The organism is Rhodopseudomonas sp. NSM (assembly GCF_052445935.1).
In the GTDB taxonomy this organism is placed as follows: Bacteria; Pseudomonadota; Alphaproteobacteria; order Rhizobiales; family Xanthobacteraceae; genus Rhodopseudomonas.
This window is the reverse complement of sequence record NZ_JBQTCH010000009.1, coordinates 1-57184: the sequence shown is the minus strand read 5'-3', so window position 1 is coordinate 57184 and position 57184 is coordinate 1. Positions and strand designations below refer to the sequence as shown.

At 66.5% G+C, this 57184-nt stretch carries 47 protein-coding genes (1 of these 47 cut by a window edge); 25 read left to right on the top strand and 22 right to left on the bottom strand.

Translation table 11 applies throughout. The features are described from left to right. Nucleotides 1–498: the beginning of a putative bifunctional diguanylate cyclase/phosphodiesterase gene (locus tag ACTZWT_RS20750; RefSeq protein ID WP_444771575.1), read on the bottom strand. Its footprint begins 1278 nt before the window's first position; only the first 498 of its 1776 coding nucleotides appear in the window; the start codon lies at nucleotides 496–498; its stop codon lies beyond the left edge, outside the window. 176 nt (nucleotides 499–674) lie between these two features. On the opposite strand from ACTZWT_RS20750, the gene ACTZWT_RS20745 reads away from it, so the two are divergent. Then, entirely contained in the window at nucleotides 675–1517 is an 843-nt protein-coding gene (locus ACTZWT_RS20745; protein WP_444771574.1) for an SDR family NAD(P)-dependent oxidoreductase, read from the top strand. 65 nt (nucleotides 1518–1582) lie between these two features. Here ACTZWT_RS20745 and ACTZWT_RS20740 read toward each other — a convergent pair whose 3' ends face one another. Beyond that, nucleotides 1583–2959 (bottom strand): cytochrome P450, encoded by a 1377-nt coding sequence (locus ACTZWT_RS20740; RefSeq protein ID WP_444771573.1) that lies wholly within the window; start codon nucleotides 2957–2959, stop codon nucleotides 1583–1585. Between the two features lie 313 nt (nucleotides 2960–3272). Between ACTZWT_RS20740 and htpX the strand changes: the two genes are divergently transcribed. The 6 genes from htpX (at nucleotide 3273) to ACTZWT_RS20710 (ending at nucleotide 10966) form a co-directional block, all read left to right on the top strand. Next, entirely contained in the window at nucleotides 3273–4226 is a 954-nt protein-coding gene (gene htpX / locus ACTZWT_RS20735; RefSeq protein ID WP_444771572.1) for a zinc metalloprotease HtpX, read from the top strand. 400 nt (nucleotides 4227–4626) lie between these two features. Further along, nucleotides 4627–6042 (top strand): MFS transporter, encoded by a 1416-nt coding sequence (locus tag ACTZWT_RS20730; protein ID WP_444771571.1) that lies wholly within the window; start codon nucleotides 4627–4629, stop codon nucleotides 6040–6042. A 200-nt stretch (nucleotides 6043–6242) separates the two neighbouring features. Beyond that, nucleotides 6243–7280 (top strand): branched-chain amino acid ABC transporter permease, encoded by a 1038-nt coding sequence (locus ACTZWT_RS20725; RefSeq protein ID WP_444771570.1) that lies wholly within the window; start codon nucleotides 6243–6245, stop codon nucleotides 7278–7280. Next, the gene (locus ACTZWT_RS20720) at nucleotides 7277–9049 is read left to right on the top strand and encodes a branched-chain amino acid ABC transporter ATP-binding protein/permease (RefSeq protein WP_444771569.1); all 1773 of its coding nucleotides are present in this window, start codon (nucleotides 7277–7279) and stop codon (nucleotides 9047–9049) included. Before ACTZWT_RS20725 ends, ACTZWT_RS20720 begins: the two co-directional genes overlap by 4 nt. Then, nucleotides 9046–9771, top strand: coding sequence for an ABC transporter ATP-binding protein (locus tag ACTZWT_RS20715; RefSeq protein ID WP_444771568.1), 726 nt, complete (start codon nucleotides 9046–9048; stop codon nucleotides 9769–9771). The genes ACTZWT_RS20720 and ACTZWT_RS20715 overlap by 4 nt, the downstream gene beginning before the upstream one ends. Nucleotides 9772–9814: 43 nt before the next feature. After that, entirely contained in the window at nucleotides 9815–10966 is a 1152-nt protein-coding gene (locus ACTZWT_RS20710; protein ID WP_444771567.1) for an ABC transporter substrate-binding protein, read from the top strand. 120 nt (nucleotides 10967–11086) lie between these two features. Here ACTZWT_RS20710 and ACTZWT_RS20705 read toward each other — a convergent pair whose 3' ends face one another. The 3 genes from ACTZWT_RS20705 to ACTZWT_RS20695 all read right to left on the bottom strand — a co-directional run bounded on the left by ACTZWT_RS20705 (nucleotide 11087) and on the right by ACTZWT_RS20695 (nucleotide 14985). Beyond that, entirely contained in the window at nucleotides 11087–12274 is a 1188-nt protein-coding gene (locus tag ACTZWT_RS20705) for a pyridoxal-phosphate-dependent aminotransferase family protein (protein WP_444771566.1), read from the bottom strand. 88 nt (nucleotides 12275–12362) lie between these two features. After that, complete coding sequence (locus ACTZWT_RS20700; protein ID WP_444771565.1) at nucleotides 12363–13091, bottom strand: thermonuclease family protein; 729 nt, start codon at nucleotides 13089–13091, stop codon at nucleotides 12363–12365. A gap of 154 nt (nucleotides 13092–13245) precedes the next feature. Beyond that, nucleotides 13246–14985 carry a hypothetical protein gene (locus ACTZWT_RS20695; RefSeq protein ID WP_444771564.1) on the bottom strand — a complete coding sequence of 580 codons (1740 nt, stop codon included), beginning with the start codon at nucleotides 14983–14985 and terminating at the stop codon, nucleotides 13246–13248. Between the two features lie 500 nt (nucleotides 14986–15485). Here ACTZWT_RS20695 and ACTZWT_RS20690 point away from each other — a divergent pair, with 500 nt between their 5' ends. Beyond that, a complete protein-coding gene (locus tag ACTZWT_RS20690; RefSeq protein ID WP_444771563.1) occupies nucleotides 15486–16361 on the top strand; it encodes a caspase family protein in 876 nt (291 codons plus the stop codon). 92 nt (nucleotides 16362–16453) lie between these two features. Here ACTZWT_RS20690 and ACTZWT_RS20685 read toward each other — a convergent pair whose 3' ends face one another. Both ACTZWT_RS20685 and ACTZWT_RS20680 read right to left on the bottom strand, forming a co-directional pair. Further along, entirely contained in the window at nucleotides 16454–17212 is a 759-nt protein-coding gene (locus tag ACTZWT_RS20685; RefSeq protein WP_444771562.1) for a carbonic anhydrase, read from the bottom strand. An 87-nt stretch (nucleotides 17213–17299) separates the two neighbouring features. Continuing rightward, nucleotides 17300–17932, bottom strand: a complete 633-nt coding sequence (locus ACTZWT_RS20680; RefSeq protein WP_444771561.1) for a S24 family peptidase — start codon at nucleotides 17930–17932, stop codon at nucleotides 17300–17302. Nucleotides 17933–18262: 330 nt separating this feature from the next. Between ACTZWT_RS20680 and ACTZWT_RS20675 the strand changes: the two genes are divergently transcribed. Together ACTZWT_RS20675 and ACTZWT_RS20670 are read left to right on the top strand one after the other, a co-directional pair. Further along, nucleotides 18263–18607, top strand: a complete 345-nt coding sequence (locus ACTZWT_RS20675; protein WP_444771560.1) for a DUF952 domain-containing protein — start codon at nucleotides 18263–18265, stop codon at nucleotides 18605–18607. Next, on the top strand, nucleotides 18604–19698 hold the full coding sequence (locus ACTZWT_RS20670; RefSeq protein ID WP_444771559.1) for a quinone-dependent dihydroorotate dehydrogenase: 1095 nt from the start codon (nucleotides 18604–18606) through the stop codon (nucleotides 19696–19698). The genes ACTZWT_RS20675 and ACTZWT_RS20670 overlap by 4 nt, the downstream gene beginning before the upstream one ends. Before the next feature lie 151 nt (nucleotides 19699–19849). On the opposite strand, the gene ACTZWT_RS20665 is transcribed toward ACTZWT_RS20670, so the two are convergent. The 7 genes from ACTZWT_RS20665 to ACTZWT_RS20635 all read right to left on the bottom strand — a co-directional run bounded on the left by ACTZWT_RS20665 (nucleotide 19850) and on the right by ACTZWT_RS20635 (nucleotide 27765). Next, entirely contained in the window at nucleotides 19850–20584 is a 735-nt protein-coding gene (locus ACTZWT_RS20665) for an MBL fold metallo-hydrolase (protein ID WP_444771558.1), read from the bottom strand. Between the two features lie 236 nt (nucleotides 20585–20820). Further along, nucleotides 20821–21525: a carbonic anhydrase gene (locus ACTZWT_RS20660; protein WP_444771557.1), complete on the bottom strand. Its 705-nt coding sequence runs from the start codon at nucleotides 21523–21525 to the stop codon at nucleotides 20821–20823. Between the two features lie 128 nt (nucleotides 21526–21653). After that, on the bottom strand, nucleotides 21654–22925 hold the full coding sequence (locus ACTZWT_RS20655) for an MATE family efflux transporter (RefSeq protein WP_444771556.1): 1272 nt from the start codon (nucleotides 22923–22925) through the stop codon (nucleotides 21654–21656). Between the two features lie 75 nt (nucleotides 22926–23000). Then, nucleotides 23001–23303 (bottom strand): DUF6460 domain-containing protein, encoded by a 303-nt coding sequence (locus ACTZWT_RS20650; RefSeq protein ID WP_444771555.1) that lies wholly within the window; start codon nucleotides 23301–23303, stop codon nucleotides 23001–23003. Between the two features lie 71 nt (nucleotides 23304–23374). Next, entirely contained in the window at nucleotides 23375–25216 is a 1842-nt protein-coding gene (locus ACTZWT_RS20645) for an ATP-dependent DNA ligase (protein ID WP_444771554.1), read from the bottom strand. Beyond that, complete coding sequence (locus ACTZWT_RS20640) at nucleotides 25213–26253, bottom strand: ligase-associated DNA damage response exonuclease (RefSeq protein ID WP_444771730.1); 1041 nt, start codon at nucleotides 26251–26253, stop codon at nucleotides 25213–25215. Before ACTZWT_RS20640 ends, ACTZWT_RS20645 begins: the two co-directional genes overlap by 4 nt. Before the next feature lie 156 nt (nucleotides 26254–26409). Continuing rightward, nucleotides 26410–27765: an outer membrane protein gene (locus ACTZWT_RS20635; RefSeq protein WP_444771553.1), complete on the bottom strand. Its 1356-nt coding sequence runs from the start codon at nucleotides 27763–27765 to the stop codon at nucleotides 26410–26412. Between the two features lie 357 nt (nucleotides 27766–28122). Between ACTZWT_RS20635 and ACTZWT_RS20630 the strand changes: the two genes are divergently transcribed. From ACTZWT_RS20630 to pdeM, 3 genes are all read left to right on the top strand, one after another. After that, complete coding sequence (locus tag ACTZWT_RS20630; protein WP_444771552.1) at nucleotides 28123–29343, top strand: ABC transporter substrate-binding protein; 1221 nt, start codon at nucleotides 28123–28125, stop codon at nucleotides 29341–29343. Between the two features lie 99 nt (nucleotides 29344–29442). Beyond that, nucleotides 29443–32139 carry a ligase-associated DNA damage response DEXH box helicase gene (locus tag ACTZWT_RS20625; RefSeq protein ID WP_444771551.1) on the top strand — a complete coding sequence of 899 codons (2697 nt, stop codon included), beginning with the start codon at nucleotides 29443–29445 and terminating at the stop codon, nucleotides 32137–32139. A 111-nt stretch (nucleotides 32140–32250) separates the two neighbouring features. Beyond that, on the top strand, nucleotides 32251–32943 hold the full coding sequence (gene pdeM, locus ACTZWT_RS20620; protein ID WP_444771729.1) for a ligase-associated DNA damage response endonuclease PdeM: 693 nt from the start codon (nucleotides 32251–32253) through the stop codon (nucleotides 32941–32943). A gap of 175 nt (nucleotides 32944–33118) precedes the next feature. Here pdeM and ACTZWT_RS20615 read toward each other — a convergent pair whose 3' ends face one another. Beyond that, complete coding sequence (locus tag ACTZWT_RS20615; RefSeq protein ID WP_444771550.1) at nucleotides 33119–33982, bottom strand: LysR family transcriptional regulator; 864 nt, start codon at nucleotides 33980–33982, stop codon at nucleotides 33119–33121. Nucleotides 33983–34076: 94 nt separating this feature from the next. Here ACTZWT_RS20615 and ACTZWT_RS20610 point away from each other — a divergent pair, with 94 nt between their 5' ends. Further along, on the top strand, nucleotides 34077–34997 hold the full coding sequence (locus ACTZWT_RS20610; protein ID WP_444771549.1) for a DMT family transporter: 921 nt from the start codon (nucleotides 34077–34079) through the stop codon (nucleotides 34995–34997). A 28-nt stretch (nucleotides 34998–35025) separates the two neighbouring features. On the opposite strand, the gene ACTZWT_RS20605 is transcribed toward ACTZWT_RS20610, so the two are convergent. The 4 genes from ACTZWT_RS20605 to ACTZWT_RS20590 all read right to left on the bottom strand — a co-directional run bounded on the left by ACTZWT_RS20605 (nucleotide 35026) and on the right by ACTZWT_RS20590 (nucleotide 41023). After that, nucleotides 35026–35817 (bottom strand): TIGR02186 family protein, encoded by a 792-nt coding sequence (locus ACTZWT_RS20605; RefSeq protein WP_444771548.1) that lies wholly within the window; start codon nucleotides 35815–35817, stop codon nucleotides 35026–35028. Next, nucleotides 35817–36740 carry a sulfite exporter TauE/SafE family protein gene (locus tag ACTZWT_RS20600; RefSeq protein WP_444771547.1) on the bottom strand — a complete coding sequence of 308 codons (924 nt, stop codon included), beginning with the start codon at nucleotides 36738–36740 and terminating at the stop codon, nucleotides 35817–35819. The genes ACTZWT_RS20605 and ACTZWT_RS20600 overlap by 1 nt, the downstream gene beginning before the upstream one ends. A gap of 168 nt (nucleotides 36741–36908) precedes the next feature. Next, on the bottom strand, nucleotides 36909–40250 hold the full coding sequence (locus ACTZWT_RS20595) for a hypothetical protein (RefSeq protein WP_444771546.1): 3342 nt from the start codon (nucleotides 40248–40250) through the stop codon (nucleotides 36909–36911). Between the two features lie 224 nt (nucleotides 40251–40474). Further along, nucleotides 40475–41023: a TetR/AcrR family transcriptional regulator gene (locus tag ACTZWT_RS20590; protein WP_444771545.1), complete on the bottom strand. Its 549-nt coding sequence runs from the start codon at nucleotides 41021–41023 to the stop codon at nucleotides 40475–40477. 303 nt (nucleotides 41024–41326) lie between these two features. On the opposite strand from ACTZWT_RS20590, the gene ACTZWT_RS20585 reads away from it, so the two are divergent. The 3 genes from ACTZWT_RS20585 to ACTZWT_RS20575 all read left to right on the top strand — a co-directional run bounded on the left by ACTZWT_RS20585 (nucleotide 41327) and on the right by ACTZWT_RS20575 (nucleotide 44957). Then, a complete protein-coding gene (locus ACTZWT_RS20585) occupies nucleotides 41327–41713 on the top strand; it encodes a nuclear transport factor 2 family protein (protein WP_444771544.1) in 387 nt (128 codons plus the stop codon). Between the two features lie 91 nt (nucleotides 41714–41804). After that, nucleotides 41805–43595, top strand: a complete 1791-nt coding sequence (locus ACTZWT_RS20580; RefSeq protein ID WP_444771543.1) for an acyl-CoA dehydrogenase C-terminal domain-containing protein — start codon at nucleotides 41805–41807, stop codon at nucleotides 43593–43595. A gap of 153 nt (nucleotides 43596–43748) precedes the next feature. Beyond that, nucleotides 43749–44957, top strand: a complete 1209-nt coding sequence (locus ACTZWT_RS20575; RefSeq protein ID WP_444771542.1) for an acetyl-CoA C-acetyltransferase — start codon at nucleotides 43749–43751, stop codon at nucleotides 44955–44957. 108 nt (nucleotides 44958–45065) lie between these two features. On the opposite strand, the gene ACTZWT_RS20570 is transcribed toward ACTZWT_RS20575, so the two are convergent. After that, nucleotides 45066–45839, bottom strand: coding sequence for an EAL domain-containing protein (locus tag ACTZWT_RS20570; RefSeq protein WP_444771541.1), 774 nt, complete (start codon nucleotides 45837–45839; stop codon nucleotides 45066–45068). Nucleotides 45840–45933: 94 nt separating this feature from the next. Between ACTZWT_RS20570 and ACTZWT_RS20565 the strand changes: the two genes are divergently transcribed. Beyond that, nucleotides 45934–48150 carry a 3-hydroxyacyl-CoA dehydrogenase NAD-binding domain-containing protein gene (locus ACTZWT_RS20565; RefSeq protein ID WP_444771540.1) on the top strand — a complete coding sequence of 739 codons (2217 nt, stop codon included), beginning with the start codon at nucleotides 45934–45936 and terminating at the stop codon, nucleotides 48148–48150. Nucleotides 48151–48436: 286 nt separating this feature from the next. After that, a complete protein-coding gene (locus tag ACTZWT_RS20560; protein WP_444771539.1) occupies nucleotides 48437–50182 on the top strand; it encodes a hypothetical protein in 1746 nt (581 codons plus the stop codon). Nucleotides 50183–50245: 63 nt separating this feature from the next. Here ACTZWT_RS20560 and gstA read toward each other — a convergent pair whose 3' ends face one another. Both gstA and ACTZWT_RS20550 read right to left on the bottom strand, forming a co-directional pair. Continuing rightward, a complete protein-coding gene (gene gstA, locus ACTZWT_RS20555) occupies nucleotides 50246–50860 on the bottom strand; it encodes a glutathione transferase GstA (RefSeq protein ID WP_444771538.1) in 615 nt (204 codons plus the stop codon). Nucleotides 50861–50945: 85 nt separating this feature from the next. Next, entirely contained in the window at nucleotides 50946–51857 is a 912-nt protein-coding gene (locus tag ACTZWT_RS20550) for a hydrogen peroxide-inducible genes activator (RefSeq protein WP_444771537.1), read from the bottom strand. Between the two features lie 114 nt (nucleotides 51858–51971). Between ACTZWT_RS20550 and ACTZWT_RS20545 the strand changes: the two genes are divergently transcribed. From ACTZWT_RS20545 to ACTZWT_RS20520, 6 genes are all read left to right on the top strand, one after another. Beyond that, nucleotides 51972–52415, top strand: coding sequence for a Dps family protein (locus ACTZWT_RS20545; protein ID WP_444771536.1), 444 nt, complete (start codon nucleotides 51972–51974; stop codon nucleotides 52413–52415). Between the two features lie 364 nt (nucleotides 52416–52779). Then, nucleotides 52780–53271, top strand: coding sequence for a MarR family winged helix-turn-helix transcriptional regulator (locus ACTZWT_RS20540; protein ID WP_444771535.1), 492 nt, complete (start codon nucleotides 52780–52782; stop codon nucleotides 53269–53271). Between the two features lie 93 nt (nucleotides 53272–53364). Next, the gene (locus ACTZWT_RS20535) at nucleotides 53365–54735 is read left to right on the top strand and encodes a glutamate--cysteine ligase (RefSeq protein WP_444771534.1); all 1371 of its coding nucleotides are present in this window, start codon (nucleotides 53365–53367) and stop codon (nucleotides 54733–54735) included. Nucleotides 54736–54872: 137 nt separating this feature from the next. Then, nucleotides 54873–55427, top strand: a complete 555-nt coding sequence (locus ACTZWT_RS20530; RefSeq protein ID WP_444771728.1) for a PAN domain-containing protein — start codon at nucleotides 54873–54875, stop codon at nucleotides 55425–55427. An 83-nt stretch (nucleotides 55428–55510) separates the two neighbouring features. Beyond that, entirely contained in the window at nucleotides 55511–55924 is a 414-nt protein-coding gene (locus tag ACTZWT_RS20525) for a thioredoxin family protein (RefSeq protein ID WP_444771533.1), read from the top strand. 4 nt (nucleotides 55925–55928) lie between these two features. Continuing rightward, the gene (locus tag ACTZWT_RS20520) at nucleotides 55929–56657 is read left to right on the top strand and encodes a cytochrome c biogenesis CcdA family protein (protein ID WP_444771532.1); all 729 of its coding nucleotides are present in this window, start codon (nucleotides 55929–55931) and stop codon (nucleotides 56655–56657) included. Nucleotides 56658–57184 lie beyond the last annotated feature (527 nt).

Here is a 57184-nt window from a genome sequence, read left to right as displayed (position 1 = left end):
GCCGTCGACGCTCAGCAAGGCGTTGGCGTGGCTCTCGATGACGCTGCGGTTCGGCAGCCCGGTCAACTCGTCGAAATAGGCCCGGCGGAACAGGTCGTGCTCGATCGCCTTCTGCTCTGTCATGTCGATGGAACTCGACAGCAGCAGCCGGCGTCCCCCGATCTCGAGCGGCCGATGCGCGGTCAGGAAGGTGCGAGCCGTCGCGCCGTCGCCGGCGCGCTCCTCGCGGATCGCATCGCGACCGGCGGCAAGCAGCGCGATGCCATCGGCGCGGCGCTGTTCGATCGCGAAGGCGGCGTCGTTGACGACCAGAAACTCGCCCTGGTCATCCTGCACCGTCACCGCCGAGGGGAGCGCGCGGATGATTTCCTTCAGGATCTGAAGATCGATGGCTTCGGCTGTCGCCTGCAAACCACCCCCGGGCGAAGTCCCTGCGGTGGCGCTGGTGGGCGGTTCGATCGCATCGCCGGGGATTTCGGGGGGTGCTGCACTGGACATCGCAGCAGAGCATGGCAAGCTTGATTGTAATAAATGTTAAGTTCCACGCCGAAAGGTTGTGACAAGTCTGCGTCCTGCTCGATTTGAATTGCGACGCTGCGATTTGTCATTAACAAAGCGTCAATCAACGAGCTGAGCTCAGTGAAAACTGCGCCGCAACAAGGGGAGACGGGACGATGGGACGGCTGAACGGCAAGGTCACGGTGATCACCGGCGCGACCAGCGGGATTGGACTGCGCACGGCCGAAGTATTCATCGCCGAGGGCGCTCACGTCGTGATTGCCGGCCGTCGTGCGCCCGAGGGTGAAGCGCTGGCTGCGAAGCTCGGGCCGTCCTGCATCTTCAGGCAGACTGACGTCACCGAAGAGGATCAGATGAAGGCGCTGATCGCTCAGGCGATCGATTCCTTCGGACGGATAGACTGCCTGTTCAACAATGCCGGCGGTCCGGCGCAGACCGGCGGCATCGAAGCTCTCGAGGTCGACCGGTTCGACGCTGCGATGGCGACGCTGGTGCGCAGCGTGATGCTCGGGATGAAGCACGCCGCGCCGCACATGAAGAAGCAGGGTTCCGGCTCGATCATCAACAACGGCAGCATCGCCGGCCGTCTCGCGGGGTTTTCGTCCTCGGTGGTCTACGGCGCGGCCAAGGCTGCGGTGATTCACCTCACCAAATGCGTCGCGATGGAGCTCGGCGAATCCGGCGTCCGCGTCAACAGCATCTCGCCGGGGGCGATCGCGACCGGCATCTTCGGCAAGGCGCTCGGGCTGACCACCGAGGCCGCGGAGAAAACCTCGGCGACGATGCGCGAGATCTACAAGACGGCGCAGCCGATCCAGCGCGCCGGCATTCCCGAAGACATCGCCCAGGCGGCGGTGTTTCTCGCCAGCGACGAGTCGGGCTTCATCAACGGCCACGACCTTGTCATCGATGGCGGCATCACAGGCGGTCGCAACTGGACGCAACAACAGCAGGGCTATGTGGCGCTGCGCAAGGCGTTCGATCACGGCGAGGGGTGAGCAACACGGTTGCTCTGGATTGCTTCGCTTCGCTCGCGCAATGACGAGAGACGCTGTTCTGCTAACTACTTCACGGGCGCCATGTTGACCCGCAGCCCGTCCTTCGGCTTCGGGATCGGCCACATCTGCCACGACGACTGGTAGTTCGGCGGCAGGCCGAGGCTGAGGTTCTGCAGCAGATGCACCGCGAAGCACTTCGCCTGCATGTAGGCGAAGTTCAGCCCGAGGCACATATGCGCGCCGCCCCCATAGGCGACCCAGGCGAAGCGGTGGCGGCCACGCTGCGCCTCGTCGGTGAAGCGGAGCGGATCGAACTTGTCCGGGTCGGGCCAGATCTCCGGCATGTGGTGGGTGTAGAGCGGGTTGATCGCCACCATGGTGCCGGCCGGAATCGTGTAGCCCTTGAAGGTGAATTCCCGGGTGGCGCGACGCGGCAGCGACGGCACCGGCGGCCGCAGCCGCATCGCTTCCTTGAACGCCATCTCGGTCAAAGGTAACGCATCGAGCTGTTCGAACGTCATCGCTTCACCCGGCCTCAGGCCGAGGCCGGCGATTTCCTCCCGCAACCGCTGCTGCCAGTGCGGATCGGCGGCGAGTGCGGCGACGAACGAGGTCAGCGACGAGGTCAGCGTGTCGTGTGCCGCCATCATCAGGAAGCTCATATGGTCGACGATGTCCTGCGTCGACAGCAGCGCGCCGTCCTCATGGGTGGCGCGGCATAAATGCGAGAACAGGTCGTCGCCGCCCTTGGCGCGGCGAATCGGGATCTGTTCGGAGAAGTAAGCCACGATGCGCTTGCGGCCGCGGACGCCGCGCGCCATCGCCGTGCCGGGCCACGGCTTGCGGATCGGCGCGACCGAAGCCGCCACCATGTCGACGAAGGCGGCGTTGACCTCTGCGGTTTCCGCACCGATCGCAGTGCCGAGGAACGAAGTCGCGGCGAGGTCGAGCGTGAGCTGCTTCATCGCCGGATAGCACAGCATCTCGCCGGGCTGCGCGCGCCACTGCGCCACGCGGTGCGCGATGCCCGAGTTGAGCTCGGCGAGATAGGACTGCATCGGACCGGCCTTGAACGCCACCGACAGCGCGCGGCGGTGGAGCCGGTGCTCGTCGAAGTCGAGCATCATCAGCCCGCGTGGAAACAGCAGTCCGAGGATCGATCCCCAGCCATGGGTCGAGGAGAACAGCTTGGTGTTGTCGAACAGCACCAGCTCGTTGGCCTCCGGCCCCAGCAGCGTGATGCTGGTCTCGCCGAGCACCCGGCTGCGATACACCGGTCCATAGGTCCGGCCCATCATCTCGACCTGACCCTTGGGATCAGCGAGCACATGGAGGGTCCGACCGATGATCGGCCAGCCTTCGTCTCCGGGGATGTGGGCGAGCGCGCTGCGCGGCGGCGGCCGTGTGGCAACCAGCGACGAATCCGCAGCCTGGATCGACATGGAGTTCCCTCGACGTTTCCTGTGGCCGTTGCGGAGGTGAGCCTCCGTCTCTTGCCCTTGTTGCAGTTGAAAATAGGAGGCGTCTGATCGGCTTGGCAAGCGCTAACTCGGCAGGCGCGCGGTCATGATGCCGCTATTTGCAAGAGAACGTCGATCGGCGGGACGGCGATCGGTTCTGGATGCGGCTGCCGATCGCTTTGCCGCAGCAAACCGCGACGCGCTGCCGCACGGGCCGATCTTGTTCGAAAGCAAAGAGTTACCATCTCACGGATGCGTGACCTGCTCTACCGGAGCGGGACGCAGGAGGAGGACCATGAGTTACTTTAAAACCGCGATGTTGCTTGCCGGTATGACCGCGCTGTTCATGGGCGTCGGCTACCTGATCGGCGGCGCCAGCGGCGCGATGATCGCGCTGGTCGTCGCCGCGGCGATGAACATCTTCACCTACTGGAATTCCGACCGGATGGTGCTGTCGATGTACGGCGCCCAGCAGGTCGACGAACGCACCGCGCCGGATCTGGTGCGGATGGTCGCCGAGCTGGCGGGCCGTGCCGGCCTGCCGATGCCGCGCGTGTTCATCATGGACAACCCGCAGCCGAACGCGTTCGCGACCGGCCGCAATCCGGAGAACGCCGCGGTCGCCGTCACCACCGGTCTGATGCAGTCGCTCAGCCGCGAGGAACTCGCCGGCGTGGTGGCGCACGAGCTGGCGCACATCAAGAACCACGACACCCTGCTGATGACCATCACCGCGACGATCGCCGGTGCGATCTCGATGGTGGCGCAGTTCGGCATGTTCTTCGGCGGCAACCGCGAGAACAACAACGGCCCGGGCCTGATCGGCTCGCTGGCGCTGATGATTCTCGCGCCGCTCGGCGCTATGCTGGTGCAGATGGCGATCAGCCGGACCCGCGAATACGCGGCCGACGAGATGGGCGCGCGGATCTGCGGCCAGCCGATGTGGCTCGCCTCGGCGCTCGGCCGGATCGAAAATGCCGCGCACCAGGTGCCGAACTATGAGGCGGAGCGCGCGCCCGCGACCGCGCATATGTTCATCATCAACCCGCTGTCGGGCCAGGGCATGGACAATCTGTTCGCGACCCATCCCTCGACCGAGAATCGCGTTGCGGCGCTGCAGCGTCTCGCCGGCCAGATAGGCGGCGGTGGTGCGAGCTTCGGCCGGCCGAGTAGCCCGTCGCCGCGCGGCCCGTGGAGCGGTGCGCCGCGCGGCAGCGGCCAGCCCCGGGCGCGCGGCCCGTGGGGTTGATGCGCCGGCACCGACCGCATTGCAGCATGAGAGAGCGAAGGCCCCGGATCACACCGGGGCCTTTTTGCTGACCATTGTTCGCCCCCTCGTTGCGAGAGCGAGCGACGAAGCAATCCAGCAGCGCCGAGCACCGAGGCGCTGGATTGCTTCGCTTCGTTCGCAATGACGGGGAAAGGTCGTTGACAGATGACCGCCTGCTTCTTCAGATTGGTGCCGATAATTTTGCGGAGCGACCCACGGGCCGTTTCGTGACACCTGTTTTCGAGCCTGTTTGCATTTTCGATCGCCGCCCGATGGCGACGATGTCCCAATTCATTCCGGTTACCTGCCGGGTAATCGACCCGATGACGACGGGCTGCGACGCTCCGGCTTCCGCAGCCGTTTGCCCAGGATCGTCGCCATGGATCAGACCCTCGCCGTTACCACGGATTCTTCGCGCCGCTGGCGGGTGCTGGCGATCGTGGTTTCCGCGCAGTTCATGTTCGGCGTCGACTCCTTCATCGTCAACGTGGCGATCCCGACGATTTCCGCCGAGCTGAACGCCTCGTCGTCGCAGCTCGAGGCGGTGATCGCGATCTATCTGATTGGCTATGCGACGCTGATCGTCACCGGCGGCCGGCTCGGCGACATCTACGGCACCAGGACGGTGTTCCTCGCCGGCGTGATCGGCTTCACGGTGACCTCGCTGTGGTGCGGGCTGGCGCGATCCGGCACCGAGCTGATTTTGGCGCGGCTGGCGCAGGGCACGACTGCGGCGCTGATGGTGCCGCAGGTGCTGGCGACGCTGCACGTGCTGTTTCCGGATGCTGCGCGCGCCAAGGCGTTTGCAATCTATGGGATTGTTCTCGGTCTCGCCGGCGCGGCCGGCTTCGCGCTCGGCGGGCTGCTTGTGACGCTCGATCTCGGCGGCTACGGCTGGCGCGCGATCTTTTTCGTCAATGTTCCGGTCGGGCTGATCATCCTCGCCGCGGCGGCGTGGGTAGTGCCGCAGGCGCCGCGGCGAACGGGCACCAGGCTCGACCTGCCGGGCGCGGCGATCCTGTTCACCGGCCTGTTGTGCGTGATAGGCCCGCTGCTGTTCGGCCGCGAGATCGGCTGGGCGTGGTGGGTCTGGGCGGTGATGGCCGGCGGCGTCGGCATCGTGCTGATATTCCTGCGCTACGAGCGCGCGGTCGCGGCGCGCGGCGGGATGCCGCTGGTCGATCTCGGCTTGCTCGCCGACCCGGCCTTTGTGCGGGGGCTCGGCGCGGTGTTCTGCTTCTTCTTCGCCAATCAGTCGTTCTACCTAGTGGTAACGCTGTACATGCAGATGGTGCTCGAGATCCCGCCGCTGCAGGCCGGCCTGGTGTTTCTGCCGCTTGCATTGGCCTTCGTCATCGCGTCGCGGCATTCGGGCGCGCGCGCGAAGCGGCGCGGGACGCTGGTGCTGATCGAGGGCTGCCTGCTGCAGATCTCGGGTCTCGCGCTGGTCGCGCTGACGGTCGCCACGATCGCGGCGCCCACGCCGTTCCTGCTGGCGCTGGTGCTGATCGTGACCGGCTATGGCCAGGGCCTGGTGATGGCGCCGCTGTCGGGCGCTGTGCTGTCGACGGTGCAGGCGGCCAGCGCCGGCTCCGGCTCCGGTCTCTACGGCACCACCACACAGATTTCCTCGGCCGCCGGCATCGCGGCCATCGGCTCGATCTACTTCTCGCTGGCCGAGGCCTTCACGGGGCAGTTCGCGTTTCTCATGGCGCTGACGCTGATCGCCGGCTCGGTCGCCGGCAGCGTCGTCCTGCTGCACTGGATGCGGCGGGCGGCTTTGGTCCCATCGTAGGGATGTTTGGCTTTTGCCCGATGCGCTAAGGCTTCGATGCCGCGCGTCGGGGGACCGCGCGGCATGTTGCTGCGCAGCGTCGATCTTTGACGGCTTTCCGCGTCATGACCCCCTTGAATTAAACGAGCGGTTGGTGAATTTTACCAGCCGTAGCGAAAACCGGGCGGTTCAAGCGCCCGGGTCGCGCCGGGGGAGGACGCGTGGACACCACGATATTCCTGTTTCTTTTGCAGGACGGCATCATCAATGGCGCCGTCTATGCGCTCGTCGCCATTGCGCTGGTGCTGGTGTTCGCGGTCACGCGGGTCATTCTGGTGCCGCAGGGTGAATTCGTCGCGTTCACGGCGCTGACCATCGCCGCGCTCGAGAACGGCGTCGCGCCGGCGACGCCTTGGCTGTTGCTGGCGCTCGGATGTCTGGCCGCGCTGTCCGAGCTGATCCGCCATTTCCGCGATCTCACGCTGCGCCGCGTCGCCTGGATCGCGCTGTTCGATCTGGCGCTGCCGGTCGCGCTGCTGCTGCTGACGCAGGCTCTGGCGCCGATGAAGATCGGGCAGGTCGGCAGCATCTTGCTGTCGATTGCGCTGATCATGCCGATGGGGCCGATGCTGTACCGCATCGCCTTCGAACCGATCGCGCATTCCAGCGTGCTGGTGCTGCTGATGGCGTCGTTCGGCGTGCACTTCTCGCTGATGGGCCTCGGCCTGTTGTTCTTCGGCCCCGAAGGCACCGGCACCACGCCGCTGTCGTCGCAATCCTTCTCGCTCGGCGAGTTGCTGATCACCGGCCAGAGCGTCGCCGTGCTGGTGGTCACCGCGGTGCTGCTGGCGCTGTTCGCGCTGTTTTTTGGCCGCACCCTGCTCGGCAAGGCGCTGCGCGCCTGTTCATCCAACCGCACCGGCGCGCGGCTGGTCGGGATTCCGATTTCCGCCGCGGGCCAGATCGCCTTCGCGCTGGCCGCGCTGATCGGCGCGGTGTCCGGCGCGCTTGTGGGGCCGCTGATGACGGTGGCTTATGATTCCGGCTTCCTGATTGGACTGAAGGCGTTCGTCGCCGCCATCCTCGGCGGGCTGGTGAGCTATCCGCTGACCGTGCTGGCGGCACTCACGGTGGGATTTGCAGAAGCGTTGTTTTCGTTCTGGGCCAGCAATTTCAAGGAAGTGCTGGTGTTCACGCTGATCATTCCGGTGCTCGCCTGGCGCTCGATCGTCGCACCGCATGCCGAGGAATCGGAATGAAGCTCCCCGCGCCCCGGCTGATCCGCGCGGCTGTCGCTGCCGCGATCCTGCTCCTCCCGTTCAGCGGACTGATGCCTGACTATTGGATCACGCTGTTCAATTATATCGGCATCTCGAGCCTGGTGGCGATAGGGCTGGTGCTGCTCACCGGCGTCGGCGGCATGACCTCGTTCGGCCAGGCCGCCTTCGTCGGCTTCGGCGCCTACACCACCGGCGTGCTGACGGTGTATTACGGCATCTCGCCGTGGCTGACGCTGCCGGCGGCGATCCTCGTCACCATGATCGTTGCGCTGGCGGTCGGCGCGATCACGGTCCGACTGTCCGGTCACTATCTGCCGCTCGGCACCATCGCCTGGGGCATCGCTTTCTTCTACTTGTTCGGCAATCTGAGCTGGCTCGGGGCCCATGACGGCCTGCCGGGAATTCCATCACTGAAGATCGGCGACTACGCGCTGACGGCGCCGCGCGATTATTTCGTCGTGGTCTGGATCGCCGTGGTGCTGGCGGTGATCGCGACGCAGAATCTGCTGAACGGCCGGGTCGGCCGCGCGGTGCGGGCGCTGCGTCGCTCGACGCGCGCCGCGGAAGCGTTCGGCGTCAACACCGCCGGCGCCAAGCTGATGGTGTTCGTCTATGCGGCGATGTTGGCCGGGCTTGCCGGCTGGCTCTACGCGCATTTCCAGCGCTCGGTGTCGCCTGGCCCGTTCGGCATCACCGCCGGCACCGAATATCTGCTGATGGCGGTGCTCGGCGGCGCCGGGCGTGTCTATGGCGCGATCCTCGGCGCCGCCGGCATCACCTTCCTGCGCGATCAGTTGCAGGATTGGCTGCCACGGCTGCTCGGCCATACCGGCAATTTCGAGATCATCGCCTTCGGCGCCGTGCTGGTGCTGCTGCTGCAGACCGCGCCGAATGGGCTGTGGCCGATCCTGTTCGGCCCGCCACCGGCGCCGAAACTGCCGCGGCCTCCCGACGGCGACCAGCTGCCGGCCCGCGCTTTGCCGGCGCCCGGCACGAAGCTGCTGCAGGCCGATCAGGCACGCAAGACCTTCGGCGGGCTCGTTGCTGTCAACGACGTCGGCTTCGAGGTCGACAGCGGCCGGATCATCGGCCTGATCGGCCCGAACGGCGCCGGCAAGAGCACCACCTTCAACCTGATCACCGGCGTGCTGCCGCTGACGTCGGGGCGGATCGAATTCGAAGGTCACCCGCTGCAGGCGCAGACGCCGCAGCGCGCGGCGTCGCTCGGGCTCGGCCGCACTTTCCAGCATGTCGAGATCGTCGCCGACATGAGCGTGATCGAGAACGTCGCGCTCGGCGCCCATCTGCGCGGAAGGGCCGGCGTGCTGCGCGCGATGCTTCGGCTCGATCGCGCCGAGGAGGCACTTCTGCTCGACAGTGCGATGCGCGCGCTGGCGCGGGTCGGCCTCGCCGATGTCGCCTATGAACCGGCGGGCACGTTGGCGCTCGGCCAGTTGCGCCTGGTCGAGGTCGCCCGCGCGCTGTGCCTCGAGCCGCTGCTGCTGCTGCTCGACGAACCGGCCGCCGGGCTGCGCGTCGGCGAGAAGAAGGCGCTGGCGAAGTTGCTGCGCGAAGTCAGGGCCGAAGGCATGAGCGTGCTGCTGGTCGAGCACGACATGGATTTCGTCATGAGTCTTGCCGATCGCCTGGTGGTGCTCGATTTCGGCACCAAGATCGCCGAGGGCGCGCCGGCCGCGATCCGTCAGGATCCGGCGGTGCTCGAGGCCTATCTCGGAGGCGTGTCGTGACCGGGCCGCTGCTCGAGGTGCAGAATGTCAGCGTCGCCTATGGCCGCGCCGAGGTGGTGCACGACGTCTCGATCAAGGTCGAGCAGGGCGCGCTGGTCACCGTGATCGGCGCCAACGGCGCCGGCAAGACCACCCTGCTCAACGCCATCATGGGCCTGCTGAAAGCGCGCGGCCGGATCGGCTTCCGCGGTGAGGACGTCAGCAGCGTCATGCTGGAATCGCGGGTCAAGGCCGGACTTTGTCTCGTGCCGGAGCGGCGCGAGCTGTTCGCCGACATGCCGGTCGAGGACAATCTGCTGCTCGGCGGCTTCCGCCGCAGCCGCGCCGAGCGCAAGGCGAGCATCGAGGAGATCTACGCCCGACTGCCGCGGCTGCAGGAGCGGCGCGGGCAGCTCGCCGGGACGCTCTCCGGTGGCGAGCGGCAGATGCTGGCGATGGGCCGCGCGCTGATGGCGCGGCCGACGCTGCTGATGCTCGACGAGCCGAGCCTCGGCTTGGCGCCGAAGATCGTCCGCGACGTATTCCATATTCTCACCGATCTGCGCACGACCGGCGTGTCGATCCTGCTGGTCGAGCAGAACGCCCGTGCGGCGCTGGAAGTCGCGGACTACGCCTACGTCATGGAGCTCGGCGCGATCACCAAGCAGGGCTCTCCGGCGGATATCGCCGCCGATCCGAGACTGGTCGAAAGCTATCTCGGCCTCGGCGGACACGAGTACTGACGATACGACGCGTACCTACAAGAACCAACGGAGGAGGACGTCAATGCAACAGACCAAGACTCTGATCGTCGCGCTGGCGACGATGCTGGCCGGCGTGACGGCGGCGCAGGCCGAGATCAAGATCGGCATCACTATGAGCGCGTCCGGCCCGGGCGCCGCGCTCGGCCAGCCGCAATCCAAGACGGTGGCGGCGTTGCCCAAGGAGATCGGCGGCGAGAAGGTGACCTACTTCGCGCTGGACGACGAATCCGATCCGACCAAGGCGGCGCAGAACGCCCGCAAGCTGCTGTCGGAAGAGAAGGTCGACGTGCTGATCGGCTCGTCGCTGACCCCGGTCAGCCTGCCGCTGATCGACATCGCCGCCGAGGCGAAGACGCCGCTGATGACCATGGCGGCCGCCGCGATCCTGGTCGCGCCGATGGATGACCGCCGCAAATGGGTCTACAAAGTTGTGCCGAACGACGACATCATGGCGGAGGCGATCGGCAAATACATCGCCAAGACCGGCGCCAAGAAGGTCGGCTATATCGGCTTCTCCGACGCCTACGGCGAAGGCTACTACAAGGTGCTCGCCGCCGCCGCGCCCAAGCTCGGCTTCGAACTCACCACCCACGAGGTCTACGCGCGCAGCGACGCCAGCGTCACCGGCCAGGTGCTGAAGATCATCGCCACCAAGCCTGACGCGGTGTTCATCGCCGCGGCCGGCACGCCGGCGGTGCTGCCGCAGAAGGCGTTGCGCGAGCGCGGCTTCAAGGGGCCGATCTACCAGACCCACGGCGTCGCCACCGAGGAGTTCATCAAGCTCGGCGGCAAGGATGTGGAAGGTGCGATCTTCGCCGGCGAGGCGTTCTCGGGCGCCGAGGACATGCCGGCCGACAGCCCGTTCCGCAAGGTCAAGGCGCGCTTCGTCGACGCCTACAAGGCCGCCAATGGCGGCGCCGCGCCGACCATCTTCGGCGTGCATCTGTGGGATTCGATGACGCTGGTCGAGAACGCGATTCCCGCGGCGCTCAAGGCCGCCAAGCCCGGCACGCCGGAATTCCGCGCGGCGATCCGTGACCAGATCGAGAAGTCGAAGGACCTCGCGCTCAACAACGGCCTGTCGAACATGACGCCCGACAATCACAACGGCTACGACGAACGCTCCGCCTTCCTGATCGAAATCCGCGACGGCGCGTTCCGGTTGAAGCAGTAACTACTCTTCGTCATTCCGGGGCGCTCGCGCAAGCGAGCGAACCCGGAATCTGACGCGTGCAGAGCATCTCGGGATTCCGGAGTCACGAGCTTAGCTCAGCCCCGGAATGACGTTGGAAAACTAAGCCGGCACGCTCTCCGCCAGATAGCCGATCGCCGCGGCGACGCCGCCGTTGCCGTGCGGGATGTCGAGCGCGGTCAGCGCCATTTCGATGACGCCGAGCGTGCCCAGCATCATCGGTGCGTTGATGTGGCCCATATGGGCGATGCGGAAGGCTCGGTCCTGCAGTTCGCCGATGCCGACGCCGAGCACGACGCCGCATTTGTCCTTGCAGTAGCGATGCAGCGCGAAGAGGTCGTGGCCTTCGGCGGCGCGAACGGTGGTGACCGTGTCGGCGCGCTCGCGCGGATCCTCGATGTTGAAGCTGAACACCTGGCCCTCGGACCACACCGCGACGGCGCGGCGTACCGCTTCCGCCAGCAGCTGGTGGCGGATGAAGGTGTTCTCGAGCGATTCCTCGAACAGCATGTCGAGCGCCTTGCGCAGCGCGAACAGCAGATGCACCGGCGCGGTGCCGGCGTATTTCTGATAGTGCTCCGGCCCGTCGCGCTGGGTCCAGTCCCAATACGGCGTGCGCAGGCCGGCGGTCTGGTGTGCTGCGCGGGCGCGGTCGCCGACCGCGACGAAGCCGAGCCCGGGCGGCGACATCAGGCCCTTCTGTGAACTGGACATCGCGACGTCGATGCCCCAGCCGTCCATCTCGAACGGCATGCAGCCGAGCGAGGCGACGGCGTCGACCATGAACAGCGCCGGATGATTGGCGGCCTTGATCGCGCGCCCGATCGCTTCGAGATCGTTGTAGGCGCTCGATGCGGTGTCGACCTGCACCACCAGGATCGCCTTGATGCTGTGATCCTTGTCCCGGAGTAGTCGCTCCTCGACCTCATCGGGCCTGACCGCACGGCGCCAGTCGCCCTTCAGCACTTCGACCTCGCAGCCCATCGCCTGCGCGGCGTTGCCCCAGCCCAGCGCGAAGCGGCCACTCTCCAGCACCAGCACCTTGTCGCCGCGCGACAGCACGTTGCTGATCACCGCTTCCCAGGCGCCGTGGCCGTTGGCGATGTAGATGTAGGACTTGCCTTGCGTTGCAAACAGCCGGCTGAGGTCGCTCAGCAGGCTGTCGCTGAGGTCCACCATCGCCTTCGAATAGATGTCGAGCGCCGGGCGATGCATCGCCTGCAGCACTTCGTCGGGCATATTGGTGGGTCCGGGAATTGCCAGAAATTCCCGCCCGGCGCTGACGGCCATGATGCTGTCCTCTGGGAGATTGAAACGCGGCGGAACCTTGCCGCTGTGCGCGTTCGAATTCAAGCGGCCGGGGCGCGAGCAGCCCGGGTCAGCGTCGCGTCTCCCGGCAGCCGGCGGCGACGGCGTCCTCGACCGAGCAGAACCAGCGCGTGCCCTTGCTGATCTTCATCTGGATCTTCGCATACCAGCGGCTGGTCGGCTTGTGGTAGATGCATTCACCCGAGGTGTTGACGTTGCCCTTGATGGTGCAGTCGGGCGACGGCGCGACTGGGCCGGAGGCCGAAGCGAGCAGGATGCGCCGCGCATTCTTCGGCGGCCGGGTGGCGCCGAGAACCGCCGTCTTGCTGTTGCGCACGCGCCAGTCCCACGGCGCGATGAAGGCGCCCTGCCATAGTCCGGCGCGCGCCGCTCGCGCCAGCTTCTCGTCGGCGTCATAGGTGTGAGCGACACGGACGTAAGACAGCGCCCAGCCGTTCTTCACCATCCATTGCTGGATGTCCTCGCCGGCGACCTCGCATCTGGCGACCGAGAGACCGTTCTTTTCCGTGCGCGTGACACGGCAGGTCCAGCTCTTGCCGGCGACATGGGCCGCGAGCGCATCGCGCGCGGCGATACCGCAGCTCCAGCGTTCCCCTTTGGGATTGAGGCAGAGCTGGTCAATCGAGGGCGCGTCGATGCCCGCGAGCCGGATGCGGGCGCTGCCGATCCCGACATGGTCGCCGTCGCGGATCTTCGGCACACCAGTGATATCGGCCGCCTGCGCCGTCACCGGCAGCAGCAGAATGAGCGAAAGCGGAAGCAGGAGAATCTTCAGCATGCGTTGGCCATCTCGGTCGGAGCCCGGGCGAAGGGACGCAGGCGCACCTGATCCGTTTGCAGCAAGGTCCGCCGATTGTGATGGTTATTTGACGGCCCGGCCAGCGCAACGCGCAGACAACGGTTCAACTCGACGCGAGAGCCCGATGGCTCCCTCAACCGCGTTGCCGGCGCTGCAGGATCGCCTTGCGCGCGAGCGCCAGGCCCATCAGCACGAAGGCCGACGTGACTTCCGGGCCGCCGACCAGGATGCGGGTCGGCGTCTTCATCTTGTTCCATTCATAGGCTTTGAACGGGCCGCGCCGGCCGCCTTCGCCGAGATGGTTGAGGACGCAGTGCAGCGCCGGCGTAAAATGCACGAGCTCGCCGCCCAGATGGCCGAGCGCGATCAGCGCCAGTGCGGCGTCGAATACGTTCATCTCCTTCGCCACCAGCTCGTCCTGGACATAAGCCAGCACGCGCTCGCGGATGAATTCGAACACGCCGTCCGGATCGATTGCCCGCCTCGCCCCCTCGTCGAGGGCGCGGAAGGCGGCGTAGCAGCGGCCGAAATAGGCGCAATACAGTTCTGGCAGATAGTAGACGTGCGATTTCGGGTCGGCGAAGGCGCCGCTCGCCACCAGCCGCCGCTGGAAATCGACGATCCGCCGCACCGTCTCGAGGCGCGACGGCGTCTCGACGATGGCCCAGCGTGCGCAATTGCGGAAGCTGACTTCGAGCACGTCGAGATTGAGCGTCGGATCGAGGTCGTTGCCGAACGGCCGCTCGCCGGAGAGGCTGTCGATCCAGGTGACGATGCCGCCTTCATAGTCGACGGTGTCGTTCAGCGGCACGGTGACCAGCGGTTCGTTGGCGCCGGCACGCACCTGATAGCTTGCGTAGAAATCGATCAGTGGTTGATCGAGGATCGGATCGGTGGAATTGGCCTGAGTCGCGGCCGAGATCGCGCAGGCGGTGGTGTCGCAGTCGGGCACGTAGACGCCGAAGCCGAGATTCTGCTTGATCTGCGTGAAGAAGCGGCTGAAGCGCGGATGCGGCGGCGGTGCCAGCGCTGTGATCACGTCGAAGCTTTCGCCCTCGACCGACCGGACGCGCTCGCGGCTGGTCCTGATGCAGAACTCGACCATGTCGGCGACGATCCGCCGCGCGGTCCGGACGTCTTCCGGCGTGCCCAGCCCGGTCTCGATGTAGCTCAGCAGCGCTTCGATGTAGAAGGCGTCGTAATAGGCCGAGCGATGCCGGATCTGCACCGGCGCCCAGATCGGCTCGGCGATGCCGTGCCATGGCGGGTTGATCAATCCCGCCGCGGGTGACCGGGCGATGAACGGCCGCGCCAGATTGAACAGCAGCGTCGAATTCTTGTAGCTGCGCGCATTCAGCCCGGTGAGCGCCGCGAGAAATTCACGGCTGCCGAAATCCGGGTCGCCGATCAGGTTGAAAGCCGCGTAGGTCGGAATGAAGCCGTTGTGCTCCCACGACCGCAGCAGATGGTCGCTGGTCGCCCGGACTGCGCTGTCGATGTCGGCGAGCCGGGGCATTTGCGCCGGCGCGATGTGGGTGCGCGGGCGCGGATGCTGCAACTCGACGCTGTCGAGGAGTTCGGCGATCGGGCGGCCGATCGCGGCCCAGTCCGGGTCGGCATCGTCGCGCGCCGCGATCAACGCGTCGCGGATGGCGCGGAACCGCACCGGGTCGTTCAGTTCCGGCAAGCCGGCCTTTCGCAGCAGCGGCCGCAGCGCCGGATTGCCGAGGGCGGTCCGGTAGAATTTGGCGATGTGCGGATCGCCGTGCTTGCGACCGAGGAATACCGGGTCGCACAGGTCGTAGAGCGATGGCGCCTGTTTGCGGGCGGTCAGCGCGCGGTACGCCGCGCCGGCCATATTCAACATATCCATGCTCTCGTCCCGCAGTTCAGAAACCGTCAAGCCCTTGAGAAGTCGCACGGATCGGACCGATTGACAAATCGTCCCGGCTGCCGGCCGGGCTGACCCGGCCCGGTTGCGGTGCGGGTGCCACATCGGCTGAACGGCAGAGCCAGTTCCGACGACTAACCCTGCGTCCCAGGACCGATCATGCGCAAGGCTGACGCCCCTTTGTCGCTCAAGACGAAGCTGGTTCGCAAGGTTAGCGCCCCAGCACAAAGTCACGCCGCGCAATATTGGCTGCAGAAAGGTGATGGGTTCCAAGCAACCCTTGGTCTAGGAAGAGCGATGCCTTCGGGTTATACGGTCGCCCGTGGGCGGGGGTTGCCCGAAAGCCTTGGAACAGCTAATTCTTTGTTATGGTGCGGTGCCGCAAATTGATCGTAATTTTCCCGCACTGAATTGGCTCATCCTTCACAGACGGACGAATGTCTCCGGCGCGAACGATGTCGCGCGGACAAGGAAGACTGACGATGAGGTTTCGCGTACCCGGCCTGTCGCGCCGCTCGATGACGACCATCGCCGCTTTGATCGGTGTGGTGTCGGTGGCGATCGGCGCGCATGCCGCGCTCAACAAGCGTGTCGGCGATCCGCAGAGCGGCAAGGATGTCACCCGGATCGACGGCTCCGGCCCGGCCGCGTTGCGTTTTGCTTTGGTGATCGGCAACGGCCGATATCCCGATGCGGCGCAGCCGATGGTGCAGCCGATCAACGACGCCCGCGCGCTCAGCGGCGCGCTGCGTCGCGAGGGCTTCGATGTCGACATGATCGAGGATGCCAATCGCAACGACATGCTGCAGGCGGTCGAGCGGATGAAGTCCCGGGTCACAAGCGATTCGACCGTTGTGCTGTTCTTCGGCGGTTACGGCATCCAGTCTGGTCGCGAGAGCTACATGATCCCGGTCGACGCCCGGATCTGGAACGAGGCCGACGTCCGCCGCAGTGGAATCAGTATCGAAGCCGTGCTCGGCACGATGCAGGAGCGAGGCGTCCATGCCAAGCTGGCGATTGTCGACGCCTCCCGCCGCAATCCCTATGAGCGCCGCTTCCGCGCCTATTCGCATGGCCTCGCGCCGATCAACGCGCCCGCCAATGCGCTGGTGCTGTCGTCGTCGACGCCCGGCAAGGTCGCCGAGGACGGCGACGGCCAGAACAGCATCCTCGTCGGCGCGCTGCTCGGCTCGATCTCGTCGCGCATCGTCAGTGCCGAAGCCGCTTTCACCAAGGCCCGGCTCGCGGTGACGCGCGCCACCAATGGCGCGCAGGTGCCGTCGCTGTCGTCGTCGCTGGTCGACGACGTGACGCTGGCGCCGGTCACCGCTGACGCCACGCCGGCCTCCGGCGGCTAGCTGGACCGCGCCGCATTGCGATTGCAAAAGGGGACCCGAGGCACGATCGCATCGGGTCCTTTTTTCGTATAGCGAGACGATTTCGCGGCGACTCAGATCGATTGCAGCACGAAGCGGCGGTTGTCCTTCTGCACCGGTCGCGCATTCATCGGATACAGCTTGGCGAAGGCGGCGATGTCGTCGGCCGCCACGGTGATCGGACTGGCCAGTACCATCCAGTCGACGATCTCCGAGCAAGGCGGGGTCGTCAGCGAGCCTTCGTAGCGATAGTAGGTCCGCTGCTCCGGCAGCAATGCATTCGGGTCGATCGCCGGGTCGGCCTTGACGGCCGGCCCCTCGCTGGTCGGCATCGTCGCGACGATCTTGCTGAAGGTCGCGTTCGCCTTGCCGGGCTGCATCAGCACGCCGACCACGCCCAGCGTTCCGGAAGCCGTGCGATGGACGAAATGTACTTCCATCGGGAAGTTCTTGCCGTCGATCAGGTGTTCGCTGGGGTGATGAAAGTGAAACTGCACCAGCTTGAAGGTTACGCCGCCGAGCTTCAGCGTGCTGCCGTCGGCGACGTTGAGCTGGATAGTGTGGCCGTTGTTGACGATGCTGTCGGCCTTGCCGGCCCAGCGGATCTCGATCGGGTACAGATTGGCGCTGACCGTCGCGCCGATATCGATCGGCGATTGCTGCACGCCGATGCTGCAGAACTGGTTGGCCGGATCGAGTTCGCCCCATTTCCCCGGTCCGCCGTCGCCGTCATAGCCCCAATGATGCGTGCCTTCGCCGGCGGCGCCGGCACTGGCGCAGAGCGGACAAAGGGCGAGGCCTGCAAAGGCCTTGAGGATAGCGCGGCGGTCCATCGGTAGGTGCTCCGGAATTGGGGATGGGGCTACCATCCGCCACTCCGGGAACTTTGTGAATCCGACGAAAAGCTACCCCGGGAGCGGTTACTGGCTGGCCCAGACGATACGCGCGATCCACTCGACTTCGGCCGGCGCCAGCATCCGGTCGGGGTGGCTGGGATTGAGCGAAGCCAGCTCCAGGATCTTGGTGGTGCGTCGCTTCAGCTCCTTCACCATCACCTCGCCGCCGGTGGTCTTGACCACCACGCGGTCGCCGCGCCGGATTGCGGTACCGGGCGACACCACGATGATGTCGCCGTCGCGATAGGCGGGCTTCATCGATTCACCGGAGATCTCCAGCGCATAAGCGTGCTCGTCATTGATCGACGGAAGGCCGATTTCGTCCCATCCCTTGCCGGCCGGAAACCCGCCATCGTCAAAGAAGCCGCCGGCGCCGGCCTGGGCGAGGCCGAGCAGCGGCACGGACTGCACCACCCGCGGCCGGTCGGTGATGAGCTGCACGAAGGTGTCGATCGCGGTATTGGTGGCGGCGAGCGCCTTCGCCACCGATTCGGTCGAGGGCCAGCGTTCGCGGCCATCATTTGTGATCCGCTTGGACTTGTTGAAGGTGGTCGGATCGAGTCCGGACTTCTTGGCGAGTCCGGATGGAGACAGGCCCGAGCGCTCGGCCAATCGGTCGAGCGCGGTCCAGATCTGGTCGTGCGTCAGCATTTGCATCGCGGCCATCCCCCTGGCGAAGCCCGGCGCGGCCGGGCGGCAGAAAAAGCTTGACAACTAGGAATTATTACCTCAACGCGCGGCGTTCTGCAATCCCGTCCAGCGACAAAAACGCGACGCTTGCAGTGCATCGAGGCCACCGATACGGTCGACGCAAGCCCGGACGATTTCCAGGCAACCGAACGCGCGCCGGTCCGCTCTGGGGGATCCGGTTTCAGCGATCAGGACGTGCGCAAATTATTGTTTCCGCGGATGTTGTTTCGGTTGTCGGGCGGTCGCGGGTTGCACGACCGATCCGCTACACACCAGCCGCAACGGGAATCCGGGCCTTTGCGCACGATTTACAAGATCTGTGACGCCTCGGCGTGGCGCGAGGCCGAGCAGGCCGGCGTCTACCGTGGCAGCGCCGACGACAGCCGCGATGGCTTCATCCATTTCTCCACTGCGGAGCAATTGGCGGAGACACTCGCCAGGCACTATGCCGGCAAGACTGGTCTCGAGCTGATCGCGGTCAATGCGGACAGGCTGGGGCCGGCGCTGCGCTGGGAGCCGTCGCGCGGCGGCGAGCTGTTTCCGCATCTCTACGGCGAACTCGATCTCGGCGCCGTCACCGGCATCCGCAAGATCGCAACCCGCGCCGACGGCAGCCACGATCTGGCGGAGGTCGCGCCGTGATCCGCGCCTTCGACGCCTTCTCGCTCCCGCTGCTGCGTCTGCTCGATGCCGAAGACGCCCACCGCCTCGCCATCCAGGGGTTGCGGCTGCTGCCGCAGGTGAAGCCGCGCCCGGACGATTCCAAGCTCGCGGTGCGCGCCTTCGGGCTGAACTTCCCCAATCCGGTCGGCATCGCCGCCGGTTTCGACAAGAATGCCGAAGCGCCGGATGCGTTGCTGCGGCTCGGCTTCGGCTTCGTCGAGATCGGCACCGTGACGCCGAAGCCGCAGGCCGGCAATCCGCGGCCGCGGCTGTTCCGGCTGGAGCGTGACGAGGCCGTCATCAACCGGATGGGCTTCAACAACGACGGCGCCGAGGTGGTGCTGCGGCGGCTGGCGGCGCGGGCGCAGCAGGGCGGCATCCTCGGCGTCAATGTCGGCGCCAACAAGGATAGTCCGGATCGCGTCGCGGACTATGTGTCGCTGATCGAGACCTTCGCGCCGGTGGCGAGCTATTTCACCGTCAACGTGTCGTCGCCGAATACGCCGGGCCTGCGCAATCTGCAGCAGGCTGCGGCCCTTGACGATCTGCTGGCGCGGGTGATCGAGGCCCGCGAGCGGGTGCGTGCCAGCGCCGGCGACACCCCGGTGCTGCTGAAGATCGCACCCGATCTCACGCTCAGCGAACTCGACGATGTGGTGCACATCGCCCGCTCGCGCCGGGTCGACGGCATGATCGTCGCCAACACCACGCTATCGCGTTCGCCGATGCTGCGGGAGCGGACACGGATGAACGAGCAGGGCGGCCTCAGCGGACGGCCGCTGTTCCGGCTGTCGACCCGGATGGTGGCGGAGACCTATGTCCGCGCCGAGGGCGCCTTCCCGCTGATCGGCGTCGGCGGCATCGATTCCGGCGGCGCAGCGCTGACCAAGATCCGCGCCGGCGCCAGCCTGGTGCAGCTCTATTCGGCGCTGATCTACAAGGGCCTCGGCCTCGTCGACAGCATCAAGGCCGATCTCGCCTCGACGCTGCTGCGCACCGGGCGGGATTCGCTGTCGGAAATCGTCGGCGCGGACGCGCCGACCATCACCGCCGAAGAGTGGCCGGTGTAACGCCGACCACGCAGTGTCATTCCGGGATGCGCGCATCAGCGCGCAGACCCGGAATCTCGAAGAGTTTGTCATCTCTGGATTCCGGGTTCGCGAGCTGACGCTCGCGCCCCGGAATGACGTGCCTTTTGCCGGAAGGACGGCGCGCCGCGATCTACAACTCGACGATCAGCCCGTCGCTAGCGCCCTGGTGCGACACGCCGTCCAGCTTGTGTAGCACCTCGTCACCCATGTGGGTGAGGATCAGCCGTTTCGGGTTGATCTCGGGCAGGTGGGTCTCCAGCGCCTTCAGGCTGAGATGATTCTTCACAGCGCGGTCGTAGGTATAGGCCTCGCAGACGAACAGGTCGGCGTCGTGTGCGGCGTCGACCAGCGTGTCGGTCCATTGGGTGTCGCCGCTATAGGCCAGCGTGCGGCCCTCTGCCTCGATCCGGTAGGCATAGAACGGCCCGCCGGAATCGCCGTGTACCACCGGAAACGGCGTCGCCGTCACCGCGCCGAAGGTCCGCGGTGCCGCCGGCTCGAGCGCAACCACCTGCAGGTCGAACGTCGGATCAGTGGCCGAGGAATGTTCGAACAGCGCTTCCATCAACCGCGTCAGGCGGATGTCGATGCCGGGCGGACCGGCGATCACCAGCGGCCGCTTGCGCTTGGCGAATTTCGCATCGAGCAGCAGAAACGGCAGGCCGCCGAAATGGTCGCCGTGAAAATGGGTGATCAGGACCAGGTCGAGCGCATCGCGCGAAATGCCGTAGCGCTTCAGCGCGGGCAGCGACGTCGCGCCGCAGTCGATCAGGAAATTGACGCTCTCGCCCGAGACGTGGAAGCAGGTATTGAGCCGGCCGCCGGAGCCGAGCGCATCGCCACAGCCGACAAATCGCAGTTGCATCGCGGATCCCTCGGCCGGGCGGTTTCCAAGCCAAGGCACCTCTACGCCGAGGCGAGGGTGAGCGGAAGCCCAACCATCGCCGGATTGCCCGCGCCCCGATGTCGCGTTGAACGACGCGAGGCCGGTGAAAGCACAACAGCCACCGCGATCCGGCTGCCACGCCGGCCGCAACAATCGGATCGCCACAGAGGCCGGACCGGCCGGACGTGGAGCCTGCGACGTGGCGGTCGCCGAAGTTACACCAGCGTGACCTTGCCGCTGGCCAGATCATAAACGCCGCCGACCACCTTCAGTTTGCCGGCCGATACCATGTCCGCCAGGATCGGCTTCGACTGTTGCAGTTGCTGGGCATTGCTGCGGACATTCGCGATCACCGCCCGCTGCGGCAGGTCGTCGCCGGCCTGCTTGAGGGTGGGCTCGATCCCGGGCTTCATGGCGCGCACCAGATCGCCGATGTGACCGGGCAGGTCGTTGCCTTTCTGCAGCGCGCCGATGGTGGCGTTCACCGCGCCGCAATTGCTGTGCCCGAGCACCATGATCACCTTGGTGCCGAGCACCGCGGCGCCGTATTCGAGACTGGCGAGGCCGTCCTGCGTGACGAAATTGCCGGCGACGCGGACGACGAACAGGCTGCCCGGCCCCTGATCGAACGCCAGCTCCGGTGCGATCCGGGAATCGGCGCAGCCCAGGATCGCGGCGAATGGCGATTGGCCCTGCGAACGCGCGACCCGGCCGGAGGAGAAGTCCCGCTCCCGGAGCTGATTGCCGACATAGCGGGCATTGCCCTGCATCAGCTTGTCGAGCGCCGCATCCGGCGTTTCGCTCGGGCTGGTGGCCTGCGCATGGGCGGCCAGCGGCAACGAGGCCGCGGCGAGTAGTCCGATCCCGCCTCGAAACAGGGTCCGGCGCGACAATCCGAGTTCAGGGCAGGCATTGCACATTCCAGCTCTCCTTTGTGATCCTCGGAGCGATGGTATTTCGAGAACTCCGATCTCGCGAAGGGCGTTTTTTCAGAATTCGCGCGGTCGTGAAGATCGGCCTAAGGCGAAGCAGTCAGCTTGAGGAAAATTCAGCCGACCGCTGCCGGCGAGAACGAGGCACGCAGCATTGCCGGATAGCGCAGCGCCTGCAGCCCGCCGCGCCAGACGTAGTGCGACAGAAGGGCGATCCACAACCCGGTGTTGCCGAACGGGCGCAGCGCCAGCCACGCGACGAAGAACAGCACCAGCGACAGCAGCATCAGGTTGCGCATTTCGCGCGCCCAGGTGGCGCCGATGAACACGCCGTCATAGGCGAAGGCGAACACGCCGAGCACCGGCGCCAGCGTCACCAGCCAGAGATAGTCGCGGGCGGCGCGGCGCAGTTCGGCGTTCGACGTCATCACGTCGATCAGCAGCGGGCCGGCGAGCGCGTAGCTCGCGCTCACCACCAGCGCGAAGCCGAAGCCCCACAGGATCACCAGCCGCGTCGCAGCGACGAAGCCGTCGCGGTCGCGAGCGCCGAGCGTCCTGCCGCAGAGCTGCTCGGCGGCGTTGGCGAGGCCGTCGAGGAAGAACGCACTGACCATCAGGAAATTGTTGAGCACCGAGTTTGTCGCAAGCACCAGATCGCCGTCGCGGGCGCCCTGCGCGGTGAAGAACAGGAACACGGCGATCAGCGCCGCGGTGCGGATCATGATGTCGCGATTGACGGCGAACATCCGCCTGAGGCGGCCCGGATCGAACAGCATCGCCCGCGGCGCGCGCGGAATGCCGCGTCCGAGCCATCCGGCGATTCCGAGTCCGATCAGCAGGCCGCAGCCTTCCGCGATCACTGCCGCCGTCGCCGCGCCCGCGATGCCGAAGTCGAACCACAGCACCAGGGCGATCGTCGCTGCGATATTGACGAGGTTGATTGCGACCTGCACCCACAGCGCGAGCGTTGCGCGCGCCTGTCCGACCAGCCAGCCGAGCACGGCGAAATTCGCCAGCACCAGCGGCGCCGACCAGATCCGGATGGTGAAGTAGGTCTTCGCCGCGGCGCTGACGCCGTCGCTGCCGCCCATCGCGCCGATCAGTGCGGCGGCCAGGGGGTCTTTCAGGACGATCAGCAGCATGCCGACTGCAGCCGCGACGATCAGTCCGCGGTACAGATGCGCGGGCACCTCGCGGGTCTGGCCTGCGCCGAGCGCCTGCGCCGTGAATGCGAGCGTGCTCATCCGCAGGAAGCCGAACAGCCAGAACAGGCAGTCGAAGATCACCGATGTCATCGCCACGCCGCCGAGCATGGTGGCGTCGCCGAGTCGTCCGATCACCGCGGTGGCGACCACGCCGAGCAGCGGCGTGGTCAGATTGGCGACCATCGCCGGACCGGCAATGGCGAATACCTGTCGCGAGGTGACGGAAGAGGCGGGAGGCAAAACTCCGATCCGCGCGGATTATCTCCCGCGCGGCGCGCCGAACAGGCGCGACAGCAGCCAGATCGGAATCACGATGACGGCGCCGAGCAGGAAGTAGCGCCACATGCCGCTGATCGCGTCGAAGCCGAGATCCCAGATCCGCTGAAACAGCAGCCGGATGCTGACCAGGATGTTCCACGGATCGAGACCGATCGCCGCCAGCACCACGCCGACCAGGATCGACATCAGCACGAGCCGCAACAGCACCGCCAGCGGCGAGCCGCCGAAGAAGCGGGTCAGGCCGTCGTCGGTCGCGGGCAGGTCGCGGGGATCGTTTCGCATCGCTGATGTCCTTGCGCGGTCAGGCCGCATGTTAGTCGGTGAAACGCAGATGGGAAACAGGTTCGATCGCGTCAATGCCCGCCAGCGGCCCGGGCCGCCGGAATTGCGGCGTCGGCCTTCAGCATCCGCTCCAGCGTCGACAGCCGGTCGGCTTCGCGCGGTGGCTTGTCCCAGCGCAGCCGGCTGATTCGCGGAAACCGCATCGCCACCCCGGACTTGTGCCGCGGCGAGCGCTGCAGTCCCTCGAACGCGACCTCCAGCACCAGCCCCTGGTCGGGTTCGTGCACGACATGGCGGACCGGGCCGAACTTCTCGGTGGTGTTGCGGCGGACGAAACGGTCGATCTGCAGCAGCTCTTCATCGGTGAAGCCGAAATACGCCTTGCCGACCGGGACGAGCCGGTCGCCGCCATCGCCCTCTGTCCAGACCCCGAAAGTGTAGTCCGAGTAGTAGGACGAGCGCTTGCCGTGGCCGCGCTGGGCATACATCAGCACGGCGTCGATGACGTGCGGGTCGTGTTTCCATTTCCACCACTGGCCTTTCGGCCGGCCCGGCAGATACGGCGCGTCCCGCCGCTTCAGCATCACGCCCTCGACCGCGTCGGCGTCGAGACCGGCGCCGGCGCTGGCCGGATCGCGCCGCGCTGCGCGCAGACCGTCCCAATCGGCGAACGCGACCGTCGGCGACAGATCGATCTTCGGGTCATCGAGCCGGGCGATGAACGCCTCCAGCCGAGCGCGCCGCGCGGCGAAGGGCAGCGTGCGCAGATCGTCGTCGCCGTCGCCGAGCAGGTCGTAAGCGCGCAGATGGATCGGATACCCCTTCGTCAGCTTCGGCGTCACCGATTTGCGGTTGAGCCGTTGCTGCAGCACGTTGAACGACTGCACGCGCTCGTCGCGCAACACCAGCAATTCGCCGTCGATCGCGCCCGCAAGGCGAAGCGACGGCAGCAGGTCGGGAAAGCTCATGGTGATGTCTTCGCCGCTGCGCGAATACAGCCGCGCCTTGATGTCGCCCTGCTCGTCGCGGCCGCTCACCGCCTGGACGCGGATGCCGTCCCACTTCCATTCGGCGATGTAGTCGGCGGGATTCATTCCGGCGAAGTCGGTGTCGTCGACGGCATGCGCCAGCATCACCGGGCGGAACGGCGCCGGGTCGCGATTGACCGGCTGCGGGCCGCGGCCTTCCAGCCAGGCGAACAGATCGAGATAAGGCGCTTCCAGCCCGGGCCAGACGAGTTCGACGTCGTGCGGGTCCTTGTCGCCGAGCGCTGCGGCCGCAGTCTTGGCCAGCCGCGCCGAGACGCCGATCCGCAGACCGCCGGTGACCAGCTTCAGCAGTGCCCAGCGACCGGTCTCGTCGAGTTCGTCGAGCCAGCGCGCGAGCTGCGCCGGCAGCTCGGCCTTGCCGAGGCTATGCAGCGTGGTGACGATCTCGGTGAGGGTCGGAGGCGGCGGTTTGTTGTGGCCGGCGCTCGCTGCCGCGCTTGATGGTGAAGCATCGTCCTCTCCCGATGCACGGCGAGCCCCCTCTCCCGCTTGCGGGAGAGGGTTGGGGTGAGGGGGCGAGGATAGGCTTCCGTTGTCGACCCCCACCCCCGACCCCTCCCCGCAAGGGGTAGGGGGGAGGGCTGCTTTGCGGGGTGATGGCCACATCAGCGCCACGGTCTCCGATAGGTCGCCGACGTAATCATAGGACAGCCCGAACAGCACCGGATCGGTGCGTTCGGCTATCAGGGCCCGGATCATGCCGGGCTTGGCGTGGCGGAACGACAATGCGCCGGTCAGTGCGGCCAGCGCATAGCCGCGATCCGGGTCTTCGGTGGCGCGGAAGTAATTTGTGATCAGCCGCAGCTTGTTGTTGCGGCCGGGTTCATAAGCCAGACGGTCGAGCAGTTCGGCGAAACGGTTCATGCCTCGGCGGCCTCGTTCGCCGGCATTCCGGCATCGTCGTCCTCGTCGCCATAGCCGACCAGATCGAGCGGTCGCGCCGCCAGGCCTATGCTCTGGCACCAATGCACCAGCGCGTCCTCCTGGCCGTGGGTGACCCAGATCTCGCCGGCGCCGGTCGCTTTGATGATCGCGGTCAGGCCGTCCCAGTCGGCGTGATCGGAGATCACCAGCGGCAGCTCGACGCCGCGCTGCCGGGCGCGGGCGCGGACCCGCATCCAGCCCGAGGCGAAGGCGGTGAGCGGATCGGGGAAGCGCCGCGTCCACAGGTCCGAGGTCGCGGACGGCGGCGCCAGCGTGATGGTGCCGGCGAGCTCGGCCTTCTTCACGCCCCTGACCGGCCGCAGCTCGCCGAGCGGCACGCCGCGCCGGGCATAATAGTGCGTGATCTTCTCCATCGCGCCGTGCAGATAGATCGGCGCATCAAAGCTGGCCTCGCGGATCAGCGCGATCACCCGCTGCGCCTTGCCGAGCGAGTACGCGCCGACCAGATGCGCGCGCTCCGGAAACAGCGCCACCGACGCCAGCAGCTTGCGCACCTCGTCGGCGGCGTCGGGATGGCGAAACACCGGGAGCCCGAACGTCGCCTCGGTGATGAACACATCGCAGGGCACGATCTCGAAAGGCGTGCAGGTCGGGTCGGGCGCGTCCTTGTAGTCGCCGGACGCAACGATCCGGATGCCGCCGCATGCGACCGCGATCTGCGCCGAGCCTAGCACATGGCCGGCGGGGTGAAACGTCACCGACGTCTCGCCGAGCCGGACGGTCTCGCCATAGCCGATCGCCTGCGTACTGCCGGCGAAATCGTCGCCGTAGCGCAGCCGCATCATGTCGAGGGTTTCCCGGGTGGCCAGCACCGCGCCATGGCCGGGGCGGGCGTGGTCGGAATGGCCGTGGGTGATCACGGCGCGATCGACCGGCCGCACCGGATCGATGTGGAACCCGCCCGGCTTGCAGCACAGGCCTTGGGCGGTCGGGATCAGGAGTTCGTGCGGGCGCATGGTCACAATATAGGCGGGCCCGACACGCAAACGAGCCCGGCCTGCGGGTTCCGTCGGCCCGTTATGCGGTTCGCCCGCCCGTTCTGCTGCATCAGCACAAACAAAAACCCCGGCCGCAAGGCCGGGGTTCGATGTCTTCGGTGCCGAATGGTCGGCTTAGTACCTCGCGACCACCGGCTGGTTGAAGTGATAGTTGATGCCGGTGCGGAGCATGTGGTTGGTGACCTTGCTGGTGCTCACGCCGACGCCGCCGGCGTAGATGTCGCTGGTGGAGCCGAGGTCGACATAGAGATATTCGGTCTTCGAGGTCCAGTTCGGGCCGAGCAGGCCGAACAGCTGGAACGGGGTCTCGACGCCGACGCCGACCGCATAGCCGCTGCGGGTGCGGTTGAAGGTCTCGTTGCTGACCGGGGTCACGATGTTGGTTTTGACGTTGCCGTAAGCGTAACCGCCGGTGGCGTACATCAGGGTCGAACCGATCGTGTAGCCGAGGCGGGCGCGGGCCGTGCCGAACCAGGGAAGCTTCTGGTTGTAGAGGATGTTCGAACCGAACACGCCGGCGTGGTCGTCCTTCTGGGTCGAGCCCTGGAAGTCGGCTTCGGCGCCGAACACCCAGTTCGCGGCCTGCCAGTTATAGCCGATCTGGCCGCCGCCGAAGTAGCCGTCGGGCGACAGATTGAAGTCTTCGTTGAGGCCGATGAGCGACGAGGTCGAGCGGTTGTGGGCGGTGGCGCCGCCGAAATTGCCGCCGAGATACAGGCCAGCCCAGTTCGCCGGGGGCGGGGTGATGTACATGCCGGTGCCGCCGATGCGGTAGTTCAGACCGACGCGGAAGATGTTCTCGCGATATTCGGTGCGCAGCGCCTGGGTGCCGAACACGTCGTTGCGGTTGCCGAGGTCGAGATAAAGATACTCGATCTTGCCGGTCCAGTTGCCGCCGATCGCCGCTTCGACACCGGAACCGATCGTCCAGCCGGTGCGGGTCTCGCTGAAGTTGAACGGCACCAGGCCCGGCTGCGTCACCGTGGTCTTGACGTCGGCTGCTGCGAAACCGCCGGTGACGTACCCGACCACCGGACCGCGCACCATACCGATGCGGCCGCGCACAGTGGTGAACCAGTCGAGCTTCTGATTGAAGTTCGACACGCCAAGGAGGCTGTTCAGGTTGGTATGGCCGTCGGTCATGCCGCTGCCCTGGATGTCGGCTTCGATGCCGATCAGCAGTGGGCCGAGGAAGGTGGTGTTGGACTGCCAGTTGAAGCCGACCTGTCCGCCGCCGATCACGCCATGGGGCGACAGGAAGGAGTTGTCGGCGACGCCGCCGGCCGGGAAAACGTGGCTCTGCAGGCCGCGGCCAAGGCCGACACCGACGTTTCCGCCGATGTAGAAGCCGGTCCAGTCATAGACGGCCGCGATCGGCGCCTTGAGGTAGGGGGCTTTGACGGCAAGATCGGCTGCCTGGGCGCTGACGGCTGAGCCAATGAGCGCCACACCGGCGAGAATCTTTTTCATGCATGGACCTTCCTGATAATTGTCCAATTCTTACCCCCGATGCCTGCGCCGGGCTGTACCCGTGCGGCCACACCCGGTGAAATTCGGTCGCGGCTGAAGCCGTAAACGATTGATTAACGGACGGAATCCGGGCGGGGCGGAAGTCGCCGAAGGCTGCGTCCACAGGTCGCTGTCAAAAGCCTGCAAATTTCGTCTGAATCTGCCGTTGTGCGGGAAATCCAGCCTGAATTATTGCGCGTCGAGGGTTGCGGTCCAAAGGTGTTCCGCACAGGATGACGCGCCGGAAAGAGCGATCCACGCCGCGGCAAACGAGAACCGGACGCGCCAGCGAACCGGCACACCAGGGGAGGAAACTTGATGAAACGACGCCCGAATTCCGTGTTTGCGCCGGCTGCCGCGTTGGCCGCCGTGATGCTGGCGGCCACGTCGGCTGCAGCGGCGGAGAAGAAGTACGATCCCGGCGCCAGCGACACCGAGATCAAGATCGGCCAGACCGTTCCGCATTCGGGCCCCGGCTCGCTCTACGGCGTGCTCGGCCGCGTCGGCGAAGCCTATTTCCAGATGCTGAACGACAAGGGCGGCATCAACGGCCGCAAGGTCAAGTTCCTGACTCTGGACGATTCCTATAGCGCGCCGAAGGCGGTCGAAGCCACCCGGCGTCTGGTCGAGCAGGAAGAGGTGCTGGCGCTTTACGGCTCGCTCGGCACCGCCCCGCAGACGGCGGTCCATAAATATCTCAACAACAAGAAGGTGCCGCAGCTGCTGCTGAACACCGGGGCGTCGAAGTGGAACAACCCCAAGGAATTCAAATATACGATGGCGGGTCTGCCGCTTTATCCCACCGAGGCGCGGATTCTCGCCAAATACGTGCTCAGCGTGAAGCCCGAGGCCAAGATCGCGATTCTCTACCAGAACGACGATTTCGGCCGTGACTTCCTCGGCCCGTTCAAGAAGGTTCTGGAAGACGCCGGCGGCAAGGCCAAGGTGATCGCCGAGGCGAGCTACGACCTGACCGAGCCGACGATCGATTCGCAGATGATCAATCTGTCGAAATCCGGCGCCGACGTGTTCTACAACATCACCACCGGCAAGGCGTCGTCGCAGTCGATCCGAAAGGTCGTCGAACTCGGCTGGAAGCCGCTGCAACTGCTGTCCGCCGGCTCGACCGGCCGTTCGATTCTCGAAGCCGCGGGCCTCGAAAACGCCAAGGGGATCGTCGCGATCGCCTACACCAAGGACATCGGATCGCCGAAATACGCCAGCGACCCCGACGTGATGGCGTTCGAGGAACTGCGCAAGAAGTACCTGCCGAACGTCACGCCGGACAATTCGATCGCGTTCTCCGGCTATGCGCAGGCCGCCGCAATGGCGGAGATTCTTCGCCGCTGCGGCGACGAGCTGACGCGTGAGAACGTCATCAAGCAGGCGTCGATGCTGGGCGGCTTCCGCGCGCCGCACATGCTGCCGGGCGTGAGCTACTCCTACAAGCCGGACGACTACACCTCGATCAAGACCCTCTACACGATGGAATTCAGCGGCAAGGACTGGATCGTGTCCGACAAGCCGGTCGCTGAATAAGTCCGGGTCAAATCGCATTGCAGCGCCCGCCTTTGGCGGGCGTTTGCTTTTTACGCGCACGGCCTCGACCCCGGCGACGCGAGTGCCTAGCTTCATCGTGTGACCCGCGCCGATTCCGAGTTTTCTCCCGATCCGTTGCCCGAACATTTCCGCCGCTGGTTCGCCGCGCGCGGCTGGACGCCGCGCGAGCATCAACTCGATCTGCTGGAAAAGGCACGCATGCAGCGCTCCGCGCTGCTGATCGCCCCGACCGGCGCCGGCAAGACGCTGGCCGGGTTCCTGCCGACGCTGGTGGAGCTGTCTTCTAACCTCTCCCCGCTTGCGGGGAGAGGTCGACCGGCCGGCGAAGCCGGTCGGTCGGGTGAGGGGGCTGATGAATGTCCACTTGGGGAAGCGACGGTGATCACCGAGACGCCCCCTCATCCGGCGCATCAGGCTGTGCCTGATGTGCCACCTTCTCCCCGCGCGCGGGGAGAAGGACTGATGCCGCGCCCAGGCGGCCTGCACACCCTCTACATCTCTCCCCTAAAAGCCCTTGCGGTCGATATCGCGCGCAATCTCGAAGCGCCGATTGCGCAGATGAATCTGCCGATCCGGGTCGAGACCCGCACCGGCGATACCCCGGTGTCGCGGCGGACGCGGCAGCGCAAGTACCCGCCCGACATCCTGCTGACCACGCCGGAGCAGCTCGCGCTGCTGCTCGCCTCCGACGACGCGCCGTATCTGTTCGGGTCGCTGCAGCGGATCGTGCTCGACGAGCTGCACGCGCTGGTCACCTCGAAGCGCGGCGATCTGCTGTCGCTCGGGCTGGCGCGACTGTGGCGGATCGCGCCGCAACTCCGCGCCACCGGGCTGTCGGCGACGGTCGCCGATCCCGACGAACTCGCGCGCTTCCTGGTGCCGCAGCCGGACAGCGGCCCGGTGTCGGCGGATATCGTCGTCGCCGGCGGCGCGGCGCAGCCGATCGTCGAGATGCTCGACACCAAGGAGCGGCTGCCCTGGGCCGGGCATTCGGCGCGTCACGCGCTGGCCGAGATCTACGACCTGATCAGGGGCAACAACACCACGCTGGTGTTCGTCAACACCCGCAGCCAGGCCGAGATGCTGTTCCAGGAACTCTGGCGCATGAACGACGACAACCTCGCGATCGCGCTGCATCACGGCTCGCTCGACGTCGCGCAGCGCCGCAAGGTCGAGGACGCGATGGCGGCCGGCCGGCTGCGCGGCGTGGTGTGTACCTCGTCGCTCGATCTCGGCATCGACTGGGGCGACATCGATCTCGTCGTCAATGTCGGCGCGCCGAAGGGCGCCTCGCGGCTGATGCAGCGGATCGGCCGCGCCAATCACCGCATCGACGAGGCGTCGCGTGCAGTGCTGGTGCCGGCCAACCGATTCGAAGTGCTGGAATGCGCCGCGGCGATCGCCGCCGTGGCTGAAAACGCGCAGGACACCCCGCCGCAGCGCAAGGGCGCGCTCGACGTGCTGGCGCAGCACATCCTCGGCTGCGCCTGCGGCGAGCCGTTCTTCGCGAACGACCTCTATGTCGAAGTGCGGAGCGCCGCGCCTTATGCCGATCTCACGCGCGCCGATTTCGACGACACGCTAGATTTCGTCGCCACCGGCGGCTACGCGCTGAAGAGCTACGAGCGCTTCGCCCGCATCAGGCAGGACAAGCAGGGCCGCTGGCGCGTCGCCAATCCGAAGGTGCGGCAGGCGTACCGGCTCAACGTCGGCACCATCGTCGAGGAGGCGATGCTGAAGGTGAAGCTGGTGCGCTCGGCAAAGTCGAAGGGGGGTGGCCACACCGGCGCGATCGCGCGTGGCGGCCGGATGCTCGGCCAGATCGAGGAGTACTTCATCGAAGGCCTGACGCCGGGCGACACCTTCGTGTTCGGCGGCGAGGTGGTGCGCTACGAGGCGCTGATGGAGTACCAGGTCTACGTCTCCCGCGCGCACGACAAGGACGCGCGGGTGCCTTCCTATATGGGCGGCAAGTTTCCGCTGTCGACCTATCTGGCCGAACGCGTCCGCGGTCTGCTCGCCGACAAGCGGAGCTGGACCGGCCTGCCGGATCAGGTTCGCGACTGGTTGGCGCTGCAGGCGAAGGCGTCGCGCGTGCCCGGCCGCAGCGAGCTTGTGGTCGAGACCTTTCCCCGCGCCGCCAAATACTATCTGGTCTGCTACCCGTTCGAAGGCAGGCTCGCGCATCAGACGCTCGGCATGCTGCTGACGCGGCGGCTGGAGCGCGCCCGCGCCCGGCCGCTCGGCTTCGTCGCCAATGAATACGCGCTGGCGGTGTGGGGCATCGGCGACATGTCGCAGATGATTCGGCAGGGCCGGCTCGATCTCGATGCGCTGTTCGATCCCGACATGCTCAGTGACGATCTCGAAGCCTGGCTCGCGGAATCGGCGCTGATGAAGCGCACGTTTCGTTACGCGGCGATCATCTCCGGGCTGATCGCGCGGCGTTTCGTCGGCGAAGAAAAGTCGCGGCGGCAGGTGCTGTTCTCGACCGACCTGGTCTACGACGTGCTCAACAGGCATCAGCCAGACCATGTGCTGCTGCGCGCCGCCCGCGCCGACGCCGCCACCGGCCTGCTCGATCTGCGCCGTCTCGGTGATATGCTGACGCGAATCAAGGGACGCATCGTCCACAAGGAACTCGACCGCGTCTCGCCGCTGGCGGTGCCGGTGATGCTGGAAATCGGCCGCGAAGCCGTGTACGGCGAGGCCTCCGACGAACTGCTCGCCGAGGCCGCCGAGGAACTGGTGCGCGAGGCGACGGAGCGTCGGTGACGCTTCCTACGGCGTCCCTGTCGCCGTCATGCCCGGGCTTGTCCCGCGCATTTACGATCTCTTACTCTCCCGGGTCCTACGTGGATGGCCGGGACAAGCACGGCCATGACGATGCTCTGCGACCCAGATCCGATCGAAGACGCCTCTCTGCCGATCGCCGGAGAGAGGTTTGTCGTGGATTTGTCAGGTGCGCTGTACTGGGAGTCCGAGCGGCTGCTCGTCGTCTCCGATCTGCATCTGGAGAAGGGCTCGAGCTACGCGATGCGCGGCGTGCTGCTGCCGCCTTACGACACCGTTGCCACGCTCGGCCGGCTCGGCGCTGTGGTCACGCGCTACAATCCGAAAACGGTGATTGCGCTCGGCGACAGTTTTCACGATCGCGACGCGCATGACCGGCTGTCTGACGCCAACCGCGATATTCTTTCGGCACTGCAGGTGGGGCGCGACTGGATCTGGATCGCCGGCAATCACGATCCGGCGCTGCCCGCCAATCTCGGCGGCTGCGTCGCCGGCGAGATCGCGCTCGGCGGCGTCGTCTTCCGGCACGAGCCGACCGGCGCCCATGGCGAGATCGCCGGCCACCTGCATCCCAAGGCACGCGTGAGCCGCCGTGGCCGCAGCGTCGAGCGGCGCTGCTTCGCCGGCGACGGCACGCGCGTGGTGATGCCGGCGTTCGGTGCCTATACCGGCGGCCTCAATATCCGCGACGCAGCCTTCGCAAAGCTGTTCGGCGGCGCCGCCTTCATGGCTCATGTGCTCGGCGACAACCGCCTCCACGCCATCGCATCGTCGCGCTGCTGCTAATCTGCACCGCCCCTCCCCGAGTCATTCCGGGGCGCTCGCAAAGCGAGCGAACCCGGAATCTCGACGGCTGCGACGCGCGGCTGAGATTCCGGGTTCGCGCTGTGCGCGCCCCGAAATGACTCGCGGCGAGGTTGGGGCAGAAATACACAGCGACGCATCGCGCCGTTCGGCCGATTCACGCCGCCTTGGCGTAAACCTCTTCGCAGAATTCGGCGAGCTTGTCGGCGAGCCGCAGCGTGGCGGGGCTCGCCTGCGGCGCGGCGACCAGCGCCAGTTCGGTGCGGTCGATCGGCGGAAAGCCGTCGCGTGCGGTCAGCTTGCGGTGCTCGGCCTGGATCGCGATTTCCGACAGGATCGAAAGCCCCAGCCCGGCGGCGACCGCAGCCTGAATGCCGGCGAGATTGGCGCTGGTGTACGCCATGTGCCAGCGCCGCCCGGCCGATTCGATCGCGTGGATGGCGCTGCGGCGATACAGGCAGCCGCCCGGGAAGAAGATCAGCGGCACCGGGTCCGCCTTGGCGTTGCATGGGTGATCCCTGCTGTTCACCCAGTACACCCGCTCCGGCCACGCCGCGATCGCGCCTGCGCCACCTGCTTCGCGCTTCAGCAGCGCGAGATCGAGATCGCCGCGTTCGAGATCGCGCTTCAGGTTGAGGCTCTGGTCGGCGCGGACGTCGAGCCGCAGCCCGGGCCTTGCGCGCGCGAAGCTGCCGAGCAGCCGCGGCAGGCGGTAGGCCGCGAAGTCTTCCGGAATGCCGAGCCGGATGGCGCCGCCCTGTCCCGCTCGCGCCACCATGTCGCGCGCTTCTTCCGCCAGCGCCAATAGCCGCCGCGCGTATGACAGCAGCCGCTCGCCGGCCTCGGTCGGCGTCACATCCTTGCCGGTGCGATTGAGCAATTGCTGGCCGAGATCGTCCTCCAGCCGCCGGATCTGCTGACTCACCGTCGACTGCGTCCGGTGCACCCGCTCGCCGGCGCGCGTGAACCCGCCGGCATCGACCACAGAAACGAAGCTGCGCAGCAATTCGAGGTCCAGCATCGACGCACCATTCGAAAATCCACTGGGATCTATTCTATCATTTAATTTCTCAATGACAACGCGGGTGCCTAAACCGGCTGGACAGGAGACCGCCATGTCGCTGGTGCCCGCCACGTCCTTGACCACGCCCGGCTTCAACACCCGGCCGCTGCAGATCATGTTGTTCTGCGGGCTGTGGAGCTTCGCCTTCGTCGCCGGCAAGGTCGGCGTCGCCGACTGCCCGCCGCTGATCCTGCTGGCGGGGCGGTTCACCCTCGCCGGCGTGCTGATCCTCGGCATCGCGGCGGTTCGCCGCGAACCATGGACGCTGCGCCCGCGCGACGTTGCGATCTGCGCGCTGCTCGGCCTAGCCAACAACGCGCTCTATCTCGGACTCGGCTATGTCGGCCTGCAAACCGTCTCCGCCGGCATCGGCGGGCTGATCGTCAGCGCCAATCCTGTGTTCACCGCGGTACTGGCGGCGTTGCTGCTGCACGAAAAGCTGACCTGGCGGAAACTCGCCGGGTTGGTGCTCGGCGTCGCCGGCGTCGCCTTCATCGTCTGGCACCGCATCGCGATCGGGGCCGAGGCGTGGCAGGGCATCGCCTTCACGCTGGCCTCGCTCGCGTCGATCGTCGCCGGCACTATTCTGTTCAAGCGACTCGCGCCGCAAGGCAGCCTGTGGATCGGCAACGGCATCCAGAACCTCGCCGCGGGCCTGGCGCTGACACCTCTCGCTTTCACGCTGTCGAGCGTCGGCGACATCGTGCCGAGCTGGCGACTTGCCGGCGCCTTCGCGTACCTGGTGCTCGGCGGCTCGATCGTCGCCTACTGGCTGTGGTTCCGGTTGTTGACGCTGTACGGCGCGACCGCGGCGAGCGCCTGGCATTTCGTGATGCCACCGCTGGCGATGCTGTTCGCATGGGTCGTGCTCGGCGAAGCCATCGACGGCCGCGATCTGCTCGGCGTGATCCCCGTCGCAATCGGCATTTACCTGGTGACGCGGCCGACCCGCCCCGCAATGACGGCGGGGTAGCATCGGCGCGGCGTCGGTCGGAACAGCGCTAGTCTCGCCTGAACACGATCGACGCCATCCATCCGGTCGCCAGCGCCATCAGCGCGGTCACCAGGCCGTAGATGATGCCGTGCTGCCTCGCCGCGGTGGCGACGAATTGTTCGAAGCCGACCTTGGCGATTTCGAACGAGGTCTCGGTCTGGGTCAGCAGTTCGCCATTGCCGAGCAGCTTGATGTGCACCTCGTAGCTGCCGATCGGCACTTCCGCCGGCAGCGGAATGCCGGTGCGGAACAGCGTCGGCGTCAGGAATTTCACTGCCGCCGGGTCCTCGGCGTACAGCTCGCGCTCCTCGCGCAGGCGCACGAAAGCGGTGCGGAACTGGTCGTCGGCGACGACGTCGGCGTAGTCGGTGCCGATCCGCTGGGTCAGCAGCGTGTGCCTGATGCCGAGTTGCTGCCGCCGCCGCACGTCGGGCGCGGCGATCGCCTCGATCGGCCGGTTTGAAAACACCGCCAGATAGCTCGGCACCATCAGGAATTGCCGCGAATCGGTGTTGATCCAGATGCCGAATTTCCGCTCCTTGCGGCGCGTCACCATGTCGGTGCGCGGGCCGATCACGGTGACCACCAGATCGTACGGCATCTGCGCGACCGGCGCCGGCGTGTCGCGTTCGACCGAGCCGAACAGCACCAGCTCGCCGCCGGAATAGTTCGGCGTCACCGTGACGCGGGCGTTGGAGACCGAAACGATCAGTTTTTCCGCGTGTGCCGGGCAAGTGACGGCGAGCCCGATCAGCGCAGCGATGGCGAACGTCAGGGCTGATCCGGCGCGCCGCATCATCAGCTCGGCCCCGTGTCACGGACGGTGAACAGTTCGTTCGGGCGGATCCCGAGCTCGATCCCGAAGCGGATGCCGACAGCGAGCACCAGAAGGCCCAGCAGCAGCCGGAGCTGTTCGCTGCGGATGCGCTGGCCGGCGCGGGCGCCGAACTGCGCGCCGGTGACGCCGCCGACCATCAGCATCAGCGCCAGCACCGCGTCGACCAGATGATTGGTCGCGGCGTGCAGGATGGTGGCGATCAGCATCGTCACCAGCGTCAGCACCATCGAAGTGCCGACCACCATGCTGGTCGGTACCCGCAGCAGATAGATCAGCATCGGCACCAGAATGAAGCCGCCGCCGACCCCCATCACCGCGCCGATGAAGCCGATCAGGAGGCCGATCGCCACCACCGGAATCACCGACAGATACATTTTGGAGCGCTTGAACCGGATCTTCAGCGGCAGCGCGTGGATCCAGTTGCGGTTGCCGGTGCGGCCGCTCAGCGCGACCTCGCCGCGGCGGGTGCGCAGGATCGCCCGCAGGCCCTCATAGACCATCAGCCCGCCGACCGCCGTCAGCAGTACGACATAGGATAGCGCGATGGTCAGATCGAGCTGGCCGATCGCGCGCATCAGCACGAAGAACCACACGCCCAGAGCGGTGCCGGCGACGCCGCCGCACAGCAGCACGAAGGCCAGCATCGGATCGATCGCGCGGCGTCGCCAGTAGGACAGCGCGCCGGAGAACGAGGAGGCCGCCATATGGCTGGTGACCGAAGCCACCGCGACCGCGGGCGCGATGCCGACGAAGATCAGCAGCGGCGTCAACAGAAAGCCACCGCCGATGCCGAACATCCCGGACACGAACCCGACAGCAGCGCCCATCGCGAGGATGAGCAGGACGTTGACCGGAAGGTCTGCGATCGGAAGATAAAGCTGCACGCGCGGTCGCTTCGGAGTTCGTCGCTGTGGCTGAAAGCGCGGATCGCGAGCGACCCGGCAGCCCCTGAATAGCCGAAATCGACCTGAGCAGGGATTAACGAATCCGCGACGACGGGGCTTTTTTCAGCCCGGCCGGCGTCTCGTTTCCAAGACGGTGAACGAACAGGCTTAACGCGCCGCGCGCTTGCTGGCCGCAGGCTTGGCGGCTGCGGTCGGCTGCGCATCCCAGCCGCCCGCGGGCGCGGAGACCTTGACCGCGTCGTCCGGCTGCGGCTCGACCGTGAAGGTCTGGATCGCGAGCCTGGCTGCCGACAGCGATTGCGGATCGAGTCGCTTGGCGACGTCGTCGCGCTTGCGGGCGGAATCGGCGTCGCCCTGGGCGGCGGCGAGGCTGAACCATTTGAACGATTCGGCGAGGTTCTGTTCGACCCCGATGCCGCGCGCATACAGGATGCCGAGGTTGAACTGGCTGTCGGCGACGCCGCGCTCCGCCGCCTTGCGGAACCACTCCGCCGCGCTCTTGTAGTTGGCGCCCTTGGTGCCGCCGTCGGCGTCGAGCACCGCGAGATTGTGCATTGCCTTGGCATTGCCGCGCTCGGCGGCCTGAATGTAGTAGCGGCGGGCCGTGTCGAGGTCCTTCTTCACCCCGAGACCCTTCTCGTTGAGGGTCCCCATCCGGAACATCGCCGGCACGATGCCGGCCTGCGCCGCGCGGCCGTACCACTTCGACGCTTCCTCGTAATTCGCGGTGACGCCCTTGCCCTCGGCGTAGCGGGTCGCAACCTCATGGGCCGCCGCGGCGTCGCCCTTCAGCGCGGCCTTGCGCAGCGCCGGTCCGCCGATCGCGTCCGGCAGGGTTTCGCCGGCCGGGATCGCGACCGTGGCGGCCGCGCTCGGAGCGGTGCTCGCCTGCGGCGACGGGATCGTGCCGGTGACATCGGCGGATGCAGGAGCGATCGGTGCAGCCGGAGCGGGCGCCCGGGGGGGCGCGAACAGCGATTGCTGGTTGATCGGGGTTGGGGACGTCATCGACGGCGCCGGCGCCGGCGCCGGGGCGGCCGGGTTCGTCGCGGCGGGCGGCGCCGCATCCTCGTCTTCGTCCGTCTCAGGCATCATCTGGGGCGCCGGCTCGCTCAGGCTGGCGGCGGGGACCATCTGGCCGTCATCGAGCAGGTTCATCGCCATCTTGAAGGTGCCGAGCACGATCACCACGACGCTGGCGCCGACCAGCAGCGACCGGATCTTGGATCCGATGGTGGAGCCGGGCTTGCCCGGGGTCGGGCCGGACTTGCCGCCGTCGCCCTTTGTGTTGTCTCCGGATTGCGCGGTGGCGGAGGCCGCCGCCTGTGCGGCACGGCGGGCGGCCGCAATGAAACTCGAACTGCTGGCGGGCTCCGGCTTGGCGCCGGCGAATTCGCTGATCGCGCTCTCGGAGGCTGCGATCCGCTCCGACGGCGATGCGACCCGGCCGGGGGGGCGGGTGCCGGGCTCGAGCGGATGATCCGGCGGCAGAGAAGCATCGGCCGGCAGCCGTGGCGCCATGATTTGCGGCTCGGGAGCGGCAGGGCGGCTGGCCGGTGGCGTCAGAATATCCAGGATCGCCCGAGGCGCGGGCGCGGGCGCGGCCGGTTCCGGCGCGGGACGCGTTGGCGCGAACTCCCGCGGCGCCGCCGCGAAGGCGGTCGCGGCAGCAGGATTCGGCAATTCGGGGCGCGGTGGCAACGACACCTGAGGCGACACTTGCGGCGGCGCGACCGAAGCGGTGGCGGCCGGCTGCGGCTGCGGCTTCGGAGGCTCGCGCGTGGCGGCGGGCTGGGGCGCAGCCCGCGCATTGCGCAGGTCGCCTTCGATCATTGCCAGCCGGTCGACGACATGGCCGAGCGTGTTGTGCACCGCCTCCAGCGAATCCTGGGTATGGCGACCGACTTCCGACTGGCTCAGGCGGATGTCGGAAATTTCGCGTTTGATCGATTCGACGACGCCGGAATCGAACTGCGGGGCGGCCGCGCGACCGAGATCGGCGATGTGGTGGAAGTTTTCCTGCTGCCGCTCGAGCATCCTGAGGATGTCCTGCAGCCCTTCCTCGACGCGGCCGAGATCGCCGCTGCCGCGCTGGGCGGCGGCCGTCTCCATCCGCTCGAGCAGATAGGAAACGCGCTGTTCGAGATGCGCGAACGCCGACGGGCTGTCGTTGCCGACCGGCATGTGATCGAGCCGCTCCGACAGCGCGCGGACCGCGCCTTCGAGCTGCTCGGTGGATTCGGTGGCGACCGGCCGCTCGCGGTTCTCCAGCGCCGCAGTCAGCGCCGAGATGCGGCTTTCCAGCGCCGCGAAGGAATCGCTGTGGCTGTCGGCGCGCGCGAGCTGATCGACCTTGTCGGCCAGCGTGTGGACGTTGCCGCTGAGCTGCGCCAGCGCCTCGTTGGAGGCGACATTGGAAACGATGCCGCGCAGCGCGCCGATCGCATTCTCGAGCTGCTGAATCGTGCCGGGATCGTCGCTGTTGCGCACGATCATGTCGATCTTGCCGCCGAGATTGCGGATCGCCTCGTCGAAGCCGGCGAGCTGCTCGGCCGGCGTCAGCGAGCGCAAGGCATCGCGGATTTCGCCGAGCGCGCGTTCGATCCCGGCGATCACGCCGGCGTCGCTGCCATTGGAGCGAGTCTCATCGAGCCGCTGCGACAGCGATTTGATCTCGCTTTCGAGCGACTCGATCGCCTTGCGCGGCATCGCTTCGGTGATGGTCTGGCGGATGTCGGCGAGATCGGCGCGGAACGCCGCGATCGACTGTTCGATCACGTCGGGGCGCTGCAGCGCGTCGATCTGGCTGGTGATCTTGAGGAGCTGCCGCTCCAGGCTGGAAAAATCGGGTCCCGGCCGGGCCTGCGGCGGCGTCATCGCCGGAGCGATCGGTGGCGAGTGGCGCAGCGGCATCTGGTCGACCGGCGCATCGAGCTCGGACTGGCGCGCGGCGATTTCGGCGATCGCGCGATCGAGCGAACCCGGATCGAGCGGCGGCGAGGCGTGATAGACCTGCGCCGCGGCGCGCTCGACGCGTTCGGTCGGGGTCTGTGGGGCGGAGAAGGGCTGTTGCGGCGCGGTCGCTGACGGAGCCGCTGACGGAGTCGCTGACGCCGCCTTGGGCTCTGTGATCCGTGCCAGCCGGGCGTCGAGCCGCGAAATCGCGTCGTTGAGCTGCCGCGCCACGCCGGGCTCGTTGCGCACCGCCGGGGGGCGGGAAATCTGGTCGATCTGGCGGGCGATGGAGTCCAGCCGTTGGTGAATTTCAGCGACCTCTGTCGCGTTCTTTTCCGCCAGCGGGGCGCGGATCGGCTCCCGGGCAGTGTCGGCCGAGCGCGGCTGCGGCTGTGGCTGCGTTTGAGACGCGGTATCCCCGAGCTGACCATCGATCCAGTCGGCGAGCGACATGCCGGCGCGCTTGGCGGCGGCCTCCGCCCTTTCGCGCACTGACGGTTCGATGCCCTCGACGCTCCACGATACGCGATTCATGCCCTTGTCCGCTTCCGAACTGGCGCCTGTGGGCGCCCGCGAATCCTCCCCGTCGTGTCCCGTGCCGAAAGACACCCGAATTCAATGCGGGAGGGCCGCCTCTGGCATCGACTTTTTCCTGTTAGGGTAAATACCGAGTTAAGGATTGCGCCGGCGACGCCGTAAAGTTGTCGGTCGCGACCCGCCCGCCACACCTTCGCGCGGTCGCCCGGTGTGTTCGCTCGCTATCGGGTGAACAGGGCGCTCAGATCGTCGATATCCGATTCCGTCACGACGGTGTGCGCCGGATTTAGCACCGCGGTCTGGCCGATATAGGCCCAGTACAGGAACTCGGCCCGCGGCAGCGCGCGCCGGCTTTCGACGCCCGACTCGATCATCAGCTTGGACAGATAGTCGATGCGCCGGGCATCCACCGAGGCAACCATCTGGGCCGCGGCGGAGTCGGTCGCGGCCAGCTCACGGATCGCCCTGTCGAGACTTCGGTCCTCGTTGAAGGCGAGTTTCATCAGGTGCGTCAGTCGGGCAGGGCCGATGATCGAGGTGTCGATCTCGCGAAACACCTGATCGGTCGCCCGTTCCTGCCAGAGTTGCAGGAGCTGGAGCCGGTAATCCGTCGCGTCCCTGAAGTGCCAGTAAAAGCTTCCCCGTGACACCTGCAATCCGGCCGCCAGATCGCCGACCTTGAGCGCTTGCGGGCCGCGCCGCGCCAGGGTGCGCAGCCCGTGGGCGAGCCAGTCCGAACGTGTCAGCCGATCCTTGGTATCCGAGTCCATGTCGGGACCATACACCAGTGTATTGACAGGTCCAGCCTGCGCCGTTACATGCCATTCATAGGTGTATGGAATTGATCGTCAGAGTGCGCGCCCCCTCGCGGCCGCCCGGATCATCCTGTGGGAGGAGCGCTCATGCACGACATCCTGGCCCGGCGCTGGATCCGCGCGACCGCCGCGTTGCGGCCTCCGCAAGTCGGCGCGGCTGCGCATGTCGATTGATGTTGCGCGCGACTCGTGTTCGGCAACATCCTCCCTCTCCTTACGTCCCTCCACAATTTGTCCCGTTGATCTGGAGCGTCGCCGATGGCCTTGACCGGGCTCGACAAGTGGTACGCCTTCATGAAGTCCAAGGACGAGGCCGCGTTGTGGGATCTGCTGCATCCCGACGCCGTGTTCGAGAGCCCGGTGGTTCATACGCCGCAGGCCGGGCGCGAGATCGTGTTCAAGTACCTCAGCAGCGCCGAGAAGGTGCTCGGCGGCCCGGGGTTTACCTATGTGGGCGAATGGCGCAGCGATGACGGCGCGGTGCTGGAATTCGAGAATGTGATCGACGGCGTCAAGCTCAATGGCGTCGACATCATCACTTTCGCCGACGATGGCCGTATTACCCGTTTCAAGGTCATGGTAAGACCGCTGAAAGCGATCAACCTGCTGCATCGGCTGATGGGAGAGCAACTGGCGCGACAATAAGGCGCCGGCAAACGGTCGAATTCATCTGGCCGCCGTGTGAAATCCATTCAACGGCGGACCCCTCGCAACTGATCCCGATCGAGAGAAACGCATGACGATCTACAAGGCCCCGGTTGAAGATGTCGGCTTCCTGCTGAACGACGTGTTTCATTTCGACAAGTACAATAACCTGCCCGGCTTCGCCGATGCTGCGCCCGACGTCCGCGACGCGATCATCAACGAGGCGGCGCGGCTGAGCGAGCAGGTACTGGCGCCGCTCAACGCGGTCGGCGATCGCGAGGGCTGCGTCCGCCACGACGACGGCAGCGTCACCACGCCGAAGGGCTTCAAGGAAGCCTACAAGCAGATCGCCGAAGGCGGCTGGCTCGGCCTGTCGTCGCCGCCCGAATTCGGCGGCCAGGGCCTGCCGGTGACGCTGACGCAGACCGTCGCCGAATTCCAGATCTCCGCCAACATGGCGTTCTCGATGTATCACGGCCTGACCATGGGCGCCGCCGCGGCGCTGCTGGTCCACGGCAACGCCGAGCAGAAGGCGCTGTATCTGCCGAAGATGACCGCCGGCGAGTGGACCGGCACCATGAACCTCACCGAGCCGCAATGCGGTACCGACCTCGGGCTCTTGCGCACCAAGGCGGTGAAGCAGGCCGACGGCAGCTACAAGATCACCGGCACCAAGATCTTCATCTCCGCCGGCGAGCACGATTTGTCCGAGAACATCATCCATCTGGTGCTGGCGCGGATCGAAGGCGCGCCCGCCGGCATCAAGGGCGTCTCGCTGTTCGTGGTGCCGAAAATCCTGGTCAATGCCGATGGTTCGCTCGGCGCCCGCAACGGCGTGATGTGCGGCTCGATCGAGCACAAGATGGGCATCCACGGCAACGCTACCTGCACCATGAACTACGACGAGGCCACCGGCTGGCTGATCGGCGAAGAGAACAAGGGCATGCAGGGCATGTTCGTGATGATGAACGAGGCTCGCCTCGGCGTCGCCGTGCAGGGCCTCGCTCAGTCCGAGGTCGCGTATCAGAACGCGGTCGCCTATGCGCGCGAGCGGCTGCAGGGCCGCGCGCTGTCGGGGCCGAAGGCGACCGACAAGCCGGCTGATCCGATCATCGTGCATCCCGACGTGCGCCGCGTGCTGCTCACCATCCGCGCCTTCAACGAGGCGGCCCGCGCGCTGGTGATGTGGACCGCGTTGAAGAGCGACGTCGCGCATCGCTCCGACGACGCCAAGGAACGGCAGATCGCCGACGATCATCTCGGCCTGATGACGCCGGTGCTGAAGGGCGTGCTGACCGATGTCGGCTTCTCCAACGCGGTGCTGGCGCAGCAGGTCTATGGCGGCCACGGCTACATCGCCGCCAACGGCATGGAGCAGTTCGTTCGCGACGCCCGCATCGCGATGATCTACGAGGGCGCCAACGGCATTCAGGCGCTCGACCTCGTCGGCCGCAAGCTGCCGCGCGACGGCGGCCGCGCGGTGATGGCGTTCTTCGCCGAGGTCGGCGCCTTCGCCAAGGAGCACGGCGGCGACGAGGCGATGAAGCCGTTCGTCACGCCGCTGTCGACCTCGCTCGGCCATCTGCAGCAGGCCACCACCTGGCTGATGCTGAACGCGATGGCGGCGCCCGACAATGCCGGCGCCGGCGCCACCGATTACATGCAACTGTTCGGCCTGGTGGCCTGCGGCTACATGTGGGCGAAGATGGCCAAGGTCGCGCAGGACAAGATTGCCGCCGAGGGTGCCACGCCCTATCTGACCACCAAGCTCGTCACCGGCCGGTTCTTCATGGAGCGCTCGCTGCCCGAAACCGCGCTGCATCTGGCGCGGATCCAGACCGGCAGCGCCACCACGATGGAATTGCCGGCGGAAGCGTTCTGACGAAGCGGCGTCATTGCGAGCGCAGCGAAGCAATCCAGTGCTGCAAGCAAAAGCTGGATTGCTTCGTCGCTTCGCTCCTCGCAACGACGGATCGACATGCGATTGTGTAATTCGTCCGGCACTCTGAGCGCGGACCGAAACGGGAGAGAACCGATGCCCGAAGCCTATATCTACGATCACGTTCGCACGCCGCGCGGCCGCGGCAAGGCCGATGGCTCGCTGCACGAGGTGACCGCGCTGGCGCTCGCCACCGTGCCGCTGAAGGCGCTGAAGGAACGTAACAACCTGAAGCAGGACGTGGTCGACGACGTCGTGATGGGCGTGGTCGATCCGGTCGGTGAAGCCGGCTCCGACATCGCGCGGTTCGCGGCGATGAACGCCGGCCTCGGCGAAGCCGTTCCCGGCATCCAGATCAGCCGGTTCTGCGCGTCGGGTCTCGACGCGGTGAACTTCGCCGCGGCGCAGATCATGAGCGGCCAGCACGAACTGGTGATCGGCGGCGGCGCGGAATCGATGAGCCGTATCGGCATCGGCGCTTCGGGCGGCGCCTGGCCGATGGACCCGTCGATGGCGGTGCCGTCCTACTTCATGCCGCAGGGCGTCTCGGCCGACCTGATCGCGACCAAATACGGTTTCTCGCGCGACGACGTCGACGCCTACGCGGTGCAGAGCCAGCAGCGCGCCGCGAAATCGTGGGACGAGGGCCGGTTCGACAAATCGGTGGTGCCGGTCAAGGACATCAACGGCCTGACCATTCTGGCCAAGGACGAGCACATGCGCCCGACCACGACGATGCAGTCGCTCGGGCAATTGCAGCCGTCATTCGCCGCGATGGCGATGATGGGCGGTTTCGACGCGGTGGCGATCCAGTCGCATCCGGAAATCGAGAAGGTCAACTACGTCCACCACGCCGGCAACTCGTCCGGCATCGTCGACGGCGCCGGCGCGGTGCTGCTCGGCAGCAAGGAAGCCGGCGCGAAGCACGGCCTCAAGCCGCGCGCGAAAATCCGCGCCTTCGCCAATATCGGCTCGGAGCCGGCGATGATGCTGACCGGCCCGGTCGACGTGACGAAGAAGCTGTTCGAGCGTTCGGGCATGAAGAAGGGCGACATCGACCTGTTCGAACTCAACGAGGCGTTCGCCTCGGTAGTGCTGCGCTTCATGCAGGCGTTCGAGATCGACAACGACCAGATCAACGTCAATGGCGGCGCGATCGCGCTCGGCCATCCGCTCGGCGCCACCGGCGCGATGATCCTCGGCACCGTGCTCGACGAGCTCGAGCGCACCGACAAATCGACCGCGCTGGTGACGCTATGCATCGGCGGCGGCATGGGCACCGCGACAATCATCGAGCGGGTGTGATCGGCTGCATCGGGGCCGTAGGGTGGGCAGAGCGAAGCGTGCCCACCATCCCGGTCTCGGTCGTTCGCGTGGGCACGGCGCTTTCGCGCCTTTGCCCACCCTACGTCGCTACACGGCAGCTTTGACGTCGATCGACGGCTTCAGCAGCGGCACCTCGGGCAGAGCCATCAGAGCGGGCTTGGCGAAATGATAACCCTGGAACAGCGAAATCCCGGCGGCGCGCAGCACGGCGCATTCCTGTTCGCATTCCACGCCCTCGGCCAGCACGCGGATGTCCAGTTCGCGGGCGATGCCGACGATGCCTGCCACGATCGCCTGCCTGGCGCGGCTGAGATGGATATCGCGCAGCACCTCCATGTCGATCTTGATCAGATCCGGCTGCAGCTTGGCGAGCAGGCTGAGGCCCGCATAGCCGGCGCCGAAATCGTCGAGCGCGGTGAGGAAGCCGAGCTTGCGGTAAGCCTCGATAATTTTGATCACGTGAGCGACATCGACCATCCGCTCGTTCTCGGTGAATTCGAACATCAGGTTCCGGTGCGGGAACCCGGCGCGCTTCGCCGCAGCCAGCGACTTCTGGATGCAGGCGTTGGGTTCGTACACTGCGTTGGGCATGAAGTTGATCGACAGCTTGGTGTCGGTGTCGGGGAACAGCGCACCGGCGGTTTCGATCGCCAGGACGCGGGCGGCCTGGTCGAAGCGGTAGCGCATCTCGTCGGAGACCTGCGACAGCACGGTGCCGGCTGGCTCGCCGTTCGGACCGCGCACGAGGGCCTCGTAGCCCCACACCCGCTGCGCCGACAGATCGACGATCGGCTGGAAAGCCATCTTCATCTCGAAGGGGATCGACATGTCGTCGCGACACTCGGCGCACGCGGAACTCATCACTCGCCTCGCTTTCGGACTTTTGAAGGCCGGAGCCTAGTCAGCATCTCTTAAGCAACGTTTAGCTAATCAGTTAGAACCGGAGCACACCGCGATGAGCTACAGCAACTTCAAGATCGAGACCGATTCCGACGGCATCGCGCTGGTGACCTGGGATCTGCCCGGGCGCTCGATGAACGTGCTCGATACCAGGACCATCGAGGAACTCGGCGCGATCGTCGAGCAGACCACCAAGGACGCCGCGGTCAAGGGCGTGGTGATCACCTCCGCCAAGGAGTCGTTCTGCGCCGGCGCCGACCTGGCAATGCTGGAAACCATGAACAAGCAGTTCGCGCAGATCCGGAAGGACAAGGGCGAAGAAGCCGCGAAGCAGATGCTGTTCGACGAGAGCCGCAAGCTGTCGCAGATCCTGCGCAGCATCGAGACCTCGGGTAAGCCCTGGGTCGCTGCGATCAACGGCCTGGCGCTCGGCGGCGGCTTCGAAGTGACGCTGGCCTGCCATTATCGCGTTGCGGCCGACAATCCGAAGTCGCGGCTCGGCCTGCCCGAAATCAAGGTCGGCCTGTTCCCGGGCGGCGGCGGCACCCAGCGGATTCCGCGTATCGTCTCGCCGCAGGACGCGATGACGATCCTGCTCAAGGGCGATCAGATCAAGCTCGACAAGGCCAAGGCCTGGAAGCTGGTCGACGCCGTGGTGCCGGCGGCGGATCTGATCACGGCCGCGAAGGACCGGATCAAGGGCGGCGGCAAGGCGGTGGCGCCGTGGGACGAGAAGGGCTTCAAGCTGCCCGGCGGCCCGGTGTTCTCCAAGCAGGGCATGATGATGTTTCCGGCGGGGAACGCGATCTATCGCCGCGAGACCTACGACAACTACCCGGCCGCGCGCGCCATCATGAGCTGCGTCTATGAGGGCCTTCTGGTGCCGATGGATGTCGCGCTGCGGATCGAGTCACGCTACTTCGCCAAGGTGCTGCAGACCAAGGAAGCCGCGGCGATGATCCGCAGCCTGTTCCTGTCGATGCAGGAGCTGAACAAGGGCGCGCGCCGCCCGCAGGGCGTGCCGCCCACCAAGGTCAAGAAGCTCGCCATCATCGGCGCCGGCTTCATGGGCGCCAGCGTCGGCTACGTCTCGGCCAAGGCCGGCATCGACGTGGTGCTGATCGACCGCGATCAGGAAAGCGCCGACAAGGGCAAGGCGCATTGCAAGTCGGTGATCGACGGGCTGATCGCCAAGGGCCGCGCCAAGCCGGCCGACGCCGAGGCGCTGATGTCGCGCATCACCGCGACGCCGGACTACAACGCGATCTCGGATTGCGACCTGGTGATCGAGGCGGTGTTCGAAGATCGCAAGATCAAGGCGGAGACTTACGCCAAGGCGCAGCCGCTGCTGAAGGAAGGCGCGATCTTCGCCTCCAACACCTCGACGCTGCCGATCAATTCGCTGGCCGAAGAGTTCAAGGACCAGTCGAAATTCGTCGGCATCCACTTCTTCTCGCCGGTCGAGAAGATGATGCTGGTCGAGATCATCGTCGGCAAGAACACCGGCGACGTCGCGCTTGCGACCGCGCTCGATTACACCCGCCAGATCAACAAGACCCCGATCGTGGTCAACGATTCGCGCGGCTTCTTCGCCAACCGCTGCGTGCTGCGCTTCACCGCCGAAGGCCTCGAGATGCTGATGGAAGGCATCCCGGCGCCGATGATCGAGACCGCGGCGAAGATGGCCGGCATGCCGGTCGGGCCGCTGTCGCTGGCCGACGAGGTCGCGCTCGATCTGGTGCTCAAGATCATGAAGGCCACCGAGGCCGATCTCGGCGAACAGGCGGTCGATCAGCAGCAGAAGAAGCTGATGGTCGAGATGGTCGAAAAGCAGGGCCGCTTCGGCCGCAAGAACGCCAAGGGCTTCTACGACTATCCGGAGAAGGGCAAAGGCCAGAAGGCGCTGTGGGCCGGCATCGGCGCGCTGCAGCCCAAGCACGTCGATCCCGACACCGTCGACGTCGAGGAGCTCAAGCAGCGCTTTTTGGTGGTGCAGGCGGTCGAAGCGGCGCGCACCGTCGAGGATCACGTCATCACCGATCCGCGCGAGGCCGATGTCGGCTCGATCCTCGGCTTCGGCTTCGCGCCGTTCACCGGCGGCACGCTGAGCTACATCGACTTCATGGGCACCACGGAGTTCGTCGCGCTCTGCCACAAGCTCGAAGGCAAATACGGCTCGCGCTTCACGCCGCCGAAGCTGCTCGAAGACATGGCCAAGACCGGCGAGACCTTCTACCAGCGCTTCGCCCCGAAGAAGCAGGCGGCGGCGTAAACGACCTGCGTTCTCTCCGGCCTGCGGGAGGGAGAGTGCGCCGCGGTGCTGTCACGCGTCGCATCGATTTCGAAGGCCGAAAGGGAGGGCCGGATCGTCGATCCGGCCCTCTTCGTTCGACGTCGAGCATCGAAACGACAACCCCACGTCGTATGATCGACATCACACAACACTAGGTTCCCGGACCGCGCTGTTGCGACATTCGGGGGCTGTTGTGCTCGAACCAGAGAACTTCACGTCCACGCGAACGCGCTGGTCGGTCATCATTTGCGCCGGATGCTGGTTCGTGGCGGCTCTCTTGCAGATCGCGCCGACGCCGGCCGGCGCCGCATCGCTGGTGATCGACGCCGCCGGGATCGTCGCGGAGAGCGACAGCGGCGACGATCTCGCCACTTTGCGCGGCCTGTTCCAGGGCGCGCACGCGCCGCACGATTTCGCTTCGCTCGGGCCGCTGCAGCCGACGCTGTCCGGCCTCGGAATGAAGCGCATGCGGATTCTCCAGGCCGACGTCTACAGCGATCTCGACGGCGACGGCGTGTTCAGGCCGAGCCCGCCCGGCGTCTGGGACAATCTGACGGGGTCGATCGACTGGGCCCTCCAGCACGGGCTATCGCTGCATTTCCCGGTGGCCTACTTCATGCCGCTCAGCTTCGCCGCCTATGGCCCCGCGGAGACCTGGCCGCAGACGATCCTGGAGCGCTACCGGTCCTATGCACGGCAACTTGTCCAATATGCCGCGGCCCGATCTTTCGACGGCGGAGCGTCCTCGATCATTTTCGAAGTCAGCAACGAATTGGATATCGATGAGGGCGCGCCGCTGTCCTACCAGGAATGGTTGGCCTGGGTGGCCCAATGTTCCTGGGGATGCTCATACGCCGACAATCCGGTCGTGCTGGGCTATCCGCCGCTCGGTCCTTGGGGACGTGTCCTTTGGTGGATGGATCCTGCGACCTTCAGGGTCGCTTTTCCCGACATTTGGGGAGCGGATGGCTACCCGTTCCTCGACGATGTGCGGCGGGTCACCCGCGCGGTCGCGCCACTGCAAAAGGTCTATGCGGACGCCGTTGCGAGCGTCCTCGCCGACACGAATTTCATGGCGACCTATCCGGGCAAGACCATCGAGATCGCGGGGCCGGCGCTCGCCGGCCACTCGTTCCGGTCGGCCGAAGACCCGACCACGCATGCCAAACTCTCGACCCTGGAAGATCGATTCATCGATCACATGTTCGATGCCAACACCGCGTCGGGGCAGTTCAACGTTTCCAAGCTCGACTATTTTTCATTTCACTACTATGGCGACTTCCGCAACGGCCCCGACGGGCCGACGACCGCGCTCGGTTACATGACCGCCCGAATGCGAGAGAAATTGACCGCGGCGGGACATCCGGAAGTCAAACTGTTCGTATCCGAGTGGGGGCCGTCCGCCGATCTGTCGAGCGACATCAACTATTCGCACAAGGGCGCCGCCTGGGCCGCCGCCTTCCTGGCCGAAGCCGTCGCAAACAAGGTGGCGCTGGGTTCCTATCTCCAGTACACCGATGCAGTCGGCGAAGCCGCGACTGGGACGATCAACCAGGCCAGCCTGCTCCACAAGCTCGACGGCGCGTACTATCCGAAGCCGCCCGCCAATGTCTTTCGCATGTTCGCGATGATGTCGGGCGCGCGCCGGCCGGTGTCCGGCCTGTCCGCGAGCAATCCCGACCTCGGCGCCTTCGCCGCCAGCGATGCGAACTCCGCCGGCGTCGTGGTGGTCAACTACAATCCGTCGTTCACGGACGAGGCCGGCACCGCGCAGAGCTTCACCACCGAACTGCGAGCGCTGCCTTTCGCCGCGACCACGGTGACTGTCGAGCGCTATCTGATCGATGCCCGGACCAGCAATCTGCAGGCTTTTCTGACGCTGCCGAGCCATCCCTCCCCGGAGCTGCAGCGCGTCGAGCAGTTCACCGCCCAGGTGGATTCCGCGGGGAGCTTGAGCTTGCCGACTCGCACGCTCGGGCTCGGCGTCAGCTTCTGGCGGATCACCCGATAGCCCGGACGTGGCGATCGGAAGGGCCGGCCGCGTGCCGGTCCTTCCGGGTTGTCGGGGCTCGCCTCACGCCTTCTTCAACAGTCCTTCGCTCTGCAACGCCGCCTGCACCTGCGGCCGCGCGCCGACCCGGGCCTTGTAGGCATTGAGGTTGGCGAAGGAGGAAGTGTCGATCTTCATCCGCTCGGCCCAGCTCAGGATCACGAACAGATAGCCGTCCGCCACGGTGAATTGCGAGCCCATCAGGTAGTCCTTGCCGGCGAGCTGCTTGTCCGCATAGGCGAAATATTTGACGATGCGGTCCTTGAAGAACTGCTTGGCATCGTCGCCGAGCACCGGCGAGAACAGCGGTCCGAAGCTTTTGTGCAGGTCGGTGGAGATGAAATTCAGCCATTCCTGCAGCCGGTAGCGCTCGGGTGTGCCGTTCTCGGGTGCGAGCTTGCCGCCGCCGACCTTGTCGGCGATCATCTGCACGATCGCCGGGCCTTCGGTCAGCACGCTGCCGTCGTCGAGGCCGAGCGCCGGGACCGAGCCCTTGGGGTTGATCTGCGTGTAGTCGTCGCCGTTTTCCAGCTTCTTCGCCCGGAGGTCGACCTTGACCAGCTCGAACGGCAGGCCGGACTCGCTGAGCGCGATGTGCGGCGACAGCGAGCACGCTCCGGGTGAGTAATACAGCTTCATGGAGGTTCCTTCTCTTCGGCGATTGGAGGCAACGGCTGTGATTAGATGCAGTTGCGCGAGCGGGGTCAAGTTCGATGCATTTGCATCAATGCGGCGGGGCGCGGACCAGTTCGCGGGTGCGCCGGAAGATATCGCCGAGGCTGCGAAACAATTCCGTGTGGGCAGATGTCGTCCGCCACGCCAACACCACCTTGCGCGGACAGGCGTCCGGCAGCGGCGCGATAGCCACCTTCTGTCCGCCGAGAACGCCGGCGTCGAGCGCCAGATCCGGCAGCAGCGTAATGCCTAACCCTTCACTGACCATCGAGATCAAGGTCGATAGCGACGTCGCCGAAAAGCTCTCGTCCTGCTGGATGTCGTGGTCGGGGAAGGCGCTCAGCGCGTGGCGTTGCAGGCAATGGCCGCGCTCCAGCAACATCAGTCGGGCCCCGTCGAGCTGGGACACGCGCACCGGCTCGGGCCCGAAGCTGCCGGGCGGCGCGGCGAGGTGATAGCCGTCCTCGAACAGCTCCATGATCTCGATGCCGCTGGTCTCGAACGGCAGCGCGAACAGGATCAGATCGAGTCGCCCGTGATGCAGCCCATCGAGCAGCGGCTCGGTCATCTCTTCACGCATCAGCAATCTGAGTCGGGGAAAGGCGCGGCGGATCTCGGGCAGCGCCCGCGGGATCAGATAGGGCCCGATGGTCGGGATGGCGCCGAGCCGAAGTTCGCCGGAGTCCGGGCTGGCCTGGGCGGCGGCCAGCGTTTCGATCTCGCGCGCCGCCAGTAACACCGCGCGTGCGCGTGCGGTGATCACCGCCCCGACCGGCGTCAGCATCACCGAGCGCTTGGTGCGCTCAGCCAGCACGACGCCGAGCCGGTCTTCGAGCTCCTTCAGTCCCGCGCTCAGCGTCGGCTGTGTCACGAAACACTGCTCGGCCGCCCGCGAAAAATTCAGGGTGTCGGCGACGGCGACCAGGAAGCCGAGCTGGCGAAGGGTGATATTCGATTTCATATTGGAAAAATCTATCACAATCACAGAAATAATCAATTTCCCCAATTAAACTCGGGGGCCCTAGATGTCGGCTGTCGGCAACCCGAACCTGAACACCTGAAGGAGGACCAAGCTATGACCGCAGTCCCGCAAGCCAATGTCGACAGCCTGTCCCGGATCCTGGGACGGACGTTCGGCCTCTACATCCAGACCCATGGCTACCACTGGAACGTCGTCGGTCCGGATTTTCGTCGGCTGCATGCGACGTTCGAGGAGCAGTACAACGATCTCTGGAAGGCGCTCGACGACATCGCCGAACGGATCCGCAGTCTCGGGGCCTGTGCGCCGGGCTCGCTCGCCGAACTGACCGCGCTTGCCGGCGAACCTCCGGCGGCGGTGCAATCGGCCGATGCGATGGTGGCCGCAGTGATCGCCGGGCACGAGCGGCTCGCCGACGACCTGCGCACCGCGACCGCCGCCGCGCAGGCGGCCGGCGACGAGCCGACCGTCGGGCTTCTGACCGACCGCCTCGCCTGGCATCAGAAGCAGTTGTGGATGATGAAGGCCGCGCGCGCCTGAGTCCCGCCCACGGGCGCGATCCGTGAAGGATCGCGCCCGTGCGTGCGGGCCGAATCGGCCGGCGCAAGCCCGCACCGGAATCCGATGGCGGCTATCTCAAGATCCCGCTGGACTATTTCGAGCCGCGCTGATCCTGTCGTCCGCGCCGCGCGCCGGCTCGTGGGGCGGGCACCAACGGCTCGCTCCCTCCCCCGGTTGCAACGGTCGGCACGTAGCGTCGCCTCACGCGAACCGGCTTCGGCGCGTGAGGCCGCCAGGCCGAACCGGGTCCGTCGGGATTCCAGCGAGCGTGCCTGCCTGACAAGTCTGGATTGATGCAATTGCATATGTTGCGCTACACTCGGTCTGCACGATGGATGGAGCGATGAAGCGCAAACCGTCGACTGAGGCGACCGCGGCCTGGGTCCGCTTGATGCGGGTCCGCAGCCGGGTGCTGGACGCGGTCGAACTGGAATTGAAGAAGGCCGGCTTCCCGCCGCTCGCCTGGTACGACGCGCTGCTCGAATTATCGCGCGCGCCGGGCGGCGAGATGCGTCCGGTCGAGCTCGAGAAGCAGATGCTGATCCCGCAATATTCGACCTCGCGCCTGATCGACCGGCTGGTCGATGAGGGGCTGGCGGCGCGGCGCGAATGCAAGATGGACAAGCGCGGCCAGTTCGTGGAAATCACCGAGGCGGGACGCGAGTTGCAGAAGAAGATGTGGGCCGCCTATTCGGCCGCGATCGAAAAACACGTCGGCTCGAAATTGACCGACGCCGACGCGATGCGGCTGTGTGGCCTGCTCGACCGGCTGGGCTGCTCCTGCGACGGGGCCGCGGCCGTGCCGGCTGCGCGAGACACCGCGTCGTCGCGATGATACAGAGTTCCCCCGTTTCGCTCGCGGTTGTTGTCTCCCGCGACCCCCGCCACCTTGCGCAGACGATCCCCGCGCGTTGCTTCCGGAATTCTCATGGCGCGTGACCAGATCGATATGACGCCGCTGAACTCGCGCGACGAACTCGTCGCGTGGATCGAGGCGGGCGTCAAACCGCCGTCGGAATTCCGGATCGGCACCGAGCACGAAAAGACGCCGTTCACGCTCGAAGGCCATCGCCCGGTGCCTTACGAAGGCGCGCGCGGCATCGGCTCGCTGCTCGAGGGCATGAAGATCCTGCTCGGCTGGGAGCCGATCATGGAAGGTCCGCACATCATCGGGCTGCACGACGTCACCGGCGGCGGCGCGATCTCGCTCGAGCCCGGCGGCCAGTTCGAATTGTCCGGCGCGCCGGTCGACAACGTCCACCAGACCCATGCCGAACTGATGGCGCATCTGGCGCAGGTCCGCGAGGTCGCAGCGCCGCTCGGCATCGGCTTCCTCGGCCTCGGCATGACGCCGTCCTGGTCGCGCGACGACATTCCGGTGATGCCGAAGGGCCGCTACAAGATCATGACCAACTACATGCCGAAGGTCGGCCGCTACGGCCTCGACATGATGTACCGCACCTGCACGGTGCAGACCAATCTCGACTTCGCGTCGGAAGCCGACATGGTCAAGAAGCTGCGGGTCTCCGTTGCGCTGCAGCCGGTCGCGACCGCCTTGTTCGCCAATTCGCCGTTCACCGAGGGCAAGCCGAACGGCTTCCTGTCGTTTCGCTCCGAAATCTGGCGCGATACCGACAATGCCCGTTCGGGTATGATCCCGTGGGCGTTCGAGGACGGCATGGGTTTCGAGCGCTGGGTCGACTACGCACTCGACGTGCCGATGTATTTCGTCAAGCGCGGCGACGACTACATCGACGTCTCCGGCTCGTCGTTTCGCGACTTCTTCGACGGCAAGAACGACAAGATGCCGGGCGAGCGGCCGACGCTGTCGGACTGGGCCAACCATCTGTCGACGATCTTTCCAGAGGTGCGGCTGAAGCGCTATCTCGAGATGCGTGGCGCCGACGGCGTGCCGTGGGGCCGGCTGCCGGCGCTGCCGGCGTTCTGGGTCGGCCTGCTGTACGACGACGCCAGCCTGGATGCGGCCTGGGAGATCGTCAGGGGCTGGGACGCTTGGGAACGTCAGGCGCTGCGTGACGATGTCCCGCGGCTCGGCTTCAAGGCCAAGATCCGCAACCGCTTCCTGTTCGAGATCGCCAGGGATTGTCTGGTGCTGGCGCATGCCGGGCTTCGCCGACGCGGCCGGATCGATTCGTTCGGCAACGACGAATCGCGCCACCTCGCACCGCTCGACGAGATCATCGCGTCCGGCCGCACCCCGGCCGAGGAGATGCTGGAGAAGTTCAACGGCGCCTGGCACGGTTCGGTGGAGCCGGCTTACGACGAATACGCGTTCTGAGCCCCGGTTGGCGAGGGAAGCCCGTTCATCGCACGTACAGGTAGGCGACCGTCAGATGCCTTTTTGGTGTGGCGGTCCGGTCCTGTATTGGTGCACCGATCGGCGGGGATTCGGGCTCAATTCGAAAGCGGGTGTGGATGCGGCGAGGCGGCCCGCTCAGGGCATTGATACTCGTGCTTGCCGTTGCTGCGGCGGTGCTGGCGCCGCGCGTGGCGCAGGCGCAGGCCAATTTCGACCGGCCCGGCGCGGATTATCTGCGCGCGCCGGTTTCGAGCAACGACCCCGCCGACTGCGCGCTGATGTGCGAGCGCGACCGCCGCTGCCGGTCCTGGACCTTCGCCTATCCGCAGGCGCCCGAGGACGGCGCGTTCTGCTGGCTGAAGAGCAGCGTGCCGCAGCGCAGCCCGAATAATTGCTGCGTGTCCGGCGTGCGCGGCGCCGGCGTCCTCGAGCCACGCAGCGGCTCGATCGAGTCGTCGATCGACCGGTTCGGCGGCGACTACCGCAATTTCGAGCTGAAGCACAACGAAGGCGACGAGGCCTGCAAGGCGGCGTGCGAGCAGGACAACAAATGCCGCGCCTGGACCTATGCGAGGCCCGGCTATGTCGGTCGCAACGCCCGTTGCTTCCTGAAAAGCCAGGTCAAGCCACCGCGGCGCAAGCCCGGGTTTTTTTCCGGCGTGGTCAGGTAACGTTCGCCGGACCCCTCTCGTAACTCGGGCACGCATCACCGGCCGAGCCGGTGCAGGCGCGTCGCCAGCAGAGGGATTTCGCCATGTTTCAAGCTCGACTGACCCGAAAGACGTTCACGCGCGCCATTCTCGCCACCGCGCTGACGGCGATGATGCCGCTGGCATCGGCCTTCGCCAATCCGGTCACGCCCTACACGCCGTCCGCCTTCAAGGCGGCGCAGGCGGCCGGCGAGCCCGTGCTGATCGCCATTCACGCCGACTGGTGCTCGACCTGCAAGGCGCAGACGCCGATCATCGACCGCCTCGCGGGCGATCCGAAATTCGCCAAGCTCAAGATCTTCCGGGTCGATTTCGACGGCCAGAAGCCGGTCGTGAAGGAATTCGGCGCCAACATGCAGTCGACCCTGATCGTGTTCAAGGGCGCCACCGAGCAGGGCCGCTCGGTCGGCGACACCAAGGAGGCCTCGATCGCGACCCTGCTCGGCAAGGCGCTGTGACGCCGTGACCGCGCTGGCGCTGGCCTTCCTGGCCGGTCTGCTGTCGATCCTGTCGCCGTGCGTGCTGCCGCTGGTGCCGATCGTGCTCGGCGCTGCGGTGGCACAACACCGCCACGGTCCATTGGCGCTGGCAGCCGGACTTGCGCTGTCGTTCACGCTGATCGGGCTGCTGGTGGCGACCGTCGGCTTCAGCATCGGCCTCGACGGTGGCTTCTTCCGCACCGCCGCCGCGGTGATCATGATCGCGCTCGGCGCCGTCCTGCTGGTGCCGGCGGCGCAGGCGCGGCTCGCCGCGGCGGGCAGCCCGTTGTCCGGCATGGCCGATCAGTATTTCGGCGGGACGCAAGGCGGGACTCGAGGCTCGGGGCTGGCCGGCCAGTTCGCGATCGGGCTGCTGCTCGGCGCGGTGTGGTCGCCCTGCGTCGGTCCGACGCTGGGCGCGGCGTCGCTGCTGGCGTCGCAGGGCCGCGATCTGCCGACCGTGGCGCTGACCATGGCGGTGTTCGGCATCGGCGCGGCGCTGCCGCTGGTCGCGCTCGGATGGGTCTCGCGCGCGACGCTGATGGCGATCCGCAGCCGGCTGCTGTCGGCCGGCAAGCTCGGCAAGCTGCTGCTCGGGATCGCCTTCATCGCCATTGGCGTTGCCATTCTCTCCGGCGCCGACAAGCGGATCGAAGCCGCGCTGGTCGCCGCCTCGCCGCAATGGCTGACGAATCTGACGACGGCGTTCTAGAATGTTCGCCGGGATCGACGAGCGGGTCGAGCCGGGCGATGACGTTGGAGGATCAGGCGCGGCCATGCCAAGCGCCGTCATTGCCGGGCTCGACCCGGCAATACATCCTCTTCGCATAAACTTCTCCATGGCGCGCTGACGCGCGCGATGGATGCGCGGGCCTCCGCCGCGCCGAAGGGGCTTCGGCCCCGCAGGCGGGTCAAGCCCGCGCATGACGGGAGTGAGGGCGGCGAGCGCGTTGCCTCACATGACGTCCGTTTCACTTATCAAACAGCCACGTCCATTCGCTCTCGCGGCTCCGCTGAGCCCGAGTTGTGCACCCGTCGCTTCACAGCGAGGGGTGGGGGCGCGCCGCGTGGCGCGAAGGTGGTGAGTGTCGCGATGGCTTTGCGGACCATCGCGCAACGCCTCGTCGGCGCGCCCACCGCGGCGGTTTTGGGCATCGGGACCGTTCTTCCGGGAACACAGCGGAGCGGGATCTCCCCGGCCTTGCTGCGCCCGTCCAGCCACGAAAGCGGCAGCCGCTC

What these genes read in the sequence shown, in the direction of transcription:
- ACTZWT_RS20665 (WP_444771558.1), bottom strand. Translation starts at nt 20,584, where the DNA reads ATGCAACTGCGATTTGTCGGCTGTGGCGATGCGCTCGGCTCCGGCGGC.
- ACTZWT_RS20580 (WP_444771543.1), top strand. Translation starts at nt 41,805, where the DNA reads ATGACGATCTACAAGGCCCCGGTTGAAGATGTCGGCTTCCTGCTGAAC.
- ACTZWT_RS20640 (WP_444771730.1), bottom strand. Translation starts at nt 26,253, where the DNA reads ATGCGCCCGCACGAACTCCTGATCCCGACCGCCCAAGGCCTGTGCTGC.
- ACTZWT_RS20535 (WP_444771534.1), top strand. Translation starts at nt 53,365, where the DNA reads ATGGCGCGTGACCAGATCGATATGACGCCGCTGAACTCGCGCGACGAA.
- ACTZWT_RS20565 (WP_444771540.1), top strand. Translation starts at nt 45,934, where the DNA reads ATGAGCTACAGCAACTTCAAGATCGAGACCGATTCCGACGGCATCGCG.
- ACTZWT_RS20575 (WP_444771542.1), top strand. Translation starts at nt 43,749, where the DNA reads ATGCCCGAAGCCTATATCTACGATCACGTTCGCACGCCGCGCGGCCGC.
- ACTZWT_RS20745 (WP_444771574.1), top strand. Translation starts at nt 675, where the DNA reads ATGGGACGGCTGAACGGCAAGGTCACGGTGATCACCGGCGCGACCAGC.
- ACTZWT_RS20635 (WP_444771553.1), bottom strand. Translation starts at nt 27,765, where the DNA reads ATGAAAAAGATTCTCGCCGGTGTGGCGCTCATTGGCTCAGCCGTCAGC.
- ACTZWT_RS20550 (WP_444771537.1), bottom strand. Translation starts at nt 51,857, where the DNA reads ATGAAATCGAATATCACCCTTCGCCAGCTCGGCTTCCTGGTCGCCGTC.
- ACTZWT_RS20740 (WP_444771573.1), bottom strand. Translation starts at nt 2,959, where the DNA reads ATGTCGATCCAGGCTGCGGATTCGTCGCTGGTTGCCACACGGCCGCCG.
- ACTZWT_RS20695 (WP_444771564.1), bottom strand. Translation starts at nt 14,985, where the DNA reads ATGGATATGTTGAATATGGCCGGCGCGGCGTACCGCGCGCTGACCGCC.
- ACTZWT_RS20660 (WP_444771557.1), bottom strand. Translation starts at nt 21,525, where the DNA reads ATGTGCAATGCCTGCCCTGAACTCGGATTGTCGCGCCGGACCCTGTTT.
- ACTZWT_RS20720 (WP_444771569.1), top strand. Translation starts at nt 7,277, where the DNA reads ATGAAGCTCCCCGCGCCCCGGCTGATCCGCGCGGCTGTCGCTGCCGCG.
- ACTZWT_RS20630 (WP_444771552.1), top strand. Translation starts at nt 28,123, where the DNA reads ATGAAACGACGCCCGAATTCCGTGTTTGCGCCGGCTGCCGCGTTGGCC.
- ACTZWT_RS20570 (WP_444771541.1), bottom strand. Translation starts at nt 45,839, where the DNA reads ATGAGTTCCGCGTGCGCCGAGTGTCGCGACGACATGTCGATCCCCTTC.
- ACTZWT_RS20605 (WP_444771548.1), bottom strand. Translation starts at nt 35,817, where the DNA reads ATGATGCGGCGCGCCGGATCAGCCCTGACGTTCGCCATCGCTGCGCTG.
- ACTZWT_RS20680 (WP_444771561.1), bottom strand. Translation starts at nt 17,932, where the DNA reads ATGCAAATGCTGACGCACGACCAGATCTGGACCGCGCTCGACCGATTG.
- ACTZWT_RS20585 (WP_444771544.1), top strand. Translation starts at nt 41,327, where the DNA reads ATGGCCTTGACCGGGCTCGACAAGTGGTACGCCTTCATGAAGTCCAAG.
- htpX (WP_444771572.1), top strand. Translation starts at nt 3,273, where the DNA reads ATGAGTTACTTTAAAACCGCGATGTTGCTTGCCGGTATGACCGCGCTG.
- ACTZWT_RS20540 (WP_444771535.1), top strand. Translation starts at nt 52,780, where the DNA reads ATGAAGCGCAAACCGTCGACTGAGGCGACCGCGGCCTGGGTCCGCTTG.
- ACTZWT_RS20705 (WP_444771566.1), bottom strand. Translation starts at nt 12,274, where the DNA reads ATGGCCGTCAGCGCCGGGCGGGAATTTCTGGCAATTCCCGGACCCACC.
- ACTZWT_RS20530 (WP_444771728.1), top strand. Translation starts at nt 54,873, where the DNA reads ATGCGGCGAGGCGGCCCGCTCAGGGCATTGATACTCGTGCTTGCCGTT.
- ACTZWT_RS20610 (WP_444771549.1), top strand. Translation starts at nt 34,077, where the DNA reads ATGTCGCTGGTGCCCGCCACGTCCTTGACCACGCCCGGCTTCAACACC.
- gstA (WP_444771538.1), bottom strand. Translation starts at nt 50,860, where the DNA reads ATGAAGCTGTATTACTCACCCGGAGCGTGCTCGCTGTCGCCGCACATC.
- ACTZWT_RS20615 (WP_444771550.1), bottom strand. Translation starts at nt 33,982, where the DNA reads ATGCTGGACCTCGAATTGCTGCGCAGCTTCGTTTCTGTGGTCGATGCC.
- ACTZWT_RS20645 (WP_444771554.1), bottom strand. Translation starts at nt 25,216, where the DNA reads ATGAACCGTTTCGCCGAACTGCTCGACCGTCTGGCTTATGAACCCGGC.
- pdeM (WP_444771729.1), top strand. Translation starts at nt 32,251, where the DNA reads ATGCTCTGCGACCCAGATCCGATCGAAGACGCCTCTCTGCCGATCGCC.
- ACTZWT_RS20595 (WP_444771546.1), bottom strand. Translation starts at nt 40,250, where the DNA reads ATGAATCGCGTATCGTGGAGCGTCGAGGGCATCGAACCGTCAGTGCGC.
- ACTZWT_RS20685 (WP_444771562.1), bottom strand. Translation starts at nt 17,212, where the DNA reads ATGGACCGCCGCGCTATCCTCAAGGCCTTTGCAGGCCTCGCCCTTTGT.
- ACTZWT_RS20690 (WP_444771563.1), top strand. Translation starts at nt 15,486, where the DNA reads ATGAGGTTTCGCGTACCCGGCCTGTCGCGCCGCTCGATGACGACCATC.
- ACTZWT_RS20545 (WP_444771536.1), top strand. Translation starts at nt 51,972, where the DNA reads ATGACCGCAGTCCCGCAAGCCAATGTCGACAGCCTGTCCCGGATCCTG.
- ACTZWT_RS20650 (WP_444771555.1), bottom strand. Translation starts at nt 23,303, where the DNA reads ATGCGAAACGATCCCCGCGACCTGCCCGCGACCGACGACGGCCTGACC.
- ACTZWT_RS20700 (WP_444771565.1), bottom strand. Translation starts at nt 13,091, where the DNA reads ATGCTGAAGATTCTCCTGCTTCCGCTTTCGCTCATTCTGCTGCTGCCG.
- ACTZWT_RS20710 (WP_444771567.1), top strand. Translation starts at nt 9,815, where the DNA reads ATGCAACAGACCAAGACTCTGATCGTCGCGCTGGCGACGATGCTGGCC.
- ACTZWT_RS20730 (WP_444771571.1), top strand. Translation starts at nt 4,627, where the DNA reads ATGGATCAGACCCTCGCCGTTACCACGGATTCTTCGCGCCGCTGGCGG.
- ACTZWT_RS20590 (WP_444771545.1), bottom strand. Translation starts at nt 41,023, where the DNA reads ATGGACTCGGATACCAAGGATCGGCTGACACGTTCGGACTGGCTCGCC.
- ACTZWT_RS20655 (WP_444771556.1), bottom strand. Translation starts at nt 22,925, where the DNA reads ATGGTCGCCAATCTGACCACGCCGCTGCTCGGCGTGGTCGCCACCGCG.
- ACTZWT_RS20525 (WP_444771533.1), top strand. Translation starts at nt 55,511, where the DNA reads ATGTTTCAAGCTCGACTGACCCGAAAGACGTTCACGCGCGCCATTCTC.